General features: G+C 63.2%; 47 protein-coding genes (2 of these 47 only partly in view). 22 read left to right on the top strand and 25 right to left on the bottom strand.

Annotated elements, in window-relative coordinates:
- The 4 genes from bamB to ABOC32_RS27520 all read left to right on the top strand — a co-directional run.
- Nucleotides 1-686, top strand: the 3' portion of a protein-coding gene (gene bamB / locus ABOC32_RS27535; RefSeq protein ID WP_426809596.1) for an outer membrane protein assembly factor BamB. The gene continues 457 nt to the left of window position 1, outside the view; 686 of the gene's 1,143 nt are visible here — the last part of the coding sequence; its start codon lies off the left edge, out of view; the stop codon is at nt 684-686.
- A gap of 116 nt (nt 687-802) precedes the next feature.
- Nucleotides 803-2,266, top strand: coding sequence for a ribosome biogenesis GTPase Der (gene der / locus ABOC32_RS27530; protein ID WP_019472658.1), 1,464 nt, complete (start codon nt 803-805; stop codon nt 2,264-2,266).
- A 212-nt stretch (nt 2,267-2,478) separates the two neighbouring features.
- On the top strand, nt 2,479-3,627 hold the full coding sequence (locus ABOC32_RS27525) for a pyridoxal phosphate-dependent aminotransferase (protein WP_426809595.1): 1,149 nt from the start codon (nt 2,479-2,481) through the stop codon (nt 3,625-3,627).
- Nucleotides 3,615-4,406 (top strand): amidohydrolase, encoded by a 792-nt coding sequence (locus ABOC32_RS27520; protein ID WP_426809594.1) that lies wholly within the window; start codon nt 3,615-3,617, stop codon nt 4,404-4,406. The genes ABOC32_RS27525 and ABOC32_RS27520 overlap by 13 nt, the downstream gene beginning before the upstream one ends.
- A gap of 113 nt (nt 4,407-4,519) precedes the next feature.
- On the opposite strand, the gene ABOC32_RS27515 is transcribed toward ABOC32_RS27520, so the two are convergent.
- Nucleotides 4,520-7,075, bottom strand: coding sequence for a PepSY domain-containing protein (locus tag ABOC32_RS27515; protein WP_426809593.1), 2,556 nt, complete (start codon nt 7,073-7,075; stop codon nt 4,520-4,522).
- Nucleotides 7,076-7,316: 241 nt separating this feature from the next.
- Entirely contained in the window at nt 7,317-9,623 is a 2,307-nt protein-coding gene (locus ABOC32_RS27510; protein ID WP_426809592.1) for a TonB-dependent receptor, read from the bottom strand.
- Between the two features lie 222 nt (nt 9,624-9,845).
- Between ABOC32_RS27510 and ABOC32_RS27505 the strand changes: the two genes are divergently transcribed.
- Together ABOC32_RS27505 and ABOC32_RS27500 are read left to right on the top strand one after the other, a co-directional pair.
- Nucleotides 9,846-10,526 carry a Fe2+-dependent dioxygenase gene (locus ABOC32_RS27505; protein ID WP_426809591.1) on the top strand — a complete coding sequence of 227 codons (681 nt, stop codon included), beginning with the start codon at nt 9,846-9,848 and terminating at the stop codon, nt 10,524-10,526.
- A gap of 3 nt (nt 10,527-10,529) precedes the next feature.
- A complete protein-coding gene (locus ABOC32_RS27500) occupies nt 10,530-11,279 on the top strand; it encodes a tetratricopeptide repeat protein (protein ID WP_426809590.1) in 750 nt (249 codons plus the stop codon).
- 156 nt (nt 11,280-11,435) lie between these two features.
- Here the strand turns inward: ABOC32_RS27500 and ABOC32_RS27495 are convergent, their stop codons facing one another.
- The gene (locus ABOC32_RS27495) at nt 11,436-12,599 is read right to left on the bottom strand and encodes a type III PLP-dependent enzyme (protein WP_264361844.1); all 1,164 of its coding nucleotides are present in this window, start codon (nt 12,597-12,599) and stop codon (nt 11,436-11,438) included.
- A 494-nt stretch (nt 12,600-13,093) separates the two neighbouring features.
- Between ABOC32_RS27495 and ABOC32_RS27490 the strand changes: the two genes are divergently transcribed.
- The 3 genes from ABOC32_RS27490 to ABOC32_RS27480 all read left to right on the top strand — a co-directional run bounded on the left by ABOC32_RS27490 (nt 13,094) and on the right by ABOC32_RS27480 (nt 17,111).
- Entirely contained in the window at nt 13,094-13,591 is a 498-nt protein-coding gene (locus ABOC32_RS27490; protein WP_426809589.1) for a sigma-70 family RNA polymerase sigma factor, read from the top strand.
- A gap of 20 nt (nt 13,592-13,611) precedes the next feature.
- Nucleotides 13,612-14,574 (top strand): FecR family protein, encoded by a 963-nt coding sequence (locus tag ABOC32_RS27485; protein ID WP_426809588.1) that lies wholly within the window; start codon nt 13,612-13,614, stop codon nt 14,572-14,574.
- A gap of 107 nt (nt 14,575-14,681) precedes the next feature.
- Entirely contained in the window at nt 14,682-17,111 is a 2,430-nt protein-coding gene (locus tag ABOC32_RS27480) for a TonB-dependent siderophore receptor (RefSeq protein WP_426809587.1), read from the top strand.
- 128 nt (nt 17,112-17,239) lie between these two features.
- Here ABOC32_RS27480 and ABOC32_RS27475 read toward each other — a convergent pair whose 3' ends face one another.
- Genes ABOC32_RS27475 through ABOC32_RS27460 form a run of 4 tightly spaced genes read right to left on the bottom strand, consistent with a single transcriptional unit; the run spans nt 17,240 to nt 20,685 of the window.
- Nucleotides 17,240-18,397, bottom strand: a complete 1,158-nt coding sequence (locus ABOC32_RS27475; protein WP_426809586.1) for a betaine/proline/choline family ABC transporter ATP-binding protein — start codon at nt 18,395-18,397, stop codon at nt 17,240-17,242.
- The gene (locus ABOC32_RS27470; RefSeq protein ID WP_086979114.1) at nt 18,394-19,047 is read right to left on the bottom strand and encodes an ABC transporter permease; all 654 of its coding nucleotides are present in this window, start codon (nt 19,045-19,047) and stop codon (nt 18,394-18,396) included. The genes ABOC32_RS27475 and ABOC32_RS27470 overlap by 4 nt, the downstream gene beginning before the upstream one ends.
- Complete coding sequence (locus ABOC32_RS27465) at nt 19,044-19,958, bottom strand: glycine betaine ABC transporter substrate-binding protein (protein WP_426809585.1); 915 nt, start codon at nt 19,956-19,958, stop codon at nt 19,044-19,046. Before ABOC32_RS27465 ends, ABOC32_RS27470 begins: the two co-directional genes overlap by 4 nt.
- 13 nt (nt 19,959-19,971) lie before the next feature.
- The gene (locus ABOC32_RS27460; protein WP_043196954.1) at nt 19,972-20,685 is read right to left on the bottom strand and encodes an ABC transporter permease; all 714 of its coding nucleotides are present in this window, start codon (nt 20,683-20,685) and stop codon (nt 19,972-19,974) included.
- Nucleotides 20,686-21,066: 381 nt separating this feature from the next.
- Between ABOC32_RS27460 and ABOC32_RS27455 the strand changes: the two genes are divergently transcribed.
- On the top strand, nt 21,067-21,273 hold the full coding sequence (locus ABOC32_RS27455; protein WP_426809584.1) for an XRE family transcriptional regulator: 207 nt from the start codon (nt 21,067-21,069) through the stop codon (nt 21,271-21,273).
- A gap of 416 nt (nt 21,274-21,689) precedes the next feature.
- Complete coding sequence (locus ABOC32_RS27450; RefSeq protein ID WP_426809583.1) at nt 21,690-23,273, top strand: peptide chain release factor 3; 1,584 nt, start codon at nt 21,690-21,692, stop codon at nt 23,271-23,273.
- A gap of 116 nt (nt 23,274-23,389) precedes the next feature.
- Here the strand turns inward: ABOC32_RS27450 and ABOC32_RS27445 are convergent, their stop codons facing one another.
- The 4 genes from ABOC32_RS27445 to ABOC32_RS27430 all read right to left on the bottom strand — a co-directional run bounded on the left by ABOC32_RS27445 (nt 23,390) and on the right by ABOC32_RS27430 (nt 27,167).
- Nucleotides 23,390-24,469 carry a polyamine ABC transporter substrate-binding protein gene (locus ABOC32_RS27445; protein ID WP_049275034.1) on the bottom strand — a complete coding sequence of 360 codons (1,080 nt, stop codon included), beginning with the start codon at nt 24,467-24,469 and terminating at the stop codon, nt 23,390-23,392.
- 52 nt (nt 24,470-24,521) lie between these two features.
- Nucleotides 24,522-24,863 carry a cupin domain-containing protein gene (locus ABOC32_RS27440; RefSeq protein WP_234227454.1) on the bottom strand — a complete coding sequence of 114 codons (342 nt, stop codon included), beginning with the start codon at nt 24,861-24,863 and terminating at the stop codon, nt 24,522-24,524.
- Nucleotides 24,864-24,895: 32 nt separating this feature from the next.
- The gene (locus ABOC32_RS27435) at nt 24,896-26,302 is read right to left on the bottom strand and encodes an NAD(P)/FAD-dependent oxidoreductase (RefSeq protein ID WP_426809582.1); all 1,407 of its coding nucleotides are present in this window, start codon (nt 26,300-26,302) and stop codon (nt 24,896-24,898) included.
- A 64-nt stretch (nt 26,303-26,366) separates the two neighbouring features.
- Nucleotides 26,367-27,167 carry a helix-turn-helix domain-containing protein gene (locus ABOC32_RS27430; RefSeq protein WP_426809581.1) on the bottom strand — a complete coding sequence of 267 codons (801 nt, stop codon included), beginning with the start codon at nt 27,165-27,167 and terminating at the stop codon, nt 26,367-26,369.
- Between the two features lie 214 nt (nt 27,168-27,381).
- Here ABOC32_RS27430 and ABOC32_RS27425 point away from each other — a divergent pair, with 214 nt between their 5' ends.
- Nucleotides 27,382-28,281 (top strand): hypothetical protein, encoded by a 900-nt coding sequence (locus ABOC32_RS27425; protein ID WP_426809580.1) that lies wholly within the window; start codon nt 27,382-27,384, stop codon nt 28,279-28,281.
- A 222-nt stretch (nt 28,282-28,503) separates the two neighbouring features.
- On the opposite strand, the gene ABOC32_RS27420 is transcribed toward ABOC32_RS27425, so the two are convergent.
- From ABOC32_RS27420 to ABOC32_RS27380, 9 genes are all read right to left on the bottom strand, one after another.
- Nucleotides 28,504-29,472, bottom strand: coding sequence for a peptide ABC transporter ATP-binding protein (locus ABOC32_RS27420; protein WP_426809579.1), 969 nt, complete (start codon nt 29,470-29,472; stop codon nt 28,504-28,506).
- The gene (locus tag ABOC32_RS27415; protein ID WP_426809578.1) at nt 29,472-30,440 is read right to left on the bottom strand and encodes an ABC transporter ATP-binding protein; all 969 of its coding nucleotides are present in this window, start codon (nt 30,438-30,440) and stop codon (nt 29,472-29,474) included. The genes ABOC32_RS27420 and ABOC32_RS27415 overlap by 1 nt, the downstream gene beginning before the upstream one ends.
- Before the next feature lie 10 nt (nt 30,441-30,450).
- Nucleotides 30,451-31,377, bottom strand: a complete 927-nt coding sequence (locus ABOC32_RS27410; protein WP_016501364.1) for an ABC transporter permease subunit — start codon at nt 31,375-31,377, stop codon at nt 30,451-30,453.
- Between the two features lie 10 nt (nt 31,378-31,387).
- Nucleotides 31,388-32,398, bottom strand: coding sequence for an ABC transporter permease subunit (locus ABOC32_RS27405; RefSeq protein ID WP_016485006.1), 1,011 nt, complete (start codon nt 32,396-32,398; stop codon nt 31,388-31,390).
- 91 nt (nt 32,399-32,489) lie between these two features.
- Complete coding sequence (locus tag ABOC32_RS27400) at nt 32,490-34,100, bottom strand: ABC transporter substrate-binding protein (protein WP_426809577.1); 1,611 nt, start codon at nt 34,098-34,100, stop codon at nt 32,490-32,492.
- Between the two features lie 80 nt (nt 34,101-34,180).
- A complete protein-coding gene (locus tag ABOC32_RS27395; protein ID WP_426809576.1) occupies nt 34,181-35,560 on the bottom strand; it encodes an OprD family porin in 1,380 nt (459 codons plus the stop codon).
- Nucleotides 35,561-35,790: 230 nt separating this feature from the next.
- The gene (locus ABOC32_RS27390) at nt 35,791-37,383 is read right to left on the bottom strand and encodes an ABC transporter substrate-binding protein (RefSeq protein WP_426809575.1); all 1,593 of its coding nucleotides are present in this window, start codon (nt 37,381-37,383) and stop codon (nt 35,791-35,793) included.
- Between the two features lie 146 nt (nt 37,384-37,529).
- Nucleotides 37,530-39,155, bottom strand: a complete 1,626-nt coding sequence (locus tag ABOC32_RS27385; protein WP_426809574.1) for an ABC transporter substrate-binding protein — start codon at nt 39,153-39,155, stop codon at nt 37,530-37,532.
- Between the two features lie 391 nt (nt 39,156-39,546).
- A complete protein-coding gene (locus ABOC32_RS27380; RefSeq protein WP_426809573.1) occupies nt 39,547-40,263 on the bottom strand; it encodes an SIMPL domain-containing protein in 717 nt (238 codons plus the stop codon).
- A 201-nt stretch (nt 40,264-40,464) separates the two neighbouring features.
- On the opposite strand from ABOC32_RS27380, the gene ABOC32_RS27375 reads away from it, so the two are divergent.
- From ABOC32_RS27375 to ABOC32_RS27360, 4 genes are all read left to right on the top strand, one after another.
- The gene (locus tag ABOC32_RS27375; protein WP_016501358.1) at nt 40,465-41,721 is read left to right on the top strand and encodes an ATP-binding protein; all 1,257 of its coding nucleotides are present in this window, start codon (nt 40,465-40,467) and stop codon (nt 41,719-41,721) included.
- On the top strand, nt 41,721-42,281 hold the full coding sequence (locus tag ABOC32_RS27370) for a response regulator transcription factor (RefSeq protein WP_003255244.1): 561 nt from the start codon (nt 41,721-41,723) through the stop codon (nt 42,279-42,281). The genes ABOC32_RS27375 and ABOC32_RS27370 overlap by 1 nt, the downstream gene beginning before the upstream one ends.
- Before the next feature lie 215 nt (nt 42,282-42,496).
- Nucleotides 42,497-43,438, top strand: a complete 942-nt coding sequence (locus tag ABOC32_RS27365; RefSeq protein ID WP_426809572.1) for an AEC family transporter — start codon at nt 42,497-42,499, stop codon at nt 43,436-43,438.
- A 55-nt stretch (nt 43,439-43,493) separates the two neighbouring features.
- Nucleotides 43,494-44,855: an amino acid permease gene (locus tag ABOC32_RS27360; RefSeq protein ID WP_426809571.1), complete on the top strand. Its 1,362-nt coding sequence runs from the start codon at nt 43,494-43,496 to the stop codon at nt 44,853-44,855.
- 288 nt (nt 44,856-45,143) lie between these two features.
- Here the strand turns inward: ABOC32_RS27360 and ABOC32_RS27355 are convergent, their stop codons facing one another.
- From ABOC32_RS27355 to gatC, 5 genes are all read right to left on the bottom strand, one after another.
- Entirely contained in the window at nt 45,144-46,187 is a 1,044-nt protein-coding gene (locus ABOC32_RS27355) for a calcium/sodium antiporter (RefSeq protein ID WP_426809570.1), read from the bottom strand.
- A 60-nt stretch (nt 46,188-46,247) separates the two neighbouring features.
- Entirely contained in the window at nt 46,248-46,622 is a 375-nt protein-coding gene (locus ABOC32_RS27350; RefSeq protein ID WP_043197007.1) for a septal ring lytic transglycosylase RlpA family protein, read from the bottom strand.
- A gap of 153 nt (nt 46,623-46,775) precedes the next feature.
- Entirely contained in the window at nt 46,776-48,221 is a 1,446-nt protein-coding gene (gene gatB, locus ABOC32_RS27345) for an Asp-tRNA(Asn)/Glu-tRNA(Gln) amidotransferase subunit GatB (RefSeq protein WP_426809569.1), read from the bottom strand.
- Nucleotides 48,222-48,232: 11 nt separating this feature from the next.
- The gene (gatA, locus tag ABOC32_RS27340; RefSeq protein WP_426809568.1) at nt 48,233-49,684 is read right to left on the bottom strand and encodes an Asp-tRNA(Asn)/Glu-tRNA(Gln) amidotransferase subunit GatA; all 1,452 of its coding nucleotides are present in this window, start codon (nt 49,682-49,684) and stop codon (nt 48,233-48,235) included.
- A 15-nt stretch (nt 49,685-49,699) separates the two neighbouring features.
- Nucleotides 49,700-49,987, bottom strand: coding sequence for an Asp-tRNA(Asn)/Glu-tRNA(Gln) amidotransferase subunit GatC (gene gatC / locus ABOC32_RS27335; RefSeq protein WP_003255165.1), 288 nt, complete (start codon nt 49,985-49,987; stop codon nt 49,700-49,702).
- A 205-nt stretch (nt 49,988-50,192) separates the two neighbouring features.
- Here gatC and mreB point away from each other — a divergent pair, with 205 nt between their 5' ends.
- The 6 genes from mreB to ABOC32_RS27305 all read left to right on the top strand — a co-directional run.
- Nucleotides 50,193-51,230, top strand: a complete 1,038-nt coding sequence (gene mreB / locus ABOC32_RS27330) for a rod shape-determining protein MreB (RefSeq protein ID WP_003255163.1) — start codon at nt 50,193-50,195, stop codon at nt 51,228-51,230.
- Between the two features lie 226 nt (nt 51,231-51,456).
- Entirely contained in the window at nt 51,457-52,467 is a 1,011-nt protein-coding gene (gene mreC, locus ABOC32_RS27325; protein ID WP_426809567.1) for a rod shape-determining protein MreC, read from the top strand.
- Nucleotides 52,467-52,955 (top strand): rod shape-determining protein MreD, encoded by a 489-nt coding sequence (gene mreD, locus ABOC32_RS27320; protein WP_019473693.1) that lies wholly within the window; start codon nt 52,467-52,469, stop codon nt 52,953-52,955. The genes mreC and mreD overlap by 1 nt, the downstream gene beginning before the upstream one ends.
- A 33-nt stretch (nt 52,956-52,988) precedes the next feature.
- Nucleotides 52,989-53,600 carry a Maf family protein gene (locus tag ABOC32_RS27315; RefSeq protein WP_426809566.1) on the top strand — a complete coding sequence of 204 codons (612 nt, stop codon included), beginning with the start codon at nt 52,989-52,991 and terminating at the stop codon, nt 53,598-53,600.
- Between the two features lie 54 nt (nt 53,601-53,654).
- Complete coding sequence (gene rng / locus ABOC32_RS27310; protein ID WP_049275123.1) at nt 53,655-55,112, top strand: ribonuclease G; 1,458 nt, start codon at nt 53,655-53,657, stop codon at nt 55,110-55,112.
- Nucleotides 55,113-55,194: 82 nt separating this feature from the next.
- Nucleotides 55,195-57,671, top strand: the 5' portion of a protein-coding gene (locus ABOC32_RS27305; RefSeq protein ID WP_426809565.1) for a YhdP family protein. The gene runs 1,345 nt beyond the window's last position; the window shows 2,477 of its 3,822 coding nt (coding positions 1-2,477); it begins with the start codon at nt 55,195-55,197; its stop codon lies off the right edge, out of view.

Raw genomic sequence — 57,671 nt, 5'->3', positions numbered from 1 at the left:
CCCAGGACGATCGCCTGATCGGCCTGGATGCCGCCACTGGCGATCGCCGCTGGATCTACGAGAACTCCCCGGCCGTACTGACCCTGCGTGGCACCGGTGCACCGATCGCCACCAACCGCCTGGCCGTCGCCGGCCTGTCCACCGGCAAGGTGGTGGCGGTGGACATCAACAACGGTGTGCCGGTGTGGGAAAGCCGCGTGGCCATCCCGAAAGGCCGTTCCGAACTGGACCGTGTGGTTGATATCGACGGCGGCTTGCTGCTGTCTGGTGGTACCCTGTACGTCAGCACCTACCAGGGCCGTGTAGCGGGCCTGGACCTGGAAAGCGGCCGCGAGCTGTGGCAGCGCGATGCTTCCAGCTATGTGGGCGTCGCCCAGGGCTTCGGTAACGTCTACGTCAGCGAAGCTTCGGGTACCGTGGAAGGTGTGGATGAGCGCTCTTCCAGCGCCCTGTGGAGCAACGACAGCATGGCTCGCCGCCAGCTGACCGCGCCTGAAGTATTCAGCAGCTACGTGGCTGTGGGTGACTTTGAGGGTTACCTGCACCTGCTGAGCCAGGTGGATGGCCGCTTCGTCGGCCGTGAACGTATCGATAGCGATGGCCTGCGCGCCCGCCCACTTGTGGTCGGCGACACCATCTATGTCTTTGGCAACAGCGGCAAGCTCGAGGCACTGACCATCCGCTGAAGCTATGCTTGAAGCCTTGGCGGGTTTCAAGCCGCGGCGTAGGACACGCCGCCCAAACTCCGGCCGCTGCCTTGCAGCGGCCTTTGCATTTTCAAGAATTCGAGAGTGGAGAGCCGATGGTTCCCGTAATTGCCCTGGTGGGCCGCCCGAACGTCGGCAAATCCACCATGTTCAACCGCCTGACCAAAACCCGCGATGCCATCGTGGGTGACCTGTCGGGCCTGACCCGTGACCGCCAGTATGGTGATGCCAGCTGGCAGGGTCGTTCCTTCATCCTGATCGACACCGGCGGTATTACCGGTGACGAAGTGGGCATGGACGAAAAAATGGCCGAGCAGTCGCTCATGGCCATCGAAGAAGCCGACTACGTGCTGTTCCTGGTTGATGCCCGCGCCGGTATGACCGCCGCTGACCAGATGATTGCCGAGCACCTGCGCAAGCGTAACAAGTCGGCGATTCTGGTCGCCAACAAGATCGACAACATCGACCCCGATGTTGCGCGCGCCGAGTTCTCGCCGATGGGCATGGGCAACGCCATTCCGGTGGCGGGCTCCCAGGGCCGTGGTATCAGCGCCCTGATGGAAGCCGTGCTCGGCCACCTGCCGCGTGATGCCGAGGAAGAAGCCCTTGACCAGGACGTCGCCGAAGGCGAGGAAGCCGTGCGCATTCCTGGCCCAAGCGAGAAGGATGGCATCAAGATCGCCATCATCGGCCGCCCGAACGTTGGCAAGTCGACCCTGGTCAACCGCATGCTCGGCGAAGAACGTGTGGTGGTCTACGACGAGCCGGGTACTACCCGTGACAGTATCTACATCCCGTTCGAGCGTGATGGTGACAAGTACACCTTCATCGACACCGCCGGGGTGCGCAAGCGCGGCAAGATCCACGAGGAAGTCGAGAAGTTCTCGGTGGTCAAGACGCTGCAGGCGATCAAGGACGCCAACGTCGTCATCTTCGTCATGGACGCCCGTGAAGGGGTGGTCGACCATGACCTGAACCTGCTGGGCTTCGCCCTCGAAGCCGGCCGCGCCATCGTCATCGCACTGAACAAGTGGGATGGCATGGAGCCGGGTGAGCGCGCCTACGTGAAGACCGAGCTGGAGCGCCGGCTGTTCTTCGTCGACTTCGCCGACATCCACTTCATCTCCGCCTTGCACGGCACCGGCGTGGGCAACCTGTACAAGTCGGTGCAGGCCGCGTTCACCTCGGCTGTGACCCGCTGGCCAACCAGCCGCCTGACGCAGATCCTCGAAGATGCTGTCAGCGAGCACCAGCCACCGCTGGTCAACGGCCGCCGCATCAAGCTGCGCTATGCCCACCTGGGTGGTGCCAACCCGCCGCTGATCGTGATTCACGGCAACCAGACCGAGAGCATTCCAAAGTCGTACTCGCGTTACCTGGAAAACACCTACCGCCGCGTGCTGAAGCTGGTTGGTACGCCGATCCGCATCGAGTACAAGGGCGGTGAGAACCCGTACGAGGGCAAGAAGAACACCCTCACCGACCGCCAGGTCAACAAGAAGCGCCGTTTGATGTCGCACCACAAGAAGGCCGAGAAGAAGCGTCGCGACAAGCGCTGATTCCGCGTCAGCTTCTTCGCGGGCTTGCCCGCTCCCACAGGTATTCCGAAACCCTTGAGGTTTGTGCAGGACCTGTGGGAGCGGGCAAGCCCGCGAAGGGGGCCCTTTGATCCAAAGCAATCCCCCTATTGTTTCAACCTTTTTCCTGACTGCTCGATCCGCTATGCTCGGACTCCACCCCGTGCCGGATACACCCCAGGAAAGAGGGCTCCATGATCCGCAGCAAACTGCCGAATGTCGGCACGACCATCTTCACCACCATGTCCCAGCTCGCCGTGCAGACCGGCGCGCTCAACCTGTCCCAGGGTTTCCCTGATTTCAACGGCCCGCAGGCCCTGCTCGATGCAGTGGGCCGGCATGTGGCTGCCGGGCACAACCAGTATTCGCCAATGACCGGCCTGCCGGCCTTGCGCCAGCAAGTGGCGGCCAAGGTGGCGCGGCTGTATGGCGCACAGGTGGATGCCGACCAGGAAGTGACCATCACCCCCGGTGCCACCGAGGCGATCTTCTGTGCCATCCAGGCGGTGGTGCATGCCGGTGACGAGGTGATTGTCTTCGACCCGTGCTACGACAGCTACGAGCCGTCGGTGGAGCTGGCCGGTGGCCGCTGCGTGCATGTGCAACTGAGCGACGGCGACTTCCGTATCGACTGGCAGAAGTTCAGCGATGCCCTGAGCCCGCGCACCCGCATGGTCATCCTCAATTCGCCGCACAACCCCAGTGGCGCACTGATCACCCGCGAAGACCTCGAGCAGTTGGCAACGCTGATTGCCGACCGCGATATCTACCTGGTCAGCGACGAGGTCTACGAGCATCTGGTTTACGATGGCGTTCGCCACGCCAGCGTGCTGACCCACGCGCAGCTGTATCAGCGTGCCTTCGTGGTCAGCTCGTTTGGCAAGACCTACCACGTGACCGGCTGGAAGACCGGCTACGTGATCGCGCCCCCGGCGCTGAGCGCAGAGCTGCGCAAGGTGCACCAGTACGTCAACTTCTGCGGCGTGACGCCATTGCAGTGCGCCCTGGCCGATTTCATGGCCGAGCACCCTGAGCACATCGATGAGCTGCCGGCCTTCTACCAGGGCAAGCGCGACCTGTTCTGCGGCTTGCTGGAAGGCTCGCGTTTCAACTTTACCCGCACGGCGGGCACGTATTTCCAGCTGGTGGACTACTCGCAGATCCGCCCGGACCTGAACGATGTCGACATGTCGCTGTGGCTCACCCGCGAGCACGGTGTGGCGACCATTCCGGTATCGGTGTTCTACCAGCAACCCATCCCCGAGCAACGCCTGGTACGCCTGTGCTTTGCCAAACGTGAGGAGACGCTGCGTCAGGCAGCGGAACGACTATGCGCGATCTGAGCACACTGCCCAACCTGAAAGTCGCCCTGGTGCAAACCACCTTGGCCTGGCACGACCGCGAGGCCAACTATGCACACTTCGAGGTGCTGCTGGAGCAGGTAGGGGAGGTGGACCTGGTGATCCTGCCAGAGATGTTCACCACCGGTTTCTCGATGGAGTCCGAAAGCCTGGCCGAGCCGGAGAATGGCCCGACCTACAAGTGGCTGAAGGCCCAGGCGAAGAAGTACAACGCGGTGATTACCGGCAGCGTGATCATCCAGGCCGCCGATGGCAGCCACCGCAACCGCCTGCTGTGGGCGCGGCCGGACGGCGAGATATTGCACTACGACAAGCGCCACCTGTTCCGCATGGCCGGTGAGCACAAGCACTACACCCCGGGCGAACGCCAGGTGCAGTTCGAGCTCAAGGGCTGGCGGATTCGCCCGCTGATCTGCTACGACCTGCGCTTCCCGGTGTGGAGCCGTGACGCCCAGGACACCGACCTGCTGCTGTACACCGCCAACTGGCCGGCTGCGCGCCGCCAGCACTGGAACCGCCTGCTGCCGGCGCGGGGCATCGAGAACCTGTGTTATGTGGCAGCGGTGAACCGGGTGGGCACGGACGGCAAGGGCTTCGCCTATTCGGGCGACAGCCAGGTGCTGGACTTCCAGGGCGAGAGCCTGCTCAGTGCCGGCGAGGCGGACGGGGTGTTTACCGCCGTGTTGAGCGCGGCGGAACTGGCGGCGTACCGGGCCAAGTTCCCGGCCAACCTGGATGCCGATACCTTCGAGCTGCACTGACAGCCTGCACTGGCCTTTTCGCAGCACAAGGCTGCTCCTACAAGTTATGCGCTACACCTGTAGGAGCAGCCTTGTGCTGCGAAGGGGCCATATGCCTTTACATCAATCCCTGATCAGTACACATCCCGCCGATACCGCCCGTCCTCGATCAGTTGCTGCACAACGGCTTCCCCGAGCATGCCGTCAAGCGCCGCATCCACCCCCGCAGCCATGCCTTGCAGGCTGCCGCAGACATACACACAGGCACCCTCAGCCACCCAGCGCTTGAACTCTTCAGCCTGCTGCAGCAACACATCCTGCACATACACCTTCTCGGCCTGATCCCGCGAGAACGCCAGGTCCAGGCGTGCCAGGTCGCCGCTCTGCAGCCAGCCTTGCAGCTCGTCACCGCACAGCAGGTCATGCGCCCGGTTTCGCTCGCCAAACAGCAGCCAGTTGCGCTGCTCGCCAGCACTCACCCGTGCGCGGAGCAGGCTGCGCAGGCCGGCCAGGCCCGTGCCATTACCGATCAGGATCATCGGCGCTGCGGTCTCAGGCAGGTGGAAGCCGCTGTTGCGTCGCAGGCGCAGGCTCAGGGTACCGTTCAGTGGCAGGTATTCGGTGAGCCACCCGGAGCCCAGGCCCAGGTTGCCATCGCTATGGCGCTCCTGACGCACGATCAGCTCCAGCGCGCCGTCACTGGCGATCGAAGCGATGGAGTATTCGCGGCTGCCGATCGGCACCAGGGCGTCTACCAGCGCTTGCGGCTGCAAGCCGATCAGGTGATCACGGCGCGCCGGCAACTGGCGGCCTGCGAGGGCTTGGGCAAGTGTTTCGCCCAGGCCATTCACGTGTACCCGGGCGCTGGCGTCCAGCGCCATGCCTTTGAGAAACGCGTCGATCCGTGGCTGCCCATTGAGCGGCAGTATTTCCACCAGGTCGCCGGCTTCCCAACTTGCTGGCTCTTGAGCCAGCAGGCCAAGCAAGTACACCGGCTGGCCCTGACTGCCCGGGTTGAGCAGTTCGCGACGCACCAGTGACCAGTTGGCGAACGTTGGCGGCTGCCAGGCGGCCACTGGCTGGGCGCCGGTCAGTTGCGCCAGTTCCTGCTGCCATTGTTGCAGGGCGGCCTGGTCGGCGTTGTCCACTTCCACCGGGCTGAATGCGCTGCTGGCACCGCGCTCCCCCAGCCACGCCTGCAGGCGACGGGCGAAGCCGCAGAAGTGCGGGTACTGGCGGTCGCCGAGGGCGAGCAGGGCATAGTTGAGGTTGTTCAGTGCCCACGGCTGACCGAGCACCTTGCGCTCGAAGGCGCGGGCGCTGTCGGGTGCTTCGCCGTCGCCGAAGGTACTGACCACGAACAACGCACGGCGGGCCTGGCGCAGGTCGTCTTCACGCAGTTCGGCCAGCGCGCGTACCTGCACCGGCAGGCCGGCTGCCTGCAACTGGCCGGCACTTTGCCAGGCCAGTTGTTCGGCAAAGCCGCTCTGGCTGGCAAAGCCGATCAGCCAGCTGTCACCACTGCCGTTATTGCTGGCAACGTTGCCTCGGGCTGCGCGCACCTGGCGCTTCTTGCGGCGGCGGTCGAGGTACAGCAGCCAGCCCGTAACAAAGAACAGCGGCATGGTCAGGCTGGCGATGGTGACGATGATGCGCCCCGGCAGGCCGAAGTATTCACCGACATGCAGGGCGTAGACACTCTGCAGCAGCTGGGCCTTGAAGGACTTGTCGGTGTAGCGGTCGTGTCTTTTCACCTGGCCGGTGGCCGGGTCCAGCTCCAGGGTGTTGAAGGCGCGCGGGTGGTCGGCGCTGTCCAGCAGGTAGAACAGGTTGGCCGGCTGGCCGCCAACCGGTGGCAGGCGCAGGTTGTAGGCGGCAAGGCCTGGGCCTGCGGCGTTTTTGAGGTTGGCCCAGATCGCGTCATAGTCGACCACCAGCGGCGGGGCGTTCTTGTCGACCTTCTGCGGCCCGTGGCGGCCACGGCCTTCACCGCGTTTCTGTTGCTGGCCGGCGGCCGGCGCGTCGGCCAGCAGCTTGTTCAGGCCTTCGCGGTACCACTCATAGGACCAGAACAGCCCGGTCAGGGCGAACAAAAGATAGAACAGCAGGCACCAGGTGCCTGCCACGGCGTGCAGGTCCCAGTTGAACGCTCGGCCTTTCTTGGCCCAGTCGAAGGTCAGCCAGGTGCGCCAGTCCAGCGCCTTGCGCGGCCAGCGCAGGTACAGGCCGGACAGGCAGAAGAACACCAGCATCAGGGTGCAGGCACCGGTGATCTGCCGGCCGGTGTCGCCCATGGCCAGGAAGCGGTGCAGGTTGAGCATGAGGTTGAAGAAGCCTTGCCCGGCCACTTCGCCTTTGAGTTCGCCGGTATACGGGTCGGCATAGCGCAGCTCGCCACGGCGCTCGCCCGGGGCCGGCATGAAGAAGATGCGTGCGGCGTTGCCTTCACGCACATCGACCCACAGCATCGACACCTTGTCGTGTTGCTGGGCCTCGACCCGCTGTACCAGTTCGGCCGGCGGCAGCACGCCCTCGGCGCGCACTTCTACCTTGAGTACATCGGCATTGAACGCACGCAGCAGTTCTTCCTGGAACGAGTACAGGGCCCCGGTGATGCCCATCAAGGCCAGCACCAGGCCAGCGGTGATGCCAAAGAACCAGTGCAATTGGAACAGCGTCTTCTTCACCACATCGATCACCTTGTGTTGCTGCCGCAGACTGCGCGGCGTGCATTATGCCTTGATACGCAAAAGCCCCGCTCAATGAACGGGGCAGGGGTGGGTGTTGTTTACCGGTTGTATGTAGCCTGTGCCGGCCCTTTCGCGGCTAAAGCCGCTCCCACAGGTCGGTGGAATACCTGTGGGAGCGGCTTTAGCCGCGAAAGGGCCGGCACAGGCACAGCCCATTCAACAGATCAACTCAGTCCCGACATCAGAAGTGGACGCTGGTGGTCAACAGAGCAGTCCGCCCGGCCGCCTGGTTGGCGAAGTGGGTGGAGAAGGCCTTGTCGTAGTACACCTCGTTGGTCAGGTTCTGCACGTTCAGCTGCAGGTCGACGTTCTTGGTCAGCTTGTAGGCGGCCATGGCGTCGTAGCGTACGTAGCTGTCGACCATGGTGGTGTTGGCCACGCTGCCGTACACGTCATCCACGTAGAACGCACCGCCACCGACGGTCAGCTTCGGCGTGATCGAGTAGGTCGTCCACAGGCTGGCGCTGTTGTTCGGGGTGTTCGGCAGCTGGTTGCCATCGTTGGCCTTGCCCAGCGGGCCGCCGTCGATCTGGCGAGCCTGCATGTAGGTGTAGCCGGCAAATACCTGCCACTTGTCGGTGATCTTGCCGCTGGCCGACAGCTCGATGCCCTGTACGCGGGTTTCGCCGACGTTTTCGTAGGTGGTGGTGTCCACCTGGACGCGGGCGTTTTCCTTCTCGGTGCGGAACAGCGCAGCGGTCAGCGACAGGCGCTGGTCGAGCAGGTCCCACTTGGTACCGATTTCGTAGTTGGTGGTTTCTTCCGGCTCCATGTCGCTGCTCAACAGGTTGCCGTTGCGGTCGGTGGTGTTACCCAGCGGGTTGCCTTCCATACCTTCCCCCAGCATCGCACCCGGAGGGGTAGCGGAGGTGGCGTAGGACACGTAGATGCTGCCGTTGTCGGCCGGCTTCCACACCAGGCCCAGCTGGCCGGTGACGAATTCGCTGGTGTCCTTGCCTTTGGACGCGACGCCCTTGGTGTTCACCACAGTGGCGCCAGAGGCGTCGTAGGTACGGTACTGGGTATCGAAGTGGTCGTAACGCAGGCCCATGTTCAGCAGCCACTCAGGCGACAGCTCGAGGGTATCGAACACGTAGATCGCGCGGGTATTGCTCTTGGTATCGGTACCGGCATAGTTGCGCGAGATGGCGCCGTTCCACGGATCGTCCGGGTTCGGGTTGCCCAGCGAGGTGCAGTTGTAGCCGCTGTTCGCGCCGATCAGGCTCGGGTTGCAGGTTGTGGCGGTGGAGCCACGGGTATTGGTGTCGACGTTGTAGGTGGAACGGTCGCTCTCTTCACGGCTCAGCTCGATACCGGTGGAGAAGCTGTTCTTCAGGCCGCCCAGGTAGAACTCGCCAAACAGGTCGGTCTGGTTGGTGGTGGTGGCGGTGTTGCCGACACGGGTGTTGGCACGGCGCCAGACGCTGCCGTTGTTAACGTTGCCCTTGCTGTCGTCAGGCTGGGTCAGGATGTAGTCCTGCATGCTGTTGCCGTGACGCAGGGTGTTCTTGATGGTCAGCGCGTCGGTCAGGTCGTGCTCGATCGCGAAGGTGGCGATGTCTACACGGCTCTTGCGGAAGTCACGGCCGGTCAGGCCATAGAAGTTGTCGCTGTCGCCGCCGTCATCCGGTTTGCTCGGGTGCGCCGAGGTGCGGCCGCCGCTGCCATTGGTAGGAATGCTGTACGGGATGCCCGAATCCGGCAGGTCGTCGCTTTCCAGGTGGTAGTAGTCGAGGTTGACGCGGGTTGGCGTGCCCAGGCCGAAGGCCAGCGACGGGGCGATACCCCAACGGTCGTAGTTGACCTTGTCGCGGCCGGCGACGTTGCTTTCGTGGGTCATCAGGTTCAGGCGGCCGGCAACGGTATCGCTGAACTGGTAGTTGCCATCGAAGGTGTAGCGTTGGGTCTGGTCACTGCCCCAGGTCCAGGCGCCGTCCAGCGAGTTGCCCAGGTGCGCACGCTTGCTCACCAGGTTGATGGTACCGCCGGCAGCGCCACGGCCACCGATGGCCGAGTTAGGGCCCTTGGCCACTTCCACCGACTCGATGGCGAAGATTTCGCGGGTTTGTGCGCCAGTGTCACGCACGCCGTCCAGGTACGTATCGCCTTGGGCGTCGAAGCCGCGGATGAACGGGCGGTCGCCTTGCGGGTTGCCGCCTTCGCCGGCGCCAAAGGTGATGCCTGGCACGGTGCGCAGGGCGTCCTGCAGGGTCAGGGCGTTGGTGTCCTTGATCACTTGCTGCGGGATGACGGTGACCGAGCGCGGGGTGTCTACCAGCGGCGCGGTGTACTTCTGCGAAGCGGCCTTTTCGACTTTGTAATCGGTGCTGGCCTGTTCAGCCTTGCCGTTGACGCTGGTGGCGTCGAGGGTGATCGCGCTGTTGGCGGCCGGGGCGGCGGCGTAGACCGATGTGGCGCTAAGAGCGACGCCGATGGCGGATACGATCAGGCGTGGTGAACTCACTGCAGATGGTACGTACTGGCGCATTGCTTAGGACCTTCCCCAAGGTATTGAGGCCGCGGATCTTAATGTAAGCAATTGTGACTCACAATTGAGAGCCGTTACCATTCGTGAAGAATTTACAATCTTTACAATTTGCATTTACGGTTTCTTCACGCTGAAACGTGTAAAGCGGCGAATGGGGCTTGTGCCGTGCAAAAGGGAATCAATATCATTGGCGCCTTTACACTTCCTAACGGTGCTGCCGCCATGCTGCTTCACATCCCAGGCCTGTTTGACGCTGACGAACTGGCCCGTATCCGCGAGGCGCTGGAGCAGGCCGACTGGGCCGATGGCAAGGTGACTGCCGGCTACCAGTCGGCCAAGGCCAAACACAACCTGCAGTTGCCGGAAGGGCACCCCTTGGCCAAGGAGATCGGCACTGCGCTGATCGACCGCCTGTGGAAAACCCCTCGCTTCATGTCGGCGGCCCTGCCGCACAAGGTGTTCCCGCCCTTGATCAACTGCTACCGCGAGGGTGGCAACTTCGGTTTTCATATCGATAACGCCCTGCGCCAGCCCAAGGGCAGCCCGGAGCGGGTGCGTACCGACCTGTCTTCGACGCTGTTCCTCAGCGACCCGGACAGCTACGACGGCGGTGAGCTGGTGATTCAGGACACCTATGGTGAGCAGCAGGTCAAGCTGGCTGCCGGTGACCTGGTGCTGTACCCCGGCACCAGCCTGCACAAGGTCAACCCGGTGACGCGAGGCCAGCGTTATGCCGCGTTCTTCTGGACCCAGAGCCTGGTGCGCGAGGACAGCCAGCGGGCGCTGCTGTTCGAGATGGACAATGCCATCCAGCAGCTGACTGCCGATGTCCCCGAGCATCCTTCGTTGCTGCAACTGACCGGCACCTACCACAACCTGCTACGCCGCTGGGCAGAGGTCTGAGCCGTGTCCTATCTGTTACGACGTGAGGAAGTGGTGGATGTGGCCGGCTTGCAGGCCATGCTGGAGGAGAGCCCCGGCAAAGCTGCCCAGGCAATCCTGGCAGCAGCGGGGCAGGGCGCGGTCGAGGCGCAGTTGTTGCTGGGGCAGATCCTGCTGGATGGGCGCGGTATCGAGGAAGATGCCACCGTGGCCCGGCGCTGGTTTGGCATCGCCGCACAGGGCGGCAGTGCCATGGCGCACAACATGCTCGGGCGTTGCCTGGAGCATGGCTGGGGCGGTGAGCCAAGCCTGACGCAGGCGGCCATTCATTATGCGCGTGCGGCCGACGCAGGGCTGGACTGGGGCCTTTACAACCTGGGCAACCTGCTGGCCACCGGGCGCGGGGTGCCGGCCAACCAGGCACAGGCACTGCAGTGTTACGAGAAGGCTGCGCAGCTGGGGCATGCCAAGTCGATGAACCTGTATGGGCGTTACCTGGAGCAGGGCATTGCCACGGCGCCCAGCCCGGCGCGGGCGGTGCGCTGGTATCGGCGCTCGGCCGAGGCGGGGGATTTCCGTGGGATGTTCAGCCTGGGGCTGGTGCTGGTCGAGCGTGGGCAACTGGCCGAAGCAGGGCAGTGGCTGGAGCAGGCGCGGGTTGAAGGGAACATGAACTTCTTGCGCGCGGCGTTGGTAACCTTGCAGGGCGCGGGGCCGGTGTTGATGGCCTTTGCGGCGCGGTATGCCGAAGAGATCGGACGGCGCGAAGTTTGATTTTGACTGTGCCGGCCCCTTCGCGGGCTTGCCCGCTCCCACAGGTATTGCGCTGGGCCTGAAGGAAGCACCGCACCTGTGGGAGCGGGCAAGCCCGCGAAGAGGCCGGTACAGGAGAGCACACATGAAAACGGGGCCTTGCGGCCCCGTTTTGCATTACAGGTAGTAAGCCTTCAGCGGTGGGAAGCCGTTGAATTCGACTGCGCTGTAGCTGGTGGTGTAGGCACCGGTCGACAGCCAGTACAGGCGGTCACCGATGGCCAGGTTCAGCGGCAGGCCGTACTTGTAGTTTTCGTACATGATGTCGGCGCTGTCGCAGGTCGGGCCGGCGATGACGACTTCTTCGGTTTCGCCTTTCTTCTCGGTCCAGATCGGGAACTTGATGGCTTCGTCCATGGTTTCGATCAGGCCGGAGAACTTGCCCACGTCGGTGTAGATCCAGCGCTCGACGGCAGTGCGCGACTTGCGCGCCACCAGTACCACTTCGCTGACCAGGATGCCGGCGTTGGCAATCAGCGAACGGCCTGGCTCCAGGATGATTTCCGGCAGTTCGTCACCGAAGTCTTCCTTGAGGAAGCGGATGATTTCTTCGGCGTAGGTTTCCAGGCTGTTGGTACGGGTGATGTAGTTGGCCGGGAAGCCGCCACCCATGTTGATCAGCTTCAGCTCGATGCCGTCTTCTTCCTTCAGGCGCTCAAAGATCACCTTGACCTTGGCGATGGCGGCGTCCCACACGCTGATGTCGCGCTGCTGCGAGCCCACATGGAAGGAGATGCCGTAAGGCACCAGGCCCAGGTCACGGGCGAGGATCAGCAGGTCCATGGCCATGTCGGTCTGGCAGCCGAATTTACGCGACAGCGGCCAGTCGGCAGTGGTGGAGCCTTCAGTCAGGATACGTACATACACTTTCGAACCCGGCGCGGCCTTGGCGATGTTGCGCAGGTCGGCTTCCGAGTCGGTGGCGAACAGGCGCACGCCCTTCTCGAAGAAGTAGCGGATGTCCTTGGACTTCTTGATGGTGTTGCCGTAGCTGATCCGGTCGGCGCTGACACCGCGGCCCATCACCTTGTCCAGTTCGTAGATCGAGGCGATGTCGAAGCTCGAACCTTTCTCTTTGAGCAGGTCGATGATTTCGACGGCAGGGTTGGCCTTGACCGCGTAGTAGACCTTGGCGAATTCGAAACCGGCGCGCAGGTCGTCATAGGCCTGGCTGATCATCTGGGTATCGATGAGTACGAACGGGGTTTCCTGCTTGTCGGCGAACGCCTTCATTTTCTGGAAGGTGTCACGCGCGAAATAATCTTCGACCTGGATCGACATGCTCAGGGACTCCATGGGCAAACTGAAAATTTAAGTGGCTGCAAACTGAACGTCCTCCGTATCCCCACTTTGGTTCGCCTACTCAGTACTTGAGCCGGATGGATCGTTTCCAGCATGGACGTTCGGCGCGCACTTTAGGGCGTGAAGAATGCAGAATCAACAGGCAATCCGGGCGTGATCGACGTGGATCGACCACCAGCCATTTGAATAACCGACTCGTGTGACCGGCTGATGTTCCCCACGATGTTTCAAGCGTTAAATATTGTGGAATAGACCGTGTTGTCTCCTTCGCGGGCGCGCCCGCTCCCACAGGCATCGCGCGCTTCCTGTGGGAGCGGGCGTGCCCGCGAAAGGGCCTCAGGTGTTCATATTTATGGCCACAATTTCCTGGTACCCACGTACAGGAAATGGCGCATAAATTTTTTGTTACCGACTGGCGGATTTGCTGGTTTTGATGAGAAACATTACTATTCGCACCCTTATCCGCCTCCCTGATGACCCAGACCGTGTCCGGACACAAAGGCTTCCTCGACCATTACCATGAGCTGATCGGCACCTGGACGCGCAAACTGCGCAGTCGCCAGCAGGCCGAAGACCTCACCCACGATGCCTTTGTCCGGGTACTGGAAAACCCGCGCGAGCAGGTCGAGCAGCCGCGCGCCTACCTGCACCAGACCGCACGCAACATCGCCGTGGATGGTTTTCGCCGCGAAGACCGCCGCCAGGCCCTCGCGCTGGAAGCGTTCGACGAGGGCATTGGCGGCAGCGATGACCCGGAGGCCTATGTGCATGCGCTGGAGCTGGCCGACAGCGTCGAGCGGGCGCTGGCCGAGTTGCCGCTCAACTGCCGGCAGGTGTTCATCTGGCAGAAGCTCGAAGGCCTGACCCAGGCCGAGATCGCCGAGCGCATGGGGTTGAGCAAGAACATGGTCGAAAAGTATATGATCCGCACGCTCCGGCATTTGCGTGAGCACCTGGATGTGTCGGCATGATGAGTCAGGAGACCTTTTCGATGAAACAGCACGGTACCGATACCGTCCGCGAGCAGGCGGCCGCATGGTTTGCCCGCGTGCAGGATGCGCCTCGGGATGCCGGGCTGCAGAAGCAGTTGCGCGCCTGGTTGGCCAGCGACGAGCGCCACCGCGAGGAGTACCAGCACCTCAGCCGCGTGTGGCAGGCCGCCGACTTCATTCCACGCCAGCGCCTTGAAGCGTTGTGCCAGCCGGACCCGGTGCAGCAACTGCCGCGTCGGCGTTTCGTGCGTCAGGCCCTGGCCGCCAGTGTCGCGGTGTTGGCGTTGGGCCTGGGCTGGGGCGGCTGGCACTACCAGCAACTGAATCACCAAGGTAGCGTGCAGACCGCCTTCAATGAACGCCGCCAGGTCGAACTGCCGGATGGCTCCTTGCTCGATCTCAATGGCAGCACACAGCTGCAGGTCGATTTCAGCGCCGGCCAGCGGCATATCCGCCTGAGTGCCGGCGAAGTGATGTTCAGCGTCGCCCACGACAGTGCCCGGCCGTTTGTGGTCGACACCGCCCAAGGCAGCGTGACGGTAACCGGTACCCGCTTTGACGTGCGCCAGGACCTGGCCAGCACCCGGGTGGCGGTGGAGCAGGGCTCGGTGCGGGTGCAGGGCAAGGGCGACGCGCTGGCGCAGCTTACGGCCGGCCAGGGTTCGCATATAGATGCACAAGGCCTGGTGACCGCCCCCTACGCCGTCAATACCGCTGCCGTTACTGCCTGGCGCCAGGGCAAGCTGGTGTTCGACAACGCCACCCTCGCCGAGGTGGTGGCCGAAGCCTCGCGTTACCGCAGCCAGCCGTTGCGGGTTGCCCCGGGAAAAGTCGCCCAGATGCGCCTGTCCAGTACCTTCAGCACCGACGACACCGATGCACTGTTGCGGGCCCTGCCGAGCATCCTGCCGGTGGCCATCAAGGCCCATGAAGACGGCTCTCGCGAAATAATTGCGAAATAGATTCAGGTTTTTTTTCGCTCGTTCGTCTTCCTCGCCAGCTGCAACTGCCAAGCATTTCCATTTGCACGCGGTTGGCGTTTATTCTGCATTCAGGAAGTTTCGACGACGTGAACAACAACAAGCCTTTCCCACGCTTCCGCGCTTTGGCGCTGGCCCTGGCGGTCAGTGCCGTGGCCATCGACAGCCAGGCCGCACAGGCCGGTAACGCCATCCAGATCCAGGCCCAACCGTTGGCTTCGGCACTGAACCAGCTGGGTCAGCAGACCAACCTGCAGCTGTTCTTCAGCCCCGAGCTGGTGGCTGGCAAACAGGCCCCAGCGGTGTCCGGCAACCTGGCGCCGGTGCAGGCGTTGCAACAGTTGCTGCAAGGCAGCGGGCTGACCTTCGAGATGTCCCAGGACACCGTCGTGGTAAAGCCGCTGCCGACTACCCTGGACCTGGGCAGCGGCAGCCTGGAGCTGGCGCCCACTGACATCAAGGTGGTCGGTGACTGGTTGGGCGATGCCCAGCAGAGCGTGGTGCAGAACCACCCCGGCGCGCGCACCGTGGTGCGCCGCGAGGCGATGGTGGAAAAGGGCGCGATGAACGTGCGCGACGTACTGCGCGGCATCCCGGGTGTGCAGGTGCAGGACTCCAACGGCACCGGCGGCAGCGACCTGTCGCTGAACGTAGGCGTGCGCGGCCTGACCTCGCGGCTGTCGCCGCGCTCCACCGTATTGATCGACGGCATCCCGGCCGCCTTCGCGCCGTATGGCCAGCCACAGCTGTCGATGGCGCCGATCTCGTCGGGCAACCTCGACAGCATCGACGTGGTGCGTGGTGCCGGCTCGGTGCGCTACGGCCCGCAGAACGTGGGTGGGGTGATCAACTTCGTCACCCGGGCGATTCCGGAAAAGGCGTCGGCGGAGCTATCCACCACCCTTGAAACCTCCCAGCGCGGCGGCTGGAAGCACACCGAGTCGGCCTTCGTCGGCGGCACGGCTGATAACGGCATGGGCGTGGCGCTGCTGTACACCGGGGTGAACGGCAACGGTTACCGTGAAAGCAACAACGGCAACGACATCGACGACGTTATCCTCAAGACCCACTGGGCACCTACCGACGTCGATGAGTTCTGGCTCAACTTCCATTATTACGATGGCCGTGCCGACATGCCCGGCGGCCTGACCCAGGCCCAGTACGACAGCAACCCGTACCAGTCGCTGCGCGACTACGACTATTTCGCTGGTCGGCGCAAGGACGTGTCGTTCAAGTGGCAGCGCCAGCTTGACGATGCCACCCAGTTCGAAGTGCTGACCTACTACACCGACAGCTTCCGCGGCAGCGCCATCGCCTCGCGTGACATGAAGACCCTGTCGTCGTACCCGCGCAACTACCACACCTTCGCCATCGAGCCACGGGTGTCGCGCATCTTCTTTGCCGGCCCGACCACCCAGGAAGTCAGCGTGGGTTATCGCTACCTGAAGGAAGCGATGCGCGAACAGTCGACCCGCCTGGCGCTGATCGACAACGTGCCGACCGTGACCCCGACCTCTGACGGCCACGTGTTCCAGGACCGCAGCGGCGGTACCGAGGCCAGTGCCTACTACATCGATGACAAGATTGATGTGGGCAACTGGACCATCACCCCGGGCGTACGCTTCGAGCACATCAATACCGACTGGCGCGACCGCCCGGTGCTGGATGCCAACAACCGCCCGGTGGCGGAGAAGAAGCGCAGCATTACCAGTAACGAGCCGCTGCCGGCGCTGAGCGTGATGTACCACCTCTCCGACGCGTGGAAAGTGTTCGCCAACTACGAAACCTCGTTCGGCAGCCTGCAGTACTTCCAGCTGGGCCAGGGCGGTACGGGCAACAGCACGGCCAATGGCCTGGAGCCGGAAAAGGCCAAGACCTACGAAATCGGCACGCGCTATGACGATGGCGGCTTTGCCGGTGAGCTGACCGCGTTCTACATCGACTTCGATGATGAGCTGCAATACATCAGCAACGATGTGGGCTGGACCAACCTTGGGGCGACCAAGCACCAGGGCATCGAGGCCTCGGTGCGCTACGACCTGGCCGGGCTGGACCCGCGCCTGGAAGGGCTGTCGGTGAGTGGTGGGTACACCTTTACCCGCGCCACGTATGAAGGTGAAATCCCGGGCTTCAAGGGGCGTGACCTGCCGTTCTATTCACGTCAGGTGGCCACCGCCGGCGTGCGTTACACGGTCAACCGCTGGACCTGGAACCTGGATGCCTACGCCCAATCCAAGCAGCGCGCGCCGGGGACCGGGATCAATGCCGATGGCAGCTTCAACGGCGACTACATCACCGAGCCGAGTGCGGATGGGCAGTATGGTGATATTCCGGGTTACGTCACCTGGCATGCGCGTGGCGGGTATGAGTTCGGGCCGCAGATGTCCAACCTGAAGCTGGCGGCGGGGGTGAAGAACCTGTTCGACAAGCAGTACTTTACCCGCTCCAGCGACAACAACGCCGGCATCTATGTGGGTGAGCCGCGGACCTTCTATGTGCAGGCCAGTGTAGGGTTCTGACATCCGTGTGAACCCCTTCGCGGGTAAACCCGTTCCCACAGGTACGGCGCTGCCCTTGAACCATGTGCCGACCTTGTGGGAGCGGGTTTACCCGCGAAGAGGCCGGCACAATTAACACAACCCTCAGATCAGGATGCGACCGCCTCAGCCGGCGAGACAATGCTGGTCTTCGCCCCCCGCGAGCGCCCCGAGCTCAGGTACGCCGCAATCGACTCCTGCGTCACCTCGCCCAAAAACACCTGCTCGGCATCCAGCACCGGCAACCACGCCCGGTTGAACTCGTACATGCGCGACAGCAGGATGCGCAAATGTTCATCGTGCGACGCCGTGGCATTGAACGGCCGCAGGAAGTCGCCACAGGTGCCTTGCTGGCGGAGCATGTCGCGCCGGCGCACATAGCCCAGTGCCTTGTTCTGTGCATCGGTCACCACTACATAGCGGCGGTCGTGCTCATCCAGCAGCTCCAGTGCATCGCTCACAGGCGTTTCCGGGCTCACCGACGGCGCGTTGTCCGCTGCATCCTCGGCACGCACCAGCAGCAGGCGCTTGAGCGTGCTGTCCTGGCCAACGAAATTGCTGACAAAGTCATCCGCCGGGTGCGCCAGCAGCGTGTCCGGGTGGTCCAGCTGCAACAGCTGGCCGGCACGGAAGATGGCAATCTTGTCGCCCAGCTTGATCGCTTCGTCGATGTCGTGGCTGACCATGATCACGGTCTTGTTCAGCGCCCGCTGCATCTCGAAGAACTCGTTCTGGATCATTTCGCGGTTGATCGGGTCGACCGCGCCGAACGGCTCGTCCATCAGCAATACCGGTGCTTCGGCGGCAAGGGCGCGGATCACGCCGATGCGCTGCTGCTGGCCACCGGACAGCTCGCGCGGGTAGCGCTGCAGGTACTGCTTGGGTTCAAGCTTGATCATGTGCATCAGCTCGCGGGCGCGCTCGTGGCACTTTTGCTTGTCCCAGCCGAGCAGGCGCGGGACCACGGTGATGTTCTCTTCGATGGTCATGTTGGGGAACAGGCCGATCTGCTGGATCACATAGCCGATATGGCGGCGCAGGGTGACTTCGTCCAGCCCGGTGGTGTCTTCGCCATTGATGAACACCTGGCCCGAGGTTGGCGTGATCAGGCGGTTGATCATTTTCAGCGTGGTGCTCTTGCCGCAGCCCGAGGGGCCGAGGAACACGCAGATTTCCCCTTCGTTGACGGTGAGGCTTACCGAATCGACGGCTTTGACGTCCTTGCCGTTGACGTTGAAGGTTTTGCTGAGGTTCTTCAGTTCGATCATGGGCGCAGTCCTTCTGGAGTCAGGGCACGTTGCAGGGTTTGCAGCAGCAGGTCGGCAATGATGGCCAGCAGGCTGACCAGTACGGCACCGACCAGCAGCATCGACATGTCGCTGCGGCTGATGGAGGTGAGGATGAGCACGCCAAGGCCGCCGGCGCCGATGGTGGCGGCGATGGTCATGACGCCGATGTTCATGACCACGGCAGTGCGCACACCGGCGAGGATCACCGGCACGGCGATGGGCAGCTCGACCATGCGCAGGCGCTGGCCGAAGGTCATGCCGATGCCGCGTGCGGCTTCACGGATGCCGGGTTCGACATTGGTCAGGGCCAGGTAGGTGTTGCGCAGGATCGGCAGCAGCGAGTACAGGAACACCGCCGTGATCGCGGGCAGTGGGCCGAGGCCTTGGCCGAACTTGGAATAGAACGGCAGCAGCAAGCCGAACAGCGCAATCGACGGGATGGTCAGCAGCACCGTGGCACTGGCTTGCAGCGGGCCGGCGAGGGCCGGGAAGCGGGTCATCAGGATGCCCAGCGGCACGCCAACCAGGATGGCCAGGCTTACGGCAATGCCCACCAGCATGATGTGCTGCCAGGTCAGTTGCAGTACCTGGGCCCAGTCCAGGTGGTTGAAGGTATCGATCAGGTTCATGGCTGGCCCTCGCTGTTCAGGGGGTGCTCACGCAGGAAGGCGGCGGCGACGGCGGTCGGGTTCTGGTGCTCGACGTCGACCTTGGCGTTGAGCTGGCGCATGGTTTCGTCATCCAGTTGCTCGGCCAGTGGCTTGAGCAGGCCGGCCAGTTGCGGGTTGGCGTCCAGCACGGCTTTGCGCACCACGGGTGCTGCGGTGTAGTCGGGGAAGTAGTGCTTGTCGTCTTCCAGCAGCTTGAGGTTGAACGCACTCAGCCGGCCATCGGTGGTGTACACCAGCCCGGCGAATACCTGGTTGTTGCGCATGGCGGTGTACACCAGGCCACCATCCATCTGGCGGATGTTGCGACGGTCCAGCGGCAGGCCATACATTTCGCGCAGGCCGACCAGGCCGTCAGGGCGGTTGGCAAACTCGGTGTCCAGCGCCACCAGGTGGTTGCGCTGGCTTTCGTCACGCAGTACCTGGTCGAGGTCGCTGATGGTGTTGACTTGCGGGTAGGCCTCGGCCACTTGCTGGGGCAGGCCCAGCGCGTAGGTGTTGCTGAACTTCGACGGGGCCAGCCAGATCAGGTCCTTCTTTGCATCCAGTTCCTTGACCCTGGCGAAGGTGGCTTCGGCACTGGGCATGCGCTCGTCGATGTGGTTGTACGACACCAGCGAAACCCCGGTGTATTCCCACATCAGGTCGAGCTGGCCGGTCTCCTGGGCCTGGCGCGCAATGTTGCTGCCAAGGCCGGTGGTGACGCGCACGTCGAAGCCGTTGGCACGCAGGTACTGCGCGGTGATTTCGGCGAGCACGGTCTGCTCGGTGAACACCCGCGCGCCGATGCGCACCAGCGGTTTTTCCACTGCCTGGACAAATCCTGCGAACAGCAGGGCCGCGCCCAGCAGCAAGGCGATTCTCTTGTTCATACGTTCCCTATCCTTATTGGGCCAGGCCACGTTCCAGCCAGCGCTTGCTGGAGAAACTCACGGCAGCGTCCAGCACCAGGGCCAGCAGTGCGGTGCAGGCGGCACCCAGCAGCAGCTGCGGCTGGTTGTTCAGGGCGATGCCGGGGAAGATCAGGCTGCCCAGGCTGTTGGCGCCGATCAGGAATGCCAGCGGTGCGGTGCCCACGTTCAATGCCAGGGCCACCCGTACACCACCGACGATGATCGGCACGGCATTCGGTAGCTCCACCTGCCAGAGTTGCTGGCGCGGGGTCATGCCGATGCCGGTGGCGGCTTCCTTGAGCGAGGCGGGGACGTTTTTCAGGCCCTCGTAGGTGTTGCGCACGATGGGCAGGAGGGAGGCGAGGAACAGCGCGAAGATCGCAGGCCCGGCGCCGATGCCCAGGATACTGAGCGCGATGGCCAGAACGGCCAGGGGAGGGATGGTGTTGCCAACGTTGAAGAACTGCATGAAGCGCTCGGCTTTGTCGACCCGGTGCGGTCGACTGAGGGCAATGCCAGCCGGGATGCCCACGGCCAACGCCGCCGCCATCGAAGCCAGCACCAGCACCAGGTGCGCTTGCAGGTAGAACCCAAGATCGTCGCGATAACGCGCGATCGTGTCGATGCCGATCCAGTGGATCAGCAGGGCCAGGATGACGAGCACGGTGGCGCATCCCAACAGCCCTTTACCGTAGCGTTTAGCCACAGGCGGACTCCTTGTGTTGTCGGCGAGCACACTTCTTTTTTGCCGGCCAGTCCTGGCGGCGATTGGTGTGTTCGCGAGTAGCAGCGTGATGCACGCCGAAGGCTGCGATCAGGCCATGAGCCGAACCCCGTCGGGCCCGAAAATGCTGATGAAACCAGTCCCCAACCGAAGCGGGTTGCAGGGGAGTGGACGTCTCCGTGGGCGTAAAGGTTCCCATCTGATGCGGCATTTGGCCAGCGTTAATCACTGGGGTGATGGAAATTTCGCGCGATAAATAAGTGCTTTTCCTACATCAAGGCGTTGAATTACCTGCTATCGCGACGTCCGTCGCGTGGCTCAGGATCGGCATGGAAATTTTTTCACTTGAGGAAGGTGGTCGTGGTGAATGGCGAGAATCTAACTGATGAAGCGACTCTCAATGAGCTAAGGAGGCAACTGGGCATTGAAGGCGGCTCAGTCGGAGAAGCAAAACTCAATGACATGCCAATCTCGACCTTGCGCAAACACCTTGAGGTTTTGGGTGCGAGTCTTGAGTTGGTAGTGCACTTTCCGGAAGAAATGAAGATCACATTGTCGGGGATCGATTGATTCTTGGCGCGTACTTGCGGAAGGGCGCACGTCTTCAGTCCTCTTGATGACAAATAAGTGCCAGGCGATCGGTTTTCGTGGTTGTTGAGATCGAGCGCCGCCCGCGCGGCGCATCGCGAGCTGCGCTCGCTCCTACGTTTGTTTCCGGCCAATTATTCCTGCGAGATTCGCGCGCGGATGCCTTGGCGAATGACGCGATATCTTGTCGTACCAACAAGGCGGTCGCGCGCGCCTGTCACAGGCGTTACTGGCCAAAAACAAACGTAGGAGCGAGCGCAGCTCGCGATGCGCCGCGCGGGCGGCGCTCGATCTCGAAGTCGACAAACGGCTATCGAAAAGCACCTTGGATTTTCGTCCCCGCTCAACTTCAGGTATGATATCGCCCCTTTTTGAATCCCCCAGTCAGGCGATTTCCCATGACCAACCAGGCCGCCGAAGTCGCGAAGCGCCGCACTTTCGCAATCATTTCCCACCCCGACGCCGGTAAGACCACCATCACCGAGAAGCTGCTGCTGATGGGCAAGGCCATTGCCGTCGCCGGTACCGTGAAGTCGCGCAAGTCCGACCGCCACGCCACCTCCGACTGGATGGAAATGGAGAAGCAGCGCGGCATCTCCATCACCACCTCGGTGATGCAGTTCCCGTACCGCGAGCACATGATCAACCTGCTCGACACCCCCGGCCACGAAGACTTCTCGGAAGACACCTACCGCACCCTGACCGCGGTGGACTCGGCGCTGATGGTGCTCGACGGCGGTAAAGGTGTAGAGCCGCGTACCATTGCCCTGATGGACGTGTGCCGCCTGCGCGATACGCCAATCGTCAGCTTCATCAACAAACTCGACCGTGACATCCGCGACCCGATCGAACTGCTCGACGAGATCGAAGCCGTTCTGAAGATCAAGGCAGCGCCGATTACCTGGCCGATTGGTTGCTACCGTGACTTCAAGGGTGTGTACCACCTGCAAGGTGACTACATCATCGTCTACACCCCGGGCCACGGCCATGAGCGTACCGAGGTGAAGATCATCGAGAAGCTCGACTCCGATGAAGCCCGCGCTCATTTGGGCGACGAATATGATCGCTTCCTCGAACAGCTCGAGCTGGTACAGGGTGCATGCCATGAGTTCGATCAGGACGAGTTCATCAATGGCCAACTGACCCCGGTGTTCTTCGGTACGGCACTGGGCAACTTCGGTGTCGACCATGTGCTCGATGCCGTTGTCGACTGGGCGCCGCGCCCGCTGGCCCGTGTTGCCCACGAGCGCACCGTGGAGCCGGTGGAGGAGAAGTTCACAGGCTTTGTGTTCAAGATCCAGGCGAACATGGACCCGAAACACCGCGACCGTATCGCCTTCATGCGCATCTGCTCGGGCAAGTACGAGAAGGGCATGAAGATGCGTCACGTGCGTACCGGCAAGGACCTGCGCATCGGTGACGCGCTGACCTTCTTCTCCTCCGAGCGTGAGCAGCTGGAAGAGGCATTCGCCGGCGACATCATCGGCCTGCACAACCACGGCACCATCCAGATCGGCGACACCTTCACCGAAGGCGAAGCGCTGGGCTTCACGGGTATTCCGCACTTCGCCCCGGAGCTGTTCCGCCGCGTGCGCCTGAAGGACCCGCTCAAGTCCAAGCAGCTGCGCCAGGGCCTGCAGCAGCTGGCCGAAGAGGGTGCAACCCAGGTGTTCTTCCCGGAGCGCAGCAACGACATCATCCTCGGTGCGGTCGGTGTGCTGCAGTTCGATGTGGTCGCCAGCCGCCTGAAGGAAGAGTACAAGGTCGAATGCGCCTACGAGCCGATTACCGTGTGGTCGGCGCGCTGGATCAGCTGCGATGACAAGAAGAAGCTCGAGGAATTCCAGAACAAGGCCGTGGAGAACCTGGCCGTCGACGGTGGCGGGCACCTGACCTACCTGGCGCCGACCCGGGTCAACCTGGCGCTGATGGAAGAGCGCTGGCCGGACGTCAAGTTCCGCGCTACCCGCGAGCACCACTGACCTTACAGGCCTACATCTGACCCTGTGGGAGCGGGTTTACCCGCGAATGCGATGTTGAATTGACCGACGCATTCGCGGGTGAACCCGCTCCCACAGGGACCGCATTACGGCCGCGCTCAGTTTCCGGCTTTGATACTGGTCCAGATCCGGGTGCGAATGCGGTCGATCTTGGCCGGCATTGCTTCCAGGGCATACAATTTGCCCATCATGTCTTCGCTCGGGTAAATCATCGTATTGCCCTTCATGGCCGGCTCCACCAGCCCGTCCGCCTTCAGGTTGCCGTTGGCGTACTGCACATGGTTGCTGATGTTGGCCATCACCTCTGGCTGCAGCAGGTAGTTCATGTAGGCATACCCGGCTTTTTCGTCCGGTGCATCGGCCGGCATGGCCACCATGTCAAACCACATGGGCGCGCCTTCCTTGGGTATCGAATAGCCCACCTTCACCCCGTTCTTCGCCTCTTCGGCACGGTTTTTCGCTTGCAGCACATCCCCCGAGAAGCCCACCACCACACAGATATCGCCATTGGCCAGGTCGCCGGTGTACTTCGATGAGTGGAAGTAGCTGATGTACGGCCGCACCTGCATCAGCAGCGCCTTGGCCTTGTCGTAGTCCGCCGGGTTCTGGCTGTGGTGCGGCAGGCCCAGGTAGTGCAGGGCAATCGGCAGCAGCTCCGGGCCGTTGTCCAGCACGGCGACGCCACAGCTTTTCAGCTTGCTCATGTACTCGGGCTTGAAGATCAGGTCCCACGAATCCACCGGCGCGTTGTCGCCGAGCACCGCCTTGACCTTGTCGATGTTGTAGCCGATACCGGTACTGCCCCACAGGTACGGGAAGCCGTACTGGTTGCCCGGGTCGTTCACTTCCAGTGCCTTGAGCAGCACCGGGTTGAGGTTTTGCCAGTTGGGCAGCTGCGACTTGTCCAGACGCTTCAGGGCCTTGCCCTGGATCTGCCGGGCCATGAAGTGGTTGGAGGGGAACACCACATCGTAGCCGGAGTTGCCGGTCATCAGCTTGCCGTCGAGGGTTTCGTTGCTGTCGTACACGTCGTAGGTGGGCACGATGCCGCTGGCTTGCTGGAAGTTCTTCAGCGTGTCGGGGGCGACGTAGCTGGACCAGTTGTAGATCTTCACCGTTTCGGCGGCGCCGGCCACACTGGCGGCCAGCATCAGGGGGGCGAGAAGGAGCGTGCGCATGTCGGGTTTACCTTGCTTTGTCTGTTGTTATCGAAGGCAGGCGATCAGCGGATCAGAAGATGAGTACGTAGGTCTTGCGCACGGTCTCCTGGATGTCCCAGGTGCCGGTGCTGTTGGCCGGTAGCATCAATGCGTCTCCGGCTTCTATGACCAGGGGCTCGCCACCGTCGGGGGTGAAGGTGCAGCGGCCCTTGATGAAATGGCAGAACTCCTGTTGCACGATCTGCCGCCGCCAGCGCCCCGGGGTGCACTCCCAGATGCCGGTTTCGACGCCATCGTTGCGCTCCACGCAGGTGACGGACGTCACCGCCACGGGTTCGCCAAGCGGCACCGCGACCGGGTTGGAAGCTTCCAGCGTAACGCTGTGGGTGTTCTTGAACTGGGTAATGCTCATGACCGGTGGATCCTGTGTCGGGGTAAGGGAAGTCAGTGCATGAAGCCTTCCATGAAGTCCGCAAGGGAGCTGGCCAGGCGCCGTCTCCAAGGCGCGCTGGCGGGGTTGGCGAGGGTCCGGTCCTCGTGGATGAAGCTTTGGATGATCGCGTTGTAGCCCAGCCAGCGGCAGGGCTCGGGCGGCCAACTGGCCAGGCTGGAAACCGGGCGGTTGTCGAGTACCCAAGGCTGCGCGGTCAGTTCGTTGTGCTGGTTGAGGATCAGCGCTGCCAGGGTGCGCCCACCCAGGTTGGTGGCGCCCACCCCTTCACCGCCGTAACCACCGGCCAAGGCGATGCCGCGCTGGCGGTCGCAGAGCATGTGCGGGCGGAAGCGCCGGGCCATGCCCAGGTTGCCGCCCCAGGAGTGGGTGATGCGCACGTGCTTGAGTTGAGGGAACAGTTCACTGAACAGGTAGCGGCGCAGCTCGACCTCGTGTTCGTCGAGGTTGAAGTTTTCGCGCAGGCGGCCACCGAAGCGGTAACCACCGCGTGCGCCGAATACCAGGCGGTTGTCGGCGGTGCGCTGGCCATAGGTGACCTGGCGGCTGCTCTCGCTGAAGGCCTGGCCCTGGCTCAGGCCAATCTGCTCCCAGGTCGATTCCGGTAGCGGTTCGGTGGCTATCAGCAAACTCTGTACCGGTAACTGGTGTTTGCCCAGCGGCGGCAGGCTGGCGGCGTAGCCTTCAACGGCGGGCACCATCCACTGGCAGCGAATCCGCGCCAGCGGGGTGCGCACCTCGCCGGGTTGCCAGTCGATGGCCGGGGTGTTCTCGTAGATCGGCACGCCCAGCGCTTCCACCGCCCGCGCCAGGCCGCGCACCAGCTTGGCCGGCTGGATGGTCGCGGTGTGCGGGCTGTAGATGGCACCGAACGCATTACTGACCCGCAGCTGGTTTTCCAGTTGCTCGGGGCGCAGCCAGCGGTAGTCGTCCTCGGTCATGCCTTGGCGATACAAGTCGTCGAGGTAGGCGCGCAGGTTGCGCTCCTGCTCCGGGTAGCGCGCGGCGCAGTACAGCACGCCGCCCTTGCGGTAGTCGCAGTCGATGCCTTCGCGTTGCAGCACACCCTGCACTTCATCGGGAATGCCGTGCAGCAGGTCGATGCTGGCGCGGCGCTGTTGTGGCGACAGGGTGGCGAGCAGGCGGTCTTCACCCAGCAGGTTGCCCATCAGCCAGCCGCCATTGCGCCCGGAGGCACCGAAGCCGGCGATGTTGGCGTCGATCACGGCGATGTTCAACTGCGGCGCCTGGCGCTTGAGGTAATAGGCGGTCCACAGGCCGGTGTAGCCGGCGCCGATGATGCACACATCCGCAGCCAGGTCTTCGCGCAGGGCCGGGCGGGCGCACAGTGGCTCGTCGAGCTGGTCCATCCACAGGCTGAGCGTGCGCAGGGGTTGCATCGGGTTCGGCTCCACATCGGTCAAGGTCTGTGGGCGATCCTAGTGCTGCCAGCCAGTGGCTGTCTTACGTGCGTGCACGCAGGGAAATTTGCTTGAGGTAGGCCTTGGGCGTGAGCCCGGTGTGCTCGCGGAAGCACTTGTAGAACGCCGACAGCGAGTTGAAACCGGCGCTGAACGCCAGCTCGTCGATCGTCGCCTCGACGCTGTCGTCGTCGAGGCTGGCCATCAGGTGTTGCAGGCGGGCCTGGTTGACGTAGCGGTAGAAGCTTTGCCCGAGCACCTGGTTCAGCAGGTAGGAAATCTGGTTGCGGCTGTAGCCACTGGCGTCGGCCACCTGCTGCAGGTCCAGCTCCGGGTCCAGGTAGGGGCGCTGGCGCTGGAAGTAGTGCTCCAGGTCCTGGGCCATGGTCGACAGCTGGCGCGGCGACAGGCCCAGGCGGCTGGTGGCCGGGCGCGGGCCGCTGCTGCCGTGCCCGCTGCCGTTCTGGCGAACCAGCGTGGCGTATTCGTTGACCCGCCAGATCAGCCCGTCCTTGACGGTGATCGCCTCGCTGGACTGGAACGCCACCAGGCCGTCACCGCCCTGTACCGTGACCTGGTACTGGATGAACGCGGTGCAGCCATCAACGCGGATGCGGTCGCTGTGGACGATGTCTTCGCCGGCTTCATGGGGCAGGCAGGCGCGCACATAGTCGCGCAGCTCGACGTAGCCGAGCACGCGGTTCTGGAAGAAGTCGTGGTACTGGATGTCGGGGTGGTACAGCGCTATGACCCCGTCCAGGTCGCGATGCTTCCAGCACAGGTGGTAGCGCAGCACGGTGTCGGCGGTGAGCGGGGTCTGGGCGGAGTCGTCAGGGAGCGTCATTGCCAGATCATGCCTCGCCCGTGTGAAGGCCACAATATTGCAGAACACCTGATGCAGGAGCGTCACTCGCGCTTTTTGCACGATTCTTAAATCGCAGTCCTCGCTAACTATCTGATTTATATGTAAGTAATTTTTAGTAATGAATGGCACAGCCTCTGCAATGGTTACTGCGCGAATGGACTTCTCGCTAACAACATACATAGGCGCACACATCATGATCCCCTCTGCCGACTCCTCCGTGTTCGATACTCAAGGCCGCTCAGGTGTTTCCTGGGCGGCCATCTTTGCGGGTGCTGCTGCTGCGGCCGCGCTATCCCTGATATTGGTGGTGCTGGGGGCGGGCCTGGGCTTTGCCGCCACCTCACCTTGGGCCAACGAGGGTGCAAGCGCGAAAACGCTGGCGGTTTCCACCATCATCTGGCTGTTGCTGACGCAAATCATCGCTTCTGGCCTGGGCGGCTATATCGCCGGCAGGCTGCGTGTGAAGTGGGCCAACTTGCATGGCGACGAGGTGTACTTCCGCGACACCGCCCACGGGTTCCTGTCCTGGGCAGTCGCGACATTGGTGGCCGCCATGCTGGTACTGGGCACGGCGGGCAACCTGGTAGGTGCCGGGGCCAGCGCGGCGACGCATGTGGTTGGCATGAGTGCCGCCGCCGGTGGCGCGGCTGCAGCCAATGCGGACAAGGATTCGATGGGCTACTTCGTCGACAGCCTGTTCCGGGGTGACGGCCCTGCGCCTGTAAGCGAGGACGCTGCCAATGGGGTCGCGGCGCGCATTCTGGCCAAGGGCCTGGCGGGTGACGGTGCGCTTGCACCTGAAGACCGCGCCTACCTTGCGCAGTTGGTGGCGCAACGCACCCGCCTGACCCAACCCGAGGCAGAGGCCCGCGTCGACCAGGTGATGGCCCAGGTGCAGCAACTCAAGTTGCAGGCCAAGCAAGCCGCTGACGCTACCGCCAAGGCTGCTGCCTGGACCGCGTTGTGGACCTTCGTAGCGCTGCTGTGTGGCGCCTTCTTCGCCAGCCTTGCAGCGCTTTATGGTGGTCGCCGTCGTGACCAGGTGCAGTGGCTGGAAGGCGAATACGTCGCACATCGCACCCTTCAACGTTAAGCAAGGAGAACCGACATGCGCTCAATACTGCTCTGGATGCTTGGTGTACCTATCCCGGTCATCATCCTGATCGCCATTTTCATGCATTGACCGAGAGGGCCGCTTTGCGGCCCATTCGCAGCACAAGGCTGCTCCTACAGGAAGCCGCGATAGCCCCTGTTATCGCGATCCTTGTAGGAGCAGCCTTGTGCTGCGAATGGGGCGCAAAGCGCCCCCGGCGATCTACAGGAATTGCTCCGCATAATGGCAGGCAACCTGCCGCGTCCTCACCTGCCGCAATGCCGGCACCTCCTTGGCACACCGCTCGGTCGCATACGGGCACCGCTTGTGAAACGCACACCCATCCGGCGGATTCAGCGGGTTGGGCAGCTCCCCGACAATGCGGATCTTCGGCTTCAACGGGTCCGGATGAATCGCCGGCGTCGCCGACAGCAATGCCTGTGTATAGGGGTGCAGCGGCTTCTCGTAGATATCTTCCTTAGCCCCCATTTCCACCGGGCGCCCCAGGTACATCACCAGCACGTGATCGGCCACATGCCGCACCACCGCCAGGTTGTGCGAGATGAACACGTAGGCGGTGTCGAACTCCTTCTGCAGGTCCATGAACAGGTTCAGCACCTGCGCCTGGATCGACACGTCCAGCGCCGAGGTCGGCTCGTCCGCCACCAGCACTTTTGGCTGCAGCATCATCGCCCGGGCCAGGGCAATGCGCTGGCGCTGGCCACCAGAGAACATGTGTGGGTAGCGCTGGTAATGCTCGGGGCGCAGCCCCACCTGCTCCATCATTTTTTGTACTTTCTCGCGCCGCTCGGCCTTGCTCAGCGAGGTATTGATCACCAGCGGTTCGGCCAGCTGGTCGCCAATCTTCTGCCGTGGGTTGAGCGAGGCGTAAGGGCTCTGGAACACCATCTGCACATCGCGGCGCAGTTGCTTGCGCTGCGCCTTGCTGGCGCCTGTCACCTCGGTGCCGGCGATTTGCAGCGAACCGGACGACGGCTCTTCGATGAGGGTCAGGGCGCGGGCCAGGGTCGACTTGCCGCAGCCGGACTCACCGACCACCGCCAGGGTCTTGCCGGCTTCCAGTTCGAACGACACGCCATTCAGTGCGCGGACCAGGGCGTGGCCTTTGAACAGCCCGCGGGAGACTTCGTAATGCCGGGTCAGGTCCCGGGCAGATAGAACGACGGCCATCACGCCACCTCCTGGTTCAGCGGGTAGAAGCAACGCACCAGGCTGTGGGCCTGAGGATCGAGAGGCGGGCGCTGGCGCCGGCAGTTGTCCTGCACGTAGGGGCAGCGCGGCGACAACAGGCAGCCGACCGGGCGGTCGTAGCGGCCGGGGACGATGCCGGGCAGGGTGGCCAGGCGCTCGGCGCCGATGCTGTGCTCGGGGATCGCCGCCAGCAAGGCTTCGCTGTAAGGGTGAGCGGGCACGTCGAACAGCGTCGGCACCTGGCCCACTTCGACGGCTTCGCCTGCGTACATCACGCAAACCCGCCTGGCCGTTTCGGCGACCACGGCGAGGTCGTGGGTGATCAGGATGAGCGCCATGTTGCGCTCCTTCTGCAGGTTGACCAGCAGCTCCATGATCTGCGCCTGGATGGTCACATCCAGCGCGGTGGTCGGTTCGTCAGCGATCAGCAGCTTGGGCTCGCCGGCAATCGCCATGGCAATCGCCACGCGCTGGCTCATGCCGCCAGACAGCTGGTGCGGGTAGGCATCCAGGCGGCTTTCCGCTGCCGGGATCTCGACCTTTTTCAACAGCTCAAGGGCACGCTGGCGCGCAGCCTTGCCCTTCAGGCCCAGGTGCTGGCGCAGCACTTCTTCGATCTGGTAGCCCACGGTATAGCTGGGGTTGAGCGCGGTCATCGGGTCCTGGAAGACCATGGCGATGTCCTTGCCCACCACCTTGCGCCGCTGGCGGCCGCTGAGCTTGAGCATGTCGGTGCCGTCGAAGCTGAGGGTGTCGGCGGTGATGCGCCCGGGGGCGTCGATCAGGCCCATCAAGGCCATCATGGTCACGGATTTGCCCGAGCCGGATTCGCCGACGATGGCCAGGATTTCACCGGCGTCCACCCCCAGGTCCAGGCCATCGACCACGGGTACCGCATTGGCGTCGCCGAAGCGCACGTTCAGGTTTTTGATCTGCAACAGTGACATGGCGTTCTCCTCAGGCGGCGTTCTTGAGTTTCGGGTCCAGCGCATCGCGCAGGCCGTCGCCCATCAGGTTGATTGCCAGCACACTGAGCAGAATGGTCAGGCCAGGCAGGCTCACCACCCACCAGGCGCGCTCGATGTAGTCACGGGCCGAAGCCAGCATGGTGCCCCACTCCGGGGTCGGGGGTTGCACGCCCAGGCCGAGGAAACCCAGGGCGGCGGCGTCGAGGATCGCCGAAGAGAAGCTGAGGGTGGCCTGGACGATCAGCGGCGCCATGCAGTTGGGTAGCACGGTGACGAACATCAGCCGTGGCAGCCCGGCACCGGCCAGGCGTGCGGCGGTGACGTAGTCGCGGTTCAGCTCGACCATCACCGCGGCCCGGGTCAGGCGCACGTAGGAGGGCAGGGAGACGATGGCGATGGCGATCACCGTGTTGATCAGGCCAGGGCCAAGGATGGCGACAATGGCCACGGCCAGCAGCAGGGAGGGCAGGGCCAGCATCACGTCCATCAGGCGCATGATCGATGGGCCGAGGATTTGCGGGAAGAAGCCGGCCAGCAGGCCCAGCAGGATGCCCGGGATCAGCGACATCACCACCGACGACAGGCCGATCAACAGCGACAGCCGCGCGCCCTGGATCAGCCGCGACAGCAGGTCGCGGCCCAGTTCGTCGGTGCCGAGGATGAACTGCCAGGTGCCGCCTTCCAGCCATACCGGCGGGGTCAGCAGGAAGTCGCGGTACTGCTCGCTCGGGTCATGCGGGGCGACCCATGGCGCGAACAGTGCGCAGAACACCACCAGGCACATGAAGGCCAGGCCCATTACCGCGCCTTTGTTGCGCGCGAAGGCTTGCCAGAATTCTTTGTACGGCGAGGGGTAGAGCAGGCTCTGGTCCACCGGGCTGGCCGGCGACACGGATTTTGCAATCGGGCTAGTCATGGCAAAGGCCTCAGCGCTGATGACGGATGCGTGGGTTGGCCAGGCCGTAGAGGATGTCCACGACGAAGTTGACCAGGATCACCAGGCAGGCAATCAACAGGATGCCGTTCTGGACCACGGGGTAGTCACGGGCACCGATGGCTTCGATCAGCCACTTGCCGATGCCCGGCCAGGAAAAGATGGTTTCGGTCAGCACCGCACCGGCCAGTAGTGTGCCGACCTGCAGGCCGAACACCGTCAGCACCGGAATCAGGGCGTTGCGCAGGCCATGCACGAACACCACGCGGGCGGGCGAAAGGCCCTTGGCGCGAGCGGTGCGGATGTAGTCCTCACGCAGCACTTCAAGCATCGACGAGCGGGTCATGCGCGCGATTACCGCCAGCGGGATGGTGCCGAGCACGATGGCCGGCAGTATCAGGTGCATCACCGCGTCCTTGAACGCGCCTTCTTCGTCGCTGAGCAGGGTGTCGATGAGCATGAAGCCGGTCTTCGGTTCGATGTCGTAGAGCAGGTCGATGCGCCCGGACACCGGGGTCCAGCCCAGGCTCACCGAGAAGAACATGATCAGGATCAGGCCCCACCAGAAGATCGGCATCGAGTAGCCGGCCAGGGAAATGCCCATGACCCCGTGGTCGAACAGCGAACCGCGCTTGAGCGCGGCGATCACCCCGGCCAGCAGGCCGACGATGCCGGCGAACAGCAGGGCGGCGAAGGCCAGTTCGAGGGTGGCCGGGAACAGCGTGAGGAACTCGGTCCACACGCTTTCGCGGGTGCGCAGCGATTCGCCGAGGTCACCCTGGGCAAGCTTGCCGACATAGTCCAGGTACTGGACCGGCAATGGCTTGTTCAGCCCCAGGCGTTCCATGGCCTGGGCATGCATTTCGGGGTCGACCCTGCGCTCGCCCATCATCACTTCCACCGGGTCGCCGGGGATCAGGCGTATGAGCGCGAAGGTCAGCAACGTGATGCCGAAAAAGGTCGGTATCAGCAGGCCAAGGCGCCGGGCAATAAAACTCAACATTGTCGGGGTTACCTCATCAGGCCGTGGGGCGATCAGCCCGCTACGGCAGTGCCGCCGGTTCCCGTATGGGTTGCCGGCGGTCGTTGTTGTTCTACTTCACCTTGGTGGTGGCGAAGTTGTTTTTGGCCAGAGGGCTGATCACATAGCCCTCCACGTTGTCACGCATGGCGGTGAACACCTTGGGGTGGGCCATGCTGATCCAGGGTTGGTCGTCATCGTACACCTTCAATGCCTCGCTATAGAGCCTTGCGCGTTCGTCGTTGTCGATCACCTCGCGGGCGCGGCTGATCAGTTCCTGGAATTTCGAGTTGCACCAGCGGGCGTAGTTCTCACCGGTCTTGGCTGCGTCGCAACTGAGCAGCGGTGTGAGGAAGTTGTCCGGGTCGCCGTTATCGCCCGCCCAACCGGTGGATACCAGGTCGGCCTCGCCATTCTTGGCACGGCGCAGCATTTCGGCCCACTCCATCACCCGGATATCCAGCTTCAGGCCGATCTGCTTCAGGTCGGCCTGCAGCATCTCGGCGGAAAGGCGCGGGTTGGGGTTGGTCATGCCGCCGCCGTTGCGGGTAAACAGCGTGATCACCGTGCCCTCTGGTACCCCGGCTTCCTTGAGCAGGGCGCGTGCCTTGTCGAGGTCGCGCGGTGGGTTCTGGTTACGGGTGTTGTAACCGATCATGGTCGGTGGATAGGGGTTCACGCCGACCAGCGCATTGCCTTTGCCAAACAGCTGGTCAACGTGGGCCTGACGGTCGAAGGCCATGTTGATGGCTTTACGCACGCGCACATCGCTGAGGTATTTGTGCTGGGTATTCATGGCGATGTAGCCGGTGACCAGTGCTTCGGTCTCGGCCACCTTGAGCCTGGGGTCGGCCTTTATCGCCGGCACGTCTTCTGGCTTGGGGTAGAGCGCGACCTGGCACTCGTTGGCGCGCAGCTTCTGCAGGCGCACGTTGCTGTCGGTGGCGATGGCGAACACCAGGGCGTCGGCCGGCGGCTTGCCACGGAAGTAGTCCGGGTTGGGTTTGAAGCGGACCTGGGCGTCCTTGTTGTAACGCTGGAAGATGAACGGGCCGGTGCCGATGGGCTTGCTGTTCAGCTCGGCGGCCTTGCCGGCCTTTAGCAACTGGTCGCCGTATTCGGCGGAGTAGATCGAGGTGAAACCCATGGCCATGTCCCGCAGGAAGGGTGCCTCGGGGCGGGTGAGGGTAATCACCACGGTGTGGTCGTCGGTCTTGTCCACCGACTTGAGCAGGTCTTTGAAGGCCATGCTTTCGAAATACGGGTAACCGACGCTGGTCTTGTCATGCCATGGGTGCGCAGGGTCGAGCTGGCGACGCAGGCTCCACAGCACATCATCGGCGTTGAACGCGCGGGTGGGGGTAAAGTAGTCGGTGCTGTGGAACTTCACGCCCTCACGCAAGTGGAAGGTGTAGGTCAGGCCGTCGGCTGAAATGTCCCAGCGTTCGGCCAGGGCCGGCTCGATATCGGTGGTGCCGGGCTTGAAGTCCACCAGGCGGTTGAACAGTGTTTCGGCGGTGGCGTCGAACGTGACCCCGGTGGTGTACTGCACAACGTCGAACCCTTCCGGGCTGGCCTCGGTACACACCACCAGCGGTTTGGCGGCCAGCTGCGTGGCGCTGCCCAGCACCAGCGCGGCCAGGGCCAGGCGTAGCGGTAGCGATTTGATGAAAGCTCTCTGCATGGGTTGAAGACTCCCTGCTTTTGCATTGATTCCAGCGTAGCCGCCACGGCCCGCCACGAAGGGGGCCGTGGCGCCAGCGGTCAAAGAATGTTGAATGGGATGGTGGTGACCACGCGGAACTCGTCCAGGCTGCCGTCACCCTGGGCCTTGCTGGCGCGGTGGGTGGTGTAGGTGGCGCGGATGCTGGTGTCTTTCAGCGGCCCGCTCTGCACCGCGTAGCTGGTGCCGATGCCCCACTCGTAGTGGGTTTCGCCGTTCAGGCCTTTCACGTCGTAGGCGGTGCCGCGGTAGTGGGTGCCGTCGATGCCCCAGCCGCGGGCGTTGTACAGGTTGAACTTCAGGCCCGGCACGCCGTAGGGCGCCATGTTCAGTACGTAGGAGAGCTTCAGCGATTTTTCGTTGGGGCCGTTGAAGTCCGACAGCAGCGAGTTGGCCAGGTAGATGCCGTTGGTTTCGTGCAGGTAGTCGAAGTATTCGTTGCCGTTGACCTGCTGCCAGGAGGCACCGAGGGTGTGGGCCTGGTGGGTCAGGTCGAGCGACAGGCTGTAGGTGTCGTTGTCGATCTTGCCCATTTTCTGGCTGCCGGCATCCACGGTCTTGTAGTAGTTCAGGCCGGTGCTCAGGCTGAGCACTGCGCTGTCGCCGAGCACGTGGTTGGCGCCGAAGTAGTACTGGTTCCAGAAATCGTCGACGTGGGTGGCGTACAGGCTGGTGCTCAGGCTCTTGAACGGCTGGTAGTTGATGCCGGCGGTGCTGGCGCGGTCGGTTTCCACACCCGTGGCGCTGTATTCGCTGCGGAACTTGCTCAGGCTTTGTTCGGTACGTGGCGAGACACGGTCGAAGGTGCCCAGGTCGAAGCTCAGGTTGTCGAACTCGGCGCTGTGCAGGAACGCGCCCTGGAAGCTCGATGGCAAGGCGCGGTTGCCGATATAGGCGATCATCGGTGTGTCCACCGACTGACGGCCGAGGGTAAGGGTGGTGTTGGACACGCGCGCCTTGATATTGCCCAGGCCCAGCTTGCTCCACTGGCCGATGGGGTCGCCATCGCTGTGGGTCAGGGTGCGATTGTTGGGGCCGGCGATGGCTTCGCGGTTCTGTTGCAAGGCAATGGCGTTGTAGGCTGCGGCCTCGACGGCGATGCCCACGGTGCCTTGGGTGAAACCGGAGCTGTAGTTGAGGATGGTGCCTTGCAGCCAGTTTTCCCGGCTGTGGGTGGGGTGGCGGGTGCCGTCGCTCTTGTAGTAGCGCCACAGCGGTGCGCGTGCGGCGCGCTCGCGGGCGTACCAGTTGCGGGTGCTGCCGGACAGGCTCTGGCCGTCGATGAAGCCGCTGGCTTGCCCCTGCTCGCTGCTGTCTTTGAGGGTGAGCGGGATGTAGTCCTGGCTCTGCGAGTCGGCCTGGGCCACGGTGGTGAATGCACTGATGGACAAAGCCAGTGCGGTCAAAGTGAAGACTCTCAAGGTACAAGCTCCTTTTTCTTTTCTAGTTATTGCCGGCCTTGTGGGCTGGAGGGTTGCTACGGTGTTGCCAGGGTTGCCGCGGGATCGCCGGGCTAATTGGGGAGTTGTGTTGCCTGTGCCGGCCTATTCGCGGGTAAACCCGCTCCTACAGGGATCTGTGCAGACTCCTGGTTTGTGGATAACTCTGTGGGAGCGGGTTCACCCGCGAAGAGGCCCTTGAGGGCTACAAATCAGTCAACACTCACACCGGAAAAATCATTGCGCCCAAACGGGCTGACCTTGAACCCGGAAACCTTGACGCTGAGCGGCTGGTTCACCGTGGAATGCGCCACCGGGGTAATCGGCACCTGCTGCTTGAGCCGCTGCTGGGCCTGCTGGTACAGGGCGCTGCGCTGAGCCTGGTCGGTAACCTGCTTGGCCTGCTTGACCAGGCTGTCGTACTGCGGGTCGCACCACAGCGAGTAGTTGTTGCTGCCGATGGCATCGCAGCTGTAGAGGGTGCCCAGCCAGTTGTCCGGGTCGCCGTTGTCGCCGGTCCAGCCAATCAGGGCGATGTCGTGTTCGCCGCTTTTCATGCGTTTCAGGTACTCGCCCCATTCGTAGCTGACGATGCGCACCTTGAACCCGAGCTTGTTCCAGTCGGCCTGGAGCATTTCGGCCATCAGCTTGGCGTTGGGGTTGTACGGGCGTTGCACCGGCATGGCCCACAGGGTGACTTCGGTGCCAGGTTTGACCCCGGCCTGCTGCAGCAACTGCCTGGCCTTTTCCGGGTCGTAGGGGGCGTCCTTGAGGCTTTCGTCATAGGACCACTGGGTCGGCGGCATGGCGTTGACCGCCAATTGCCCGGAGTCCTGATACACCGCCTGGAGGATGGCTTTCTTGTTCACTGCCATGTCCATGGCCTGGCGCACCTCGAGCCGGTCGAACGGTGGGTGCTGGGTGTTGTAGGCGATGTAGCCGAGGTTGAAGCCCGGTTGCTGCAGCACCTGCAGCTTACTGTCGGCCTTGAGCGCCGGCAGGTCGGCCGGGCGCGGGTGCAGGGTGACCTGGCATTCGTTGCGGCGCAGCTTCTGGATACGTACCGAAGGATCGATGTTGATCGAGAACACCAGGTTGTCGATCTTCACTTCATCCGGCGCCCAATAAGCCTTGTTGCCCTTGTAGCGGATCTGCGAATCCTTCTGATAACGCTGGAACACGAACGGGCCGGTGCCGATGGGCTGCTGGTTGATGTCGCTCGGCCTTCCGCTGGCCATCAGTTGTTCGGCGTATTCGGCGGAGAGAATGGAGGCGAAGCTCATGGCCAGGTTCTGGATGAACGCGGCATCGACCGTGTTCAGGGTGAATGCCACGGTGAGCGGGTCGATTTTCTCGACGCGGGCGATGTTCTTGTCCAGGCCCATGCTGATGAAGTAGGGGAACTCGGTGGGGTAGGCCTGGCGGAACGGGTGGCCCTTGTCGAGCATGCGGTTGAAGGTGAACAGCACATCGTCGGCGTTGAAATCACGGCTAGGTGAAAAGGCCTTGTTACTGTGGAACTTCACCCCTTCGCGCAGGTGAAAGGTGTAGCGCAGGCCATCGTCGGACACCTCCCAGCGGGTCGCCAGGGCAGGGTGCACGGCGGTACCGCCGCGCTCGAACTCGACCAGGCGGTTGTAGACCGGTTCGGCGGCGTCGTTGTCGGTGGCGCTGGTGTACTGGGCGGTGTCGAAACCGGCGGGGCTGCCTTCGGAGCAGAACACCAGGTTGCTGGCCAGCAGGGCCGGGGACTGGCTGATCAGGCCCAGGGCCAGGAGGGTGGATAGGCAAGTGGTGTGGCGCATGGCGAGTCCTTTTTCATCTGTTTGCGCCGCCTCGGGGTACGAATGGCGGCAACAGTTCGCCGACCCCGCGGCGGATAGCTGCGGGACGACATGAAGAGGTGGTGAGGGGGAAAGGCACCCGCTATTCAGCAGGTGCCGCAGTTACCCTATTTGTCCACGCTGACACCGTAGAAGGCGTTCAGCGCAAACGGGCTGATCTTGAAGTCCTTCACCTTGGCGCTCATGGGCTGGTACACGGTGGAGTGGGCGATCGGGGTGATCGGCACCTGCTCCTTGAGGATGTGCTGCGCCTGTTGGTACAGCTCGGTGCGCTTGGCCTGGTCGGAGGTGGCCTTGGCCTGTTTGATCAGGTCGTCGTAGGGCTTGTAGCACCACTTGGAGAAGTTGTTGCCGTCGACGGCATCGCAGCCGTAGAGGGTGCCCAGCCAGTTGTCCGGGTCACCGTTGTCGCCGCTCCAGCCAATCAGCATGGCGCCCTGTTCGCCACCTTTGGAGCGTTTGATGTACTCGCCCCATTCATAGCTGACGATCTTCGCCTTGATGCCGATCTTGGCCCAGTCGGACTGGAGCATTTCGGCCATCAGCTTGGCGTTGGGGTTGTACGGGCGTTGCACGGGCATGGCCCACAGGGTGATCTCGGTGCCTTCCTTGATGCCGGCTTCCTTGAGCAGCTGTTTGGCCTTTTCGGGGTCGAATGCGGCGTCCTTGATGCTGTCGTCATACGACCACTGGGTCGGCGGCATGCCATTGACTGCCAGCTGGCCGGCGCCCTGGTAGACCGATTCGATGATCTTTTTCTTGTCCACGGCCATGTCCAGTGCCTGGCGCACTTTCAGCTGGGCCATGGGGTTGGGCTCGTTGCTGCCCTTGATCTTGTCCATCACGTTGTAGGCGATGTAGCCGAGGTTGAACCCGGCTTGCTGCGGCATTTGCAGGTTCTTGTCAGCCTTTAGCGGCTCGATGTCGGCCGGGCGCGGGAAGAGGGTGACCTGGCACTCGTTCTTCTTCAGCTTCTGCATGCGCACCGAGGCATCGGTGGTGATGGCGAAGATCAGGTTGTCGATCTTCACGTCATCGGGCTTCCAGTAGTCCTTGTTGCCTTTGAAGCGGATCTGCGCGTCCTTCTGGTACTTGCTGAACACGAACGGGCCGGTGCCGATCGGCTTCTGGTTGATGTCGGCGGCCTTGCCGTTCTTGAGCAACTGGTCGGCGTATTCGGCCGACTGGATGGAAGCGAAGCTCATGGCCAGGTTCTGGATGAACGCTGCGTCGACCTCGTTGAGGGTGAACTTCACCGTGTGCTCGTCGAGCTTCTCCACCTTGGCGATGTTCTTGTCCATACCCATGTCGGTGAAGTACGGAAACTCGGTGGGGTAGGCCTTACGGAACGGGTTGTCCTTGTCGAGCATGCGGTTGAAGGTGAACAGCACGTCGTCGGCGTTGAAGGGGCGGCTGGGCTTGAAGTAGTCGGTGGTGTGGAACTTGACCCCTTCGCGCAGGTGGAAGGTGTAGGTCTTGCCGTCGTCGGACACTTCCCATTTGGTCGCCAGGCCCGGGATGACCGCAGTGCCGCCCCGTTCGAACTGGGTCAGGCGGTTGAACACGGTCTCTGCCGAGGCGTCGAAGTCGGTCCCGGTGGTGTACTGCCCCGGGTCGAAGCCGGCCGGGCTGCCTTCGGAGCAGAACACCAGGTTGGACGCGGCCAGGGCCGACGGTGCACCGGTGAGCAAGCCTGCGCCAAGCAGGAACGGAATGACTGCGTGTTTGAGCATGGTGGCCTCATTGTTGTCATTTTTTGGATGAGGTGGCCTCGTGAGCCGACCTGAGGATACTTATGCAGGGGGTGTTCCCAATGCAACAGGTAGAAGGATAGTTGGCGCCGGAAAAGTGGTACGACCGTACATGGATGTCGCATCGGTATAACTTTCGACGAAGTTAAACGTTTGCGCAGGCAAAATGATGGCTTTTTGCGAGATGTTTCAAGGCGGGGGTAAATGTACGAGGCACCTTTGTGGTGCGTAGGAAAGGTCTGAACGCGCGTATTTTGGTTGGCGCGGTCCCTGTGGGAGCGGGCAAGCCCGCGAACACGGGCGAAGCCCGTGCCATCCATCGCGGTGTCTTTTTCGCGGGCATGCCCGCTCCCACAGGTGTTGCGTGGATCTGTTACGGCATCTGCACTTCGATCAGGCCATCGGCATTCATGCTCACTTCACTGGTGCCCGCCTCGATATCCGGCGCCGGCGCTGCTTCATCAGCCCCCATGGCTTTCATCGCCATCGGCGCACTGCGCAGGTACGGGCGCGGGTAACCGCTGCTGTTGAGGTTCAGGCTGACCACTTTGTAGCCCTTGCCGCCCAGCGCTTCGGTGGCCAGTTGTGCGCGCGCCTTGAAAGCATCAACCGCGTCCTTGAGCAGTGCATCTTCGCTGGACTTGCGCGTGGCCGGGGCGATGGAGAAGTCCATGCCGCCCATTTTCAGCTCTTGCAGCAGGTCGGCAGTGAGCTGGGACAGGGCCGGGAAGTCGGCGCTTTCCAGGCGCAGCTCGGCGCGCTCGCGCCAGCCGGTAATCTTCTGGCCCTTGCTGTCATACACCGGGTAGCTGTTACGGCTGCCCTGGCTGATCTTCACGTCCTTGACCTGGCGCGACTGCTGCACGGCCTTGTTCATGGTTTCGGTGATCTGCTTGGCAAGCTTGCCCGGGTCGGTGTTCTGCGCTTCGCTGTACAGGGTCACGACCATCAGGTCGCGCGCCACTTCCTTGCTCACTTCGGCACGCAGCGATACCTGGTTGTAACGTGGCTCATCGCCAGCCTGCGCCGGCAGGCTGGCGAGCAAGCCGCAAGACAGGATCAGGGCGGCGCCGCGACGTGGGATTTGCATGTGGTACTCCTTGGCAATAAAAGGCGTGGGGTGTGGTCATCCATTCCACGCATGGCCCATCAGACCGGCAACAGTGTAGTGGGTTCAAAAGTGCCATCATGAACCTGTGACAAAGTGTGGCGCTTTGCCGCATCGCTGCAGTGAGGCGCCCGGCTTCGGTATACTCCAGCCGATTTTCTGGAGCACTCATCAGGAGAGCTCATGCTCGCTGCCGTACAACCGCTGTCCGCTACCCGCCAGAACCTGTGGCGCCTGACCGTCATTCGGGTCCTGGTCCTGGCTGCCCAGGCCGGCTCCGTGGGCGTCGCCTACTGGACCGAACTGCTGCCGCTGCCCTGGCTGTCGCTGGCTGGCACCTTGGCGTTGTCCTCGCTGCTGTGTGCCTTCACGGCGCTGCGCCTGCGCCTGTCGCTGCCCGTCACCGAAATGGAGTACGCCCTGCAGCTGGCCTGCGACCTGCTGATCCACAGTGCCTTGCTGTACTACTCCGGCGGCTCGACCAACCCGTTCGTGTCGTATTACCTGGTACCGCTGGCAATTGCCGCGGTGACCTTGCCGTGGCTGTATTCGCTGATTCTTTCGGGCATTGCCCTGACCGCCTACAGCCTGCTGCTGGTGCAGTTCTACCCGCTTGAAGGCCTGCCGATGGCGCGGGACAAGATGCAGGTCTACGGCATGTGGCTGAGCATTGCCCTGGCTGCGGCGGTGATTACCTTCTTTGCCGCGCGCATGGCCGAAGAGCTGCGCCGCCAGGAGCAGCTGCGCTCCGAGCGGCGTGAAGAAAGCCTGCGCGACGAGCAATTGCTGGCCGTGGCCACCCAGGCCGCCGGTGCCGCCCATGAGCTGGGCACGCCATTGGCGACCATGAGCGTGCTGATCAACGAAATGCGCCAGGACCACACCGACCCGCTGCTGCAGGAAGACCTGCAGATCCTCCAGGACCAGGTAAAGCTGTGCAAGGAAACCCTGCAACAGCTGGTGCGCGCTGCCGAAGCCAACCGCCGCCTGGCGATCGTGGAGCAGGATGTGACCGCCTGGCTGGACGAGGCGCTGAACCGCTGGCACCTGATGCGCCCGGAAGCCAGCTACCGCTTCCAGCGCCTGCGCGATGGCAAGGTGCCGCGGCTGACCCCGCCGCCAGACCTGACCCAGGCGCTGCTGAACCTGTTGAACAATGCCGCCGATGCCTGCCCCGATGACCTGGAGGTGCACCTGGACTGGGACGCCCAGGACATCGTCATCAGCATCCGCGACCATGGCCCTGGCGTGCCGCCGGCCATTGCCGAAGCCATCGGCAAACCCTTCATTACCACCAAGGGCAAAGGCTTCGGCCTGGGCCTGTTCTTGAGCAAGGCCAGCGTGACCCGTGCGGGCGGTTCGGTAAAACTCTATAGTCATGAACAGGGTGGCACCCTGACCGAATTGCGCCTGCCCTATGGCAAGCGAGGAGATGAATGATGAGCGAAGAAAACCAGGTCGAAAGCGAAGAGCTGCCGCACCTGCTGTTGGTGGATGACGATGCCACCTTCACCCGGGTCATGGCCCGGGCCATGAGCCGTCGCGGTTTCCGCGTGAGCACTGCCAGTTCTGCCGAGGAAGGCTTGATCCTGGCCCAGCAGGACCTGCCGGACTACGCCACGCTCGACCTGAAGATGGACGGTGATTCCGGCCTTGTGCTGCTGCCCAAGCTGCTGGAACTGGACCCGGAAATGCGCGTGGTGATCCTGACCGGCTACTCGAGCATTGCCACTGCAGTGGAAGCGGTGAAGCGCGGCGCCTGCAACTACCTGTGCAAACCGGCCGACGCCGATGATGTGCTGGCAGCGCTGCTGTCGGAGCACACCGACCTGGATACCCTGGTGCCGGAAAACCCGATGTCGGTCGACCGCCTGCAGTGGGAACACATCCAGCGCGTGCTGAACGAGCACGAGGGCAACATTTCGGCCACCGCACGGGCGCTGGGCATGCACCGGCGTACCTTGCAGCGCAAGCTGCAGAAGCGCCCGGTCCGGCGCTGATTTTTTACTGGCAGTACTGGCCCTTTCGCGGGTAAACCCGCTCCCACAGGTACGGCACAGGTCTTGAGGCTTGTGAAATCCCTGTGGGAGCGGGTTTACCCGCGAAAGGGCCGGCACTGACAGAAATTTTTCTATAACACCCCTCGATCCCCGCAAATCCCAGCCGTTGGCGTATCATTAGCCCCCTAACGGCAACCCTTGCAGGATCGCTGCGCATGCTCGCCCTTCTCATCCAGACGCTGAACATCACGGCACCTGTCTTTGCCATGCTGTTCATGGGCGTGCTGCTCAAACGCATCCACCTGATCGACGACAACTTCAACCGTGTCGCCTCGCAGCTGGTGTTCAACGTCTGTATGCCGGCACTGCTGTTCCTCGGCATCTACCACGCCGACCTGGCTGCTGCGGTAAAGCCAGGTGTCATCCTCTACTTCACTGTCGCCACCCTGGTTGGCTTTGCAGTCGCCTGGGGTATGGCCATCTGGCGCAGCCCACCGGCGGATCGGGGCATCTATACCCAGGGCGCGTTCCGCGGCAACAACGGCGTGATCGGCCTGGCCCTGGCTGCCAGCCTGTACGGCGACTACGGTATTTCCCTGGGGGCGGTGCTCGCCGGCCTGGTCATCCTCCTGTACAACTCGCTGTCGGCGGTGGTGCTGGCGGTGTACAGCCCGGACCTGAAGTCCGACCCCTGGAGCATCTGCAAGAACATCTTCAGCAACCCGCTGATCATCAGCGTGTTGGTCGCTACCCCCATGGCTTACGGCCAGGTGCCGCTACCCAACTGGCTGCTGACTTCGGGGGATTATCTGGCGCAGATGACCCTGCCGTTGGCGTTGATGTGTATTGGCGGCACCCTGTCGCTGGCGGCATTGCGCGACAGCGGCAGGCTGGCCATCGATGCCAGCCTGGTGAAGATGGTCTGGCTACCGCTGGTGGGTACCCTGGGCGCCTGGCTGTGCGGCTTTCGCGGGGCCGAACTGGGCATCCTGTTCCTGTACATCGGCAGCCCGACCGCAGCAGCCAGTTACGTCATGGCGCGGGCGGCCAATGGCAACCATGAGCTGGCTGCGTCGATCATCGTCATTACTACGCTAATGGCGGCAATCACCACCAATATCGGCATTTTCATCTTGCAGTGGGGCGGATGGATCTAGATCCTTGACTGCAAACAACACAAAAAACACGCCTCACTGAGCTAAAGGACACTTCATGCAAGACCAGAGCAAGCCCGAGCAGTTACAGCGCGGGCTGAAGAATCGCCATATCCAGCTGATCGCCCTGGGCGGGGCCATCGGTACCGGCTTGTTCCTGGGCATCGCCCAGACCATCCAGCTGGCAGGCCCCTCCGTGTTGCTGGGCTATGCCATCGCTGGCCTGATGGCCTTCCTGATCATGCGCCAGCTGGGCGAAATGGTGGTGGAAGAGCCGGTCGCCGGCAGCTTCAGCCACTTTGCCCACCAGTACTGGAGCGAGTTTGCAGGCTTCGTGTCGGGCTGGAACTACTGGGTGGTGTATGTGCTGGTGGGCATGGCCGAGCTCACGGCTGTGGGTATCTACGTGCAGTACTGGTGGCCGGACTTCCCTACCTGGGCCACGGCGGCGATCTTCTTCGTGGTGATCAACCTGATCAACCTGACCCAGGTGAAGGTCTACGGCGAAATGGAATTCTGGTTCGCCCTGGTCAAGGTAGTGGCCATCGTCAGCATGATCGGCTTCGGCGCCTGGTTGCTGAGCAGTGGCCATGGCGGCCCGGATGCCAGCGTGGCCAACCTGTGGCAGTACGGTGGCTTCTTCCCTAACGGTGTCAGCGGCCTGGTGATGGCGCTGGCGGTGATCATGTTCTCGTTCGGTGGCCTGGAGCTGGTGGGTATCACCGCTGCCGAGGCCGACAACCCACGGGAAAGCATCCCCAAGGCCACCAACCAGGTGGTGTACCGCATCCTGATCTTCTACATCGGTGCCCTGGCGGTGCTGCTGTCGCTGTACCCGTGGCAGAAGGTGGTGCAGGGCGGCAGCCCGTTCGTGATGATTTTCCACGAGCTGGACAGCGACCTGGTGGCGACCATTCTCAATATCGTGGTACTCACGGCCGCGCTGTCGGTCTACAACAGCTGCGTGTACGCCAACAGCCGCATGCTGTTTGGTCTGGCCAGCCAGGGCGACGCACCGCGTCAGTTGCTGAAAGTCAGCCGCAGCGGTGTGCCGCTGACTGCGCTGGGCGTGTCGGCCTTCGCGACCGGGCTATGTGTGGTAATCAACTACCTGATGCCGGGTGAGGCCTTTGGCTTGCTGATGGCCTTGGCGGTGTCGGCGCTGGTGATCAACTGGGCGAGCATCAGCATTACCCACCTGAAGTTCCGCAAGGCCAAGCTGGCGGCCGGGATTACCCCGTTCTACAAGAGCCTGGGGCACCCGCTGACCAACTACCTGTGCCTGGCGTTCATTGTGCTGATCCTGGTGGTGATGTACCTGACCCCGCCGATTCGCATCTCGGTGATGCTGATCCCGGCATGGATTGCCGTGCTGTGGGTGGCCTTCAAGCTGAAGAAGGCTCGCCAGGTTCGCCGTTAGATTTGTGTCGCGAGTGAGATCGAGCGCCGCCCGCGCGGCGCATCGCGAGCTACGCTCGCTCCTACGTTTGTTTCCGGCCAATAACGCCTGTGGCAGGCGCGCGCGACCGCCTTGTTTGTAAGGCGCGTTATCCAGCCATGCGCCAAGGCATTCGCGCGCCAATGGCGCAGGAATAATTGGCCCGAAACAAGCGTAGGAGCGAGCGCAGCTCGCGATGCGCCGCGCGGGCGGCGCTCGATCTAAAGGGCGACACAAGGCTTAAGGCATGCGCCAGATGACATGGCCCAATCAATGCTGCCGGCGCCAGGCGCGCACGGTGGTGTACAACAGCACCACGGCGAGCACAGGCAGCACATAGAACAGCATCAGCCGCTCAAGGCGCCCGGCCAGCGGCATACCCATGGTAAACGCTGCCACGTGCAGCCCATAGGCCAGGTACAGGCAGAGGAACACCAGGCCTTCGGCACGGGTGATCCGGTAACCGGAATAGAACACCGGCAGGCTTAACGCGGCAACCCCGAGCATTACCGGCAGGTCGAACGCCAGCGCGTTCGGCGAGATCGACAGCGGCTGCGGGGTGATCAGGGCGGTCAGGCCCAGCACGGCCAGCAGGTTGAACAGGTTGCTGCCGATCACGGTGCCCACGGCAATTTCCCGTTCACCGCGTAGGGCCGCGATCAGGGCGGCGGCGAGCTCTGGCAGGGATGTGCAGATGGCGACGACGGTCAGGCCGATGATGCGCTCGGACAACCCAAGGTCGGTGGCAACCTCCACGGCGGCCTCCAGCAGCAGGTGCCCCGCCAGGCTTAGCAGGGCAAGGCCGGCCAACACCTGCAGCAGCGTGCCTGACCAGAAGCGTCTGGCGCTGGATTTGGCCGTTTGCGGCGCGGGGTAGGTGCGTGCGTAGTGGCGCGACTGGTGCCAGAGCATTACCAGGTAGCCGACCAGGCCAAGCAGCAGCAGCCCCCCTTCAACCCGGCCCAGGTAACCGTTGGCGCACAGGGCATAGACCAGGCCGCTGGCGACGATCATCAGCGGAATGTCCAGGCGCACCAGCTGGCGAGACACGCGCAAGGGGATGATCAGCGCGGCCAGGCCAAGAATGACCAGTACGTTGAAGATGTTGCTGCCGATCACGCTGCCGACCGCCACGTCCGGCGCGCCCTGGTAGGCGGCCTGCAGGCTGACGGTAAGTTGGGGTGCGGTACTGCCGAAGGCCACCAGGCTCAGGCCGATGATCAACGGGCGAACATGAAGGCGTTGTGCCAGGCGCAGCGCTGCGCGCACCAGCAATTCGGCGCCGCCGACCAGCAGCAGCAGGGCAATGCCCAATTGCAGCAGGCTGAAGGTGGGAAGGGTGGCCAGGTCGAAAATGGTCGGACTCCTGTCGCGTCAGTCGCTAAGCCCTTGTACTCGCACGCGCGCTGTTCCGCTACGGAGCATGCCGATTTTTTCTGCTGCGGCGCGAGACAGGTCGATCAGGCGGCCGCGGGTGTGCGGGCCACGGTCGTTGATGCGCACCACCACACTGCGCTGGTTGGCCGTGTTGGTGACCCGTACGCGGGTGCCGAACGGCAGGCTACGGTGGGCGGCGGTAAGGCCGTGCTGGTTGAACGGTTCGCCGCTGGCGGTGCGTTTACCGTGGTGGCGCGAGCCGTAATAGGAAGCGGTGCCCGTCTGGTCGTAACCACGCGGGTCGATGTCGTGGCTGGCGCAGCCGGCCAGGAAAGAGAAGAGGGCCAGGGTGCCGAGGGATCGTTTTAGCAAGTTATTGCTCCGATGCTGCAATTGGGGCCGCTGTGCGGCCCATCGCCGACAAGCCAGCTCCCACAGGTACATTACCGCCCTCAACAGCGGCGCTGTACCTGTGGGAGCTGGCTTGCCGGCGAACGAGGGCAAGGCCCTCGCCGCTTTTTCAGCTCACCCTTCGAGCTTGGCCTTGAGCAATTGGTTCACCTGCCCAGGGTTGGCCTTGCCCTTCGATGCCTTCATCGCCTGGCCGACGAAGAAGCCGAACATCTTGCCACGCTTGGCCTCGTCGGCGGCGCGGTACTGTTCGACCTGCTCGGCGTTGGCCGCCAGCATTTCGTCGAGCATCTTGTCGATCGCACCGGTGTCGGTAACCTGCTTCAGGCCTTTGTTTTCGATGATGCTGTCGGCATCGCCTTCACCGGCAGCCATGGCCTCGAACACGGTCTTGGCGATCTTGCCGCTGATGGTGTTGTCGCGGATGCGCAGCAGCATGCCACCCAGATGCGCGGCACTGACCGGTGCCTGGTCGATCTCGATGCCCAGCTTGTTGAGCAGGCTGCCCAGCTCGACCATGACCCAGTTGGCCGCCAGCTTGGCGTCGCCACCGATTTTCACCACTTCCTCGAAGTAGTCCGCCTGTTCGCGGCTGGAAGCCAGCACGTTGGCGTCGTAGGCCGACAGGCCGTACTGGTTCTGGAAGCGTTCGACCTTCTGCGGTGGCAGCTCCGGCAGGCCGGCGCGGATGGTTTCGAGGAAGCTGTCCTCGATCACCACCGGCAGCAGGTCCGGGTCGGGGAAGTAACGGTAGTCGTTGGCTTCTTCCTTGCTGCGCATGGAGCGGGTTTCGTCTTTGTTCGGGTCGTACAGGCGGGTTTCCTGCACCACCTTGCCGCCGTCTTCGATCAGGTCGATCTGGCGCTGGATTTCGCTGTTGATCGCGCGCTCGATGAAGCGGAACGAGTTGACGTTCTTGATCTCGCAGCGGGTGCCGAACTCGACCTGGCCTTTCGGGCGGATCGACACGTTGCAGTCGCAACGCAGCGAGCCTTCGGCCATGTTGCCGTCGCAGATGCCCAGGTAGCGCACCAGTGCGTGGACCGCCTTGACGTAGGCCACGGCTTCCTTTGCACTGCGCATGTCAGGCTCGGAGACGATTTCCAGCAGCGGGGTGCCGGCACGGTTGAGGTCGATGCCGGTGGAGCCGCTGAAGTCTTCGTGCAGGCTTTTGCCGGCGTCTTCTTCCAGGTGCGCGCGGGTTACCCCGATGCGCTTGATGGTCCCGTCTTCCAGGGCGATATCCAGGTGGCCCTTGCCGACGATCGGCAGGTCCATCTGGCTGATCTGGTAACCCTTGGGCAGGTCCGGGTAGAAGTAGTTCTTGCGCGCGAACACGTTGCGCTTGCCGATTTCGGCATCGATGGCCAGGCCGAACATGCACGCCATGCGCACGGCTTCCTGGTTCAGCACCGGCAGTACGCCGGGCATGCCCAGGTCAACCAGGCTGGCCTGGGTGTTCGGCTCGGAACCGAAGGTGGTGGCGCTGCCGGAGAAGATCTTCGACTGGGTGGCGAGCTGAGTGTGGATTTCCAGCCCGATCACAACTTCCCATTGCATGTGTGAACTCCTCAGAAGCCGTTGGGGGCACGGGTGTGCCAGTCGGTCACTTGCTGGTAGCGGTGCGCGACGTTGAGCAGGCGGCCTTCCTGGAAGTACGGCGCCAGCAGTTGCACGCCGACCGGCAGGCCGTCGACGAAGCCGGCCGGCATCGACAGGCCCGGCAGGCCCGCCAGGTTGGCGGTGATGGTGTAGACGTCTTCCAGGTAGGCGGCGACCGGGTCGCTGCTCTTGGCGCCAAGCTTCCAGGCCGGGTTCGGCGTGGTCGGGCCGAGGATCAGGTCGACATCGTTGAACGCGGCCATGAAGTCGTTCTTGATCAGGCGGCGGATCTGCTGCGCCTTCACGTAGTACGCGTCGTAGTAGCCGGCCGACAGGGCGTAGGTGCCGACCATGATACGGCGCTGCACTTCAACACCGAAGCCTTCGCCACGGGAGCGCTTGTACAGGTCGGTGAGGTCTTTCGGGTCTTCGCAGCGGTAGCCGAAGCGCACGCCGTCAAAGCGCGACAGGTTGGAGGAGGCTTCAGCCGGGGCGATCACGTAGTAGGCCGGGATGGCGTGCTGCATGTTCGGCAGGCTGATTTCCTTGACCACTGCGCCGAGCTTTTCCAGCTCTTTGACGCTGGCCTGGACCAGGTCGGCGATACGCGGGTCAAGGCCTGCACCGAAGTACTCTTTCGGCAGGCCGATGCGCAGGCCCTGCAGCGAACCATTGAGGTTGGCGCTGTAGTCCGGCACCGGTTCTTCGATGCTGGTGGAGTCCTTGGCGTCGAAACCGGCCATGCCTTGCAGCAGCAGGGCGCAGTCCTCGGCAGTGCGGGCCAGCGGGCCGCCCTGGTCGAGGCTGGAGGCGTAGGCGATCATGCCCCAGCGCGAAACACGACCGTACGTCGGTTTGAGGCCGGTGAGGTTGGTCAGTGCCGCCGGCTGGCGGATCGAACCGCCGGTGTCGGTGCCGGTGGTGGCCGGCAGCAGGCGCGCGGCCACGGCGGCGGCCGAACCGCCCGACGAACCGCCCGGGACGTGTTCGAGGTTCCACGGGTTCTTCACCGCGCCGTAGTGGCTGGATTCGTTGGCCGAACCCATGGCGAACTCGTCCATGTTGGTCTTGCCCAGGGTCACCATGCCGGCTTCAGCCAGCCTGGCGACCACGGTGGCGTCGTACGGCGCCTTGAAGTTGTCGAGCATCTTCGAGCCGCAACTGGTGCGAACGCCGTTGGTGCAGAACAGGTCCTTGTGGGCGATGGGGGCACCCAGCAGCGCGCCGGTTTCGCCTGCGGCGCGACGGGCGTCGGCGGCACGCGCCTGGCCCAGGGCCAGGTCTTCGGTGACGCTGATGAAGCTGTTGATTTGCGGGTCGAGTTGCTTGATGCGCGCCAACAGGGCGCCGGTCAGCTCTTCGGAGGAAAACGACTTGTCGGCGAGTCCGCGGGCGATCTCGGCCAGGGTCAATTGATGCATGGCAGGCTCTATCCCTTACTCGATGACTTTGGGAACCAGGTACAGACCGCTTTCGGTCGACGGCGCGATCGCCTGGTAGGCGTCGCGCTGGTTGCTTTCGGTGACCTGGTCGGGGCGCAGGCGCTGGCTGGCCTCCAGCGGGTGGGCCAGGGGCTCGATGCCAGTGGTATCGACCGCTTGCATCTGGTCAACCAGCCCGAGGATGCTGTTCAGGGCATCGGTAATGCGTGGCAGTTCGCCATCATTCAGCCCCAGACGGGCCAGATGGGCGATCTTTTCCACGTCGCAGCGTTCAAGCGCCATGAAGATCTCCAAGGGAAACAAAGAACGGAATTTGGGTCCGCGATGAGGAACATGTCAGCTTTCTGGCGGTCCAACGGCCGCGATCATCGGCTGGCATGCTCGGAAAAACAGCCAATTTAACATATTGGCTCCTTGCCCAAAATCCCTGCCATTGTTAGAGTTTGCCGCACTTTTTTACCCACGCTTTCCCCAGGGTCACTTTCCCATGTTCAAGAAACTGCGTGGCATGTTTTCCAGCGATCTTTCCATCGACCTGGGTACTGCCAACACCCTTATTTACGTGCGTGAGCGCGGTATCGTCCTGAATGAGCCCTCGGTTGTTGCCATCCGTACCCATGGCAATCAGAAAAGCGTCGTCGCCGTCGGTACCGAAGCCAAACGCATGCTGGGCCGTACGCCTGGCAACATTGCAGCCATTCGTCCGATGAAGGACGGCGTCATCGCCGACTTCAGCGTTTGCGAAAAAATGTTGCAATATTTTATCAACAAGGTTCACGAGAACAGCTTCCTGCAGCCAAGCCCGCGCGTGCTGATCTGCGTGCCGTGCAAGTCGACCCAGGTAGAGCGCCGCGCCATTCGCGAGTCGGCCCTGGGTGCCGGTGCCCGTGAAGTGTTCCTGATCGAAGAGCCAATGGCGGCTGCAATCGGTGCTGGCTTGCCGGTTGAAGAGGCCCGCGGTTCGATGGTCGTCGATATCGGTGGTGGTACCACTGAAATCGCACTGATCTCCCTGAACGGCGTGGTTTATGCCGAATCCGTCCGCGTTGGCGGCGACCGCTTCGATGAAGCCATCGTCACCTACGTGCGCCGCAACTACGGCAGCCTGATCGGCGAGTCCACCGCCGAGCGCATCAAGCAGGAAATCGGTACCGCCTACCCGGGCGGCGAAGTGCGCGAAGTCGATGTGCGTGGCCGCAACCTGGCCGAAGGCGTACCGCGTGCCTTCACCCTGAACTCCAACGAAGTGCTCGAAGCGCTGCAGGAATCGCTGGCGACCATCGTCCAGGCCGTGAAGAGCGCCCTGGAGCAATCGCCGCCCGAGCTGGCTTCGGACATCGCCGAGCGTGGCCTGGTGCTGACCGGTGGTGGCGCGCTGCTGCGTGACCTCGACAAGCTGCTGGCCCAGGAAACCGGCCTGCCGGTGATCGTCGCCGAGGACCCGCTGACCTGCGTCGCCCGTGGCGGCGGTCGCGCCCTGGAGATGATGGACAAGCACGCGATGGACCTGCTCTCCAGCGAGTGATCCCACTCGCTGTTCACGAGCGCCCGGTTTACAGGTAGCACGCACAGTGCTACCTGTATGTGCTGGGCTGGCGCCCGTCAAGGGCGCCTTATCCGTCAACCCGCAACCAGGCTGGTGCGTTGTCCCATGTCCAATGACCTCCTGAGTCGTCCACGAGGAACGGCCCATTAAACCGCTTTTCTCCAAGGGCCCTTCGCTGGGCGTTCGCCTGCTCGTTCTGGTGGTGATGTCGGTCGCGTTGATGGTTGTCGACGCGCGCTTCGACGTGCTCAAACCCGTGCGCAGCCAGATGGGCATGGTGCTGATGGAGTCGTACTGGATCACCGACCTGCCGCAACGTGCCTGGCAAGGCGTGGCCGGCCAGTTCGGCAGCCGCACTGAACTGATCGCCGAAAACGAAAAGCTCAAGACCGAAGCCCTGCTGTTGCAGGGGCGCCTGCAGAAGCTGGCGGCCCTGACCGAGCAGAACGTGCGCCTGCGCGAATTGCTGAACTCGTCCGCGCTGGTCAACGAAAAGGTCGAAGTGGCCGAGCTGATCGGTGTCGACCCCAACCCGTTCACCCACCGCATCCTGATCAACAAGGGCGAGCGTGACGGTGTGTTCCTTGGCCAGCCGGTGCTCGATGCGCGCGGCCTGATGGGCCAGGTGGTCGAGCTGATGCCCTACACCTCGCGGGTACTGTTGCTGACCGATACCACCCATAGCATTCCGGTGCAGGTCAACCGCAACGGCCTGCGCGCCATCGCCAGCGGCACCGGCAACCCGGAGCGCCTTGAACTGCGCCATGTGGCCGATACCGCCGATGTCAAGGAAGGCGACCTGCTGGTCAGCTCCGGCATGGGCCAGCGCTTCCCGGCCGGCTACCCGGTGGCGACGGTCAACGAGGTGATCCACGATTCCGGGCAGCCGTTCGCCATCGTGCGCGCCATCCCCACCGCCGCGCTCAACCGCAGCCGTTACATGCTGCTGGTATTCAGCGACCGGCGTACCCCGGAGCAGCGCGCCACTGACGCCGCCATCGCCCAGGAAGAGGCTGACCGCAAGGGCACCTCGGCCCCCGGCCAACCGGCGGGCACGGGCGAGCAGGGCACGGGCACACCTGCCAGCACTACGCCTGTAACCCCAGCCACACCCGCAGCGCCGACAGCGCCGGCCGCCCAGCCTGCAGCCCCGGCGGCTAACCCTGCCACGCCTGCCGCAGCGCCTGCCGCACCCGCTCACACCCGGAGACAATGATGGCTGCTTCGCGCCGCAACAACGGCTGGGTCATCTGGCTGACTTTCGCCATCGGCCTGCTGCTCAGCGTCTCGCCCATGCCCCAGTTCATGGAAGTGTTCCGGCCCATGTGGCTGGCCTTGCTGGTGTCGTTCTGGACCCTGGCGGTGCCGAGTAAGGTCGGCATGACCACGGCGTTCGTACTGGGCCTGGCCGAGGACGTGTTATACGGTACCCTGCTGGGCCAGAACGCGTTGATCCTCACCCTCATCACCTTCCTGGTGTTGTCCCTGCAGCAGCGCTTGCGCATGTTCCCCATGTGGCAGCAGAGCCTGGTGATCCTGGTCATCTTCGGCATCGCCCAGCTCATCCAGCTATGGCTCAGCGCCCTGACCGGCAACCGGCTGCCTACCCTGGCGCTGGTCTGGTCGGCGGTCATCAGTGCCTTGCTCTGGCCGTGGATCAGTTTCGCCCTGCGCGACCTGCGCCGACGCTTGCATATCAACTGACGGCGCCGCCGCAACTGACAGGGAGATGTCTGCATGAACCCGCTATACCTGGCCTCCGGATCACCCCGTCGTCGTGAACTGCTGACCCAGATCGGTGTGCCTTTCACCGTCGTCAGTGCACCCATCGATGAATCCCCGCTGCCCAACGAAAGCGCCCCGGCCTACGTCGAGCGCCTGGCTCGGGCCAAGGCTGCCGCCGGCCTGGCCAGTGTCGCAGGCCCGGCCGTGGTGCTGGGCGCCGACACCGCGGTGGTGCTCGATGGGCGTATTCTGGGCAAACCGGAAAACCGCGAAGATGCCCTGGCCATGCTGGCTGACCTGTCGGGCCGCGAGCATCAGGTATTGACTGCGGTTGCCCTCAGCGACGGCCTGCGTACGCAAAGCCTGTGCGTCACCAGCCAGGTGCGCTTCCGGGTGATCAGCGCCGATGAAGCACAACGCTATTGGGCAAGCGGCGAGCCTTCGGACAAGGCCGGTGGCTACGCCATCCAGGGCCTTGGCGCCGTGTTCGTCACGGGTCTGTCCGGCAGTTATTCGGCCGTGGTAGGCCTGCCCCTCAGTGAGACGGCCGAGTTGCTTGGCACGTTTGGTATCGCCTGTTGGCAATCGCCCGTGCCTACGCCAGAGGTAACAAACCCGCAGTAGCCAGCACGGCTTACGCCATCCATCATTACAAAAGACCTTTGACGAGAGCCGGCCATGAGTGAAGAGATCCTGATCAACATCACCCCGATGGAGTCACGCGTGGCGGTGGTGGAAAACGGGGTACTGCAGGAAGTGCACGTTGAGCGCACCCAGCGCCGTGGCATCGTAGGCAACATCTACAAGGGCAAGGTGGTGCGTGTGCTGCCGGGCATGCAGGCGGCCTTCGTCGACATCGGCCTGGAGCGTGCCGCGTTCATCCACGCGTCGGAAATTTCCCAGCGTGAAGGCTCGGCGGTCGAGACCATCACTGCACTGGTGCACGAAGGCCAGGCCCTTGTGGTGCAGGTGACCAAGGACCCGATCGGCACCAAGGGCGCGCGCCTGACCACCCAGTTGTCGATCCCTTCGCGCTACCTGGTGTACATGCCGCGCAGCAGCCATGTCGGCATTTCGCTGAAGATCGAAGACGAAGCCGAGCGTGACCGCCTCAAGCAGGTGGTCAGCAACTGCATGGAAAGCGAAAACATCAAGGATGCCGGTGGTTTCATCCTGCGCACCGCCGCCGAAGGCGCTCGTGCTGAAGAGATCCTGCAGGACATCCGCTACCTGCGCCGCCTGTGGGAGCAGATTGGCGCCCAGATCAAGACCTGCGGCGCGCCGATGGTCATCTACGAGGACCTGGGCCTGGCCCTGCGTACCCTGCGTGACCTGGTCAACCCGAAGATCGAGAAGATCCGCATCGACTCGCGTGAAACCTTCCAGAAGACCACGCAGTTCGTCGGCGAACTGATGCCGGAGATCGCCGACCGCCTCGAGCACTACCCGGGCGAACGGCCAATCTTTGACCTGTACGGTGTCGAAGACGAAATCCAGCGCGCCCTGGAGCGCAAGGTGCCGCTCAAGTCCGGCGGCTACCTGGTGGTCGACCCGGCCGAAGCGATGACCACCATTGACGTGAACACCGGTGCATTCGTCGGCCATCGCAACCTTGAAGAGACCATCTTCAAGACCAACCTGGAGGCTGCCACCGCCATCGCCCGGCAACTGCGCCTGCGCAATATCGGCGGCATCATCATCATCGACTTCATCGACATGGAAGATGAAGAACACCAGCGCCAGGTGCTGCGCACACTGGAAAAACAGCTGGAACGGGATCACGCAAAGACCAACATCATCGGCATCACCGAGCTGGGCCTGGTGCAGATGACCCGCAAGCGCACCCGTGAAAGCCTTGAGCAGGTGCTGTGCGAGCCGTGCCTGGCCTGTCAGGGCCGCGGCAAGCTGAAAACCCCCGAGACCATCTGTTACGAAATTTTCCGCGAGATCCTGCGCGAGGCCCGTGCCTATCAGGCCGAGGGCTACCGTGTGCTGGCCAACCAGAAGGTGGTCGACCGCCTGCTGGATGAGGAGTCCGGTAACGTGGCAGAACTGGAGGCCTTTATCGGTCGAACCATTCGCTTCCAGGTCGAGTCGATGTATTCGCAGGAACAATACGACGTGGTGCTGCTCTGAGGTCTTCTCGAACGCGCCACTGGATGGCCGGGCTGGCAAAACCGCCACTACCGGCCATCATGGATAAACGACTTGGAGGGCCATGGCCATGGGACGTCTGACCCGCGTTCTTGTCGCCTTGACCCGCTGGGGGCTGGGCTTTTGCGCCCTGTTGGCGGTATTGGTGGCGCTGTATGTGAGCCTCGGCCGTGAATTGGTGCCGCTGGTGGCCGAATACCGTGCCGACGTGGAACGCAAGGCTGAGCAGGCGCTGGGCCTGCCGGTGCATGTCGGTGCCCTTGAAGGGCGCTGGAGCGGGCTGGCACCGGTGCTGCGGGTACGTGACCTGCAACTGGGTGAAGGTGCAACGGCGCTACGCCTGGACGACGTCAAGGTGGTGCCCGATGTCTGGGCCAGCCTCAGTGCCCGCGAAGTGCGCCTGGCACGTATACAGCTGGGTGGCCTGCAACTGATCCTGCGCGAGAACGAGCAGGGTGCCTGGCACCTTGAAGGCCTGCCGAAGAAGGACGATGCGCCACTTGACCCCGCCGAACTGCTGCAGCGCCTGCGCCAGCTGGGCCGCATTGATGTGTTCGACAGCCAGGTCACCTTGCACCCGTGGCAGCGTGACCCGCTCACCCTGACGTATGTCAGCGCCGGCCTGCAGGCGGGTGCTTCGCGCCAGGCCCTGGACCTGAGTGCGACCCTGCCCGATGGCCAGCCCCTGGCGCTTAACCTGCGTAGCCGCGCGTCGGCCAAGGCCTGGCGTGATGGCCAGGTAGATGCCTACCTGAGCCTGCCGCAGAGTGACTGGGCCCGCTGGTTGCCCCCACGCTTGCTGGGCCAGTGGCATGCCGACGCGCTGCGAGCGGGCGGCGAGTTCTGGGTCGACTGGCGCGAAGGGCAATTGCAGCAGGCTGTGGTGCGGCTCAACGCGCCTGAGCTGGAGGGCGGTTATGTCGGGCGCAAGGCCGCGACGCTGAACAACCTAGCGTTGGGCGCCTGGTTCCAGCGCCGGGATCAAGGCTTTGATGTGGTGGTCGACTCCCTGGCCATGGACATCGGCAAGGCCCGTTGGGAGTCGCACCTGCAGTTGCAGCAGCGCTCTGGTGAAAGCGCTGCCGATGAAAGCTGGAAGGTGCAGGCCGACCGGCTCAACCTTACGCCCTTGACCCCGCTGATCGATGCCCTGGCACCGCTGCCCGACAATGTCATGGCTGTGGTCGATGGCCTTAAGGTAACCGGCGCGTTGCGCAATGTACGGCTGGAGGCTCGGCCCAAGGCCGAGGGTGACGAGCGCCTGCGGTTCGAAGCCAACCTGGAGAAGGTCGGCTTCGATGCATACCACAGTGCTCCGGCTGCCGGTAACGTCAGCGGCAGTATCAGCGGCGACCTGGGCCACGGTGAGCTGCGCCTGGATACTGATGCGTTCATGCTGCATCTGTACCCGATCTTCGCCAAACCCTGGCACTACCAGAAAGCCAACGCGCGCCTGACCTGGGCGCTGGACAAAGAAGGCTTTACCCTGATTGCGCCTTACCTGAAGGTGTTGGGCGAGGAGGGCAAGATTGCCGGCGACTTCCTGATTCGCCTGTTGTTCGAAGAAGGCCGCGAGGACTACATGGACCTGCGCGTCGGCCTGACCGAGGGCGATGGCCGCTACACCGCCAAGTACCTGCCCGAAGTGCTCAGCCCGGCCCTCGACGAATGGCTGCGCAGCGCCATCGTCAAAGGCACGGTGGATGAGGGCTACTTCCAGTACCAGGGCTCGCTGAACCATGGCGCCGCGCCGGAGGCCCGCAGCATCAGCCTGTTTTTCAAGGTGCGGGACGCGGCCCTGGACTTCCAGCCTGGCTGGCCACAGGTGCAGCACGTAGATGGCGATGTGCTGATCGAGGACAGTGGTGTGCGCATCAAGGCCCAGCGTGGCGTGTTGCTCGACACCAAGGTGAGCGATGTCAGCGTCGATATCCCGCATGTCGAGGGTGAGCAGCACAGCCGCCTTTACCTGGATGGCGACTTCGACGGCAGCCTGGGCGATGGCCTGAAAATACTCAAGGAAGCGCCGATCGGCACGGGCGAAATCTTCGCCGGCTGGGAGGGCGAAGGGCCGTTGAAGGGCAAGGTCAAGCTCGACATCCCGCTGGCCCACGGGGAGCGACCGAAAGTGCAGGTGGACTTCGCCACCAGCGATGCGCGCCTGAAAGTTGCCCCTCCGAGCCTGGAGTTGAGCCGCTTGAAGGGTGATTTCAGCTTCGATTTTGACAAAGGCCTGAGTGGCAAGGGCATCAGCCTGCAAGCGTTCGGCAAGCCGGTGACGGCACAAATTACCGCCGAAGGCCAGCCGGGGCAGATGCAGACACGCATCGACGCCAATGGCCAGGTCTCGCTCAAGGCACTGACCGACTGGCTGCAGTTCAAGCAGGCTTTGCCAGCGTCCGGCGACCTGCCTTACCAGTTGCAACTGAGCCTGGGTAGCCGGGACAACCGGCTGAGCGTCAACTCGAACCTGGAGGGCTTGGCCATCGACCTGCCGGCGCCCTTCGGCAAAGCAGCGGCAGACACCCGCGACAGCCGTTT

Source organism: Pseudomonas sp. WOUb67 (assembly GCF_050058005.1).
Lineage (GTDB): Bacteria > Pseudomonadota > Gammaproteobacteria > Pseudomonadales > Pseudomonadaceae > Aquipseudomonas > Aquipseudomonas putida_R.
The sequence above is the reverse complement of the archived record's forward strand: the minus strand, read 5'-3'. Positions and strand labels throughout refer to the sequence as shown.

Bases quoted from the DNA above. Each gene is read 5' to 3' on its own strand.
- ABOC32_RS27420 (WP_426809579.1), bottom strand. From the start codon at position 29,472: ATGGCCGTCGTTCTATCTGCCCGGGACCTGACCCGGCATTACGAAGTC.
- gatA (WP_426809568.1), bottom strand. From the start codon at position 49,684: ATGCATCAATTGACCCTGGCCGAGATCGCCCGCGGACTCGCCGACAAG.
- ABOC32_RS27360 (WP_426809571.1), top strand. From the start codon at position 43,494: ATGCAAGACCAGAGCAAGCCCGAGCAGTTACAGCGCGGGCTGAAGAAT.
- ABOC32_RS27415 (WP_426809578.1), bottom strand. From the start codon at position 30,440: ATGTCACTGTTGCAGATCAAAAACCTGAACGTGCGCTTCGGCGACGCC.
- ABOC32_RS27365 (WP_426809572.1), top strand. From the start codon at position 42,497: ATGCTCGCCCTTCTCATCCAGACGCTGAACATCACGGCACCTGTCTTT.
- ABOC32_RS27470 (WP_086979114.1), bottom strand. From the start codon at position 19,047: ATGAACCTGATCGATACCTTCAACCACCTGGACTGGGCCCAGGTACTG.
- ABOC32_RS27410 (WP_016501364.1), bottom strand. From the start codon at position 31,377: ATGACTAGCCCGATTGCAAAATCCGTGTCGCCGGCCAGCCCGGTGGAC.
- ABOC32_RS27370 (WP_003255244.1), top strand. From the start codon at position 41,721: ATGAGCGAAGAAAACCAGGTCGAAAGCGAAGAGCTGCCGCACCTGCTG.
- ABOC32_RS27450 (WP_426809583.1), top strand. From the start codon at position 21,690: ATGACCAACCAGGCCGCCGAAGTCGCGAAGCGCCGCACTTTCGCAATC.
- ABOC32_RS27315 (WP_426809566.1), top strand. From the start codon at position 52,989: ATGAACCCGCTATACCTGGCCTCCGGATCACCCCGTCGTCGTGAACTG.
- ABOC32_RS27525 (WP_426809595.1), top strand. From the start codon at position 2,479: ATGATCCGCAGCAAACTGCCGAATGTCGGCACGACCATCTTCACCACC.
- der (WP_019472658.1), top strand. From the start codon at position 803: ATGGTTCCCGTAATTGCCCTGGTGGGCCGCCCGAACGTCGGCAAATCC.
- ABOC32_RS27475 (WP_426809586.1), bottom strand. From the start codon at position 18,397: ATGATCGAACTGAAGAACCTCAGCAAAACCTTCAACGTCAACGGCAAG.
- mreB (WP_003255163.1), top strand. From the start codon at position 50,193: ATGTTCAAGAAACTGCGTGGCATGTTTTCCAGCGATCTTTCCATCGAC.
- gatC (WP_003255165.1), bottom strand. From the start codon at position 49,987: ATGGCGCTTGAACGCTGCGACGTGGAAAAGATCGCCCATCTGGCCCGT.
- rng (WP_049275123.1), top strand. From the start codon at position 53,655: ATGAGTGAAGAGATCCTGATCAACATCACCCCGATGGAGTCACGCGTG.
- ABOC32_RS27520 (WP_426809594.1), top strand. From the start codon at position 3,615: ATGCGCGATCTGAGCACACTGCCCAACCTGAAAGTCGCCCTGGTGCAA.
- ABOC32_RS27510 (WP_426809592.1), bottom strand. From the start codon at position 9,623: ATGCGCCAGTACGTACCATCTGCAGTGAGTTCACCACGCCTGATCGTA.
- ABOC32_RS27400 (WP_426809577.1), bottom strand. From the start codon at position 34,100: ATGCAGAGAGCTTTCATCAAATCGCTACCGCTACGCCTGGCCCTGGCC.
- ABOC32_RS27485 (WP_426809588.1), top strand. From the start codon at position 13,612: ATGAAACAGCACGGTACCGATACCGTCCGCGAGCAGGCGGCCGCATGG.
- ABOC32_RS27435 (WP_426809582.1), bottom strand. From the start codon at position 26,302: ATGCAACCCCTGCGCACGCTCAGCCTGTGGATGGACCAGCTCGACGAG.
- ABOC32_RS27440 (WP_234227454.1), bottom strand. From the start codon at position 24,863: ATGAGCATTACCCAGTTCAAGAACACCCACAGCGTTACGCTGGAAGCT.
- ABOC32_RS27380 (WP_426809573.1), bottom strand. From the start codon at position 40,263: ATGCAAATCCCACGTCGCGGCGCCGCCCTGATCCTGTCTTGCGGCTTG.
- ABOC32_RS27505 (WP_426809591.1), top strand. From the start codon at position 9,846: ATGCTGCTTCACATCCCAGGCCTGTTTGACGCTGACGAACTGGCCCGT.
- ABOC32_RS27405 (WP_016485006.1), bottom strand. From the start codon at position 32,398: ATGTTGAGTTTTATTGCCCGGCGCCTTGGCCTGCTGATACCGACCTTT.
- ABOC32_RS27495 (WP_264361844.1), bottom strand. From the start codon at position 12,599: ATGTCGATCCAGGTCGAAGATTATTTCGCGCGTGACACCTTCCAGAAA.
- ABOC32_RS27430 (WP_426809581.1), bottom strand. From the start codon at position 27,167: ATGACGCTCCCTGACGACTCCGCCCAGACCCCGCTCACCGCCGACACC.
- ABOC32_RS27445 (WP_049275034.1), bottom strand. From the start codon at position 24,469: ATGCGCACGCTCCTTCTCGCCCCCCTGATGCTGGCCGCCAGTGTGGCC.
- gatB (WP_426809569.1), bottom strand. From the start codon at position 48,221: ATGCAATGGGAAGTTGTGATCGGGCTGGAAATCCACACTCAGCTCGCC.
- ABOC32_RS27385 (WP_426809574.1), bottom strand. From the start codon at position 39,155: ATGCTCAAACACGCAGTCATTCCGTTCCTGCTTGGCGCAGGCTTGCTC.
- ABOC32_RS27390 (WP_426809575.1), bottom strand. From the start codon at position 37,383: ATGCGCCACACCACTTGCCTATCCACCCTCCTGGCCCTGGGCCTGATC.
- ABOC32_RS27490 (WP_426809589.1), top strand. From the start codon at position 13,094: ATGACCCAGACCGTGTCCGGACACAAAGGCTTCCTCGACCATTACCAT.
- ABOC32_RS27465 (WP_426809585.1), bottom strand. From the start codon at position 19,958: ATGAACAAGAGAATCGCCTTGCTGCTGGGCGCGGCCCTGCTGTTCGCA.
- mreC (WP_426809567.1), top strand. From the start codon at position 51,457: ATGTCGGTCGCGTTGATGGTTGTCGACGCGCGCTTCGACGTGCTCAAA.
- ABOC32_RS27375 (WP_016501358.1), top strand. From the start codon at position 40,465: ATGCTCGCTGCCGTACAACCGCTGTCCGCTACCCGCCAGAACCTGTGG.
- mreD (WP_019473693.1), top strand. From the start codon at position 52,467: ATGGCTGCTTCGCGCCGCAACAACGGCTGGGTCATCTGGCTGACTTTC.
- ABOC32_RS27425 (WP_426809580.1), top strand. From the start codon at position 27,382: ATGATCCCCTCTGCCGACTCCTCCGTGTTCGATACTCAAGGCCGCTCA.